This window comes from Enterococcus pernyi, from assembly GCF_045371165.1.
Lineage (GTDB): Bacteria > Bacillota > Bacilli > Lactobacillales > Enterococcaceae > Enterococcus_B > Enterococcus_B pernyi.
Genome location: NZ_JBIQDM010000003.1, coordinates 29142 through 86812 on the forward strand (window position 1 = coordinate 29142; position 57671 = coordinate 86812).

Consider the following 57671-nt stretch of genomic DNA (forward strand, 5'->3'; position numbering starts at 1 on the left):
GTGAACCACGAATATATCGGTGATCCGACTATGAATAGCAGTGAGCGATTCACAGACGTAGGAAATGTGGGCGATCGCTTTGAGTTGACACCTAGAACGGAATCCGGTTGGCGAGTAAAAGGTGAATTGCCACAAGTGACAGTGACGGAACAAGCACAAACGGTAACGATCCAATACGAGCGTAAAGTTGGCGGTCAAGTAGTCGTCAACCACATTTTTGAGGAAGCACCTGAAAAAAATCGAATGGACATTCTACTTGGACGTTGGGGAGAAGCTTTTAAGGCGGAGCCAATGCAAATAGCTGGTTGGGAAGTGAAAGAAACCATCGGCCAACCTACAGGTGTATTTACAGATGAGGAGCAAGAGATAAATTTCATCTATGTTAGAAATGAGGAGCAGCCGATACCAGAGGAAGACAAACCTAATGATAATAAGGAAAAGCACCCTGAAACAAAACCGGTGGACCAAACAACTGACAAAAAAACTTCAACTAAAAAGAATGATGGGGTCGCAATCAGAAGAAAAGAAGAGAAGCGTTCGCTACCAAGATTGAATAGTCAAGCAGGAATTTCCTTAACTGTAGGAGGGACGTCAATCGTTGCATTTGTCTTTTGGAAACAACTAAACAAGCGAACTAAATGTAAAAACAAATGATACCAATCATTGGCTTAAAGGAGGAATTTAATGATCACCAATGAACAGCCTGATCCAGAGGTAAAATCGCTGCAAAAAACATCGTTGAAAACACCTAAATATGGTTTTATGGGACTAAAATATTTAGGAAGATTTGTCGTCAAGGTGACGAAGATGATCAAAAATAGAATCACAAAAAAGAAAGAAAAAGAGCAATCACCTTTAGAAGCATCTGCTAACACGACAAAGGCAACTAAAAAACAACCTGTCAAGCTGGAAGCTACGAAAGAAAAAGCGCCTGTTGTAAAAAATATCGCAACAAAAACCAATCGGAATCTTTTTCAGTTTTTATACAAATTAGGAGCGAACTTCATGAAGTTTGATCTATTAAAGAGTATAAAAACACTCGGAATCGGAGCTACATCTTCACAACGAAGAATTAAATCAGCCGAAGTCAAGTCAGAAAAAGCGGTAAAACAACAATCCGTTGCTAAAGTCAAAAAATTAAGTTTTGCTACAGTAAAAAAAGAGGCGATCAGTAAAAGTAATAAAATCAATCAATTATCAAAAAATAATCAGTTAACAAGAAGACCATCATTGCAAAGATCATAAGGAATTTTCATGATCAATTTGAACCATCCTGATTGGAGGAGAAAGAATGGAACATGAGCGTATGAGTGATGAACAACGAAGAATCGGCCGCGAAACTAAGCGAATCCAAACAATGAAAAGGATAGAAGAAAACAAGAGAGAGCAAGAACGCGTTTATTTGGAGAGTGTTCGATCGTCAGAGGGATTCAAACGTTCGTTACTAAAGAAAAATAAAAAATAGGAAATAAGTCATTTTGTTCATAAATAATTTCGCAAAGACAGATAAAGGATTTCTTTAAGAAAGTGGGAATGATAATGGATGCACAACTCGCAAAATTAAACCAAAAAATTGCACGTATAAAAGATATCAATGATCCTGAATATGATCGCTTAGTAGCAGAGAGAAATAAGCTGCGACAACAAATCACTGCACAGAATGAAAGACAGTCAACCGCTACATCTAGTACCTCTATAGCTACTGAGGTAAAATCAGACCCTGAGAAGATTGAGCAATTAACGGAAAAAATCTCACGGAAACAAGCCCAAATAGACCGCCTCAAAGATTTGAGTGATCCTCGCTATGAACAATATGAAGCGGAGAAAGCACAGTTGATTCAAGAAAGAGAAGCAGAAAGACTTAAATCAGATCAGGGTAGTAAATCGACAAAAAGAATAGACGTATCTAACCAAATGAAAGAGACGGCACCAATCGTTCAAGCAGATTTAAAACAAGCCAAAAAAATGATCCATCATGAACTTGACGATCAATTTGAAAAATTATCTGTTTTTTTTGATCAATATAAATTTCAGTATGATTCAGCAAAAGATGAAAAAAATATCAATGAGTTAGGTGATAAAATCGCAATGCATAAAAAAAGATATGACTTGAAGATGGATGCTAGTTTCAAGGATTCGGATTTTTATGGCAGGTTTAAACAACATCAAACACAAAGTGAATTAGCACTTGGTAATTTCATTGAAAACTGGAAAGAAAATCAAGGATACTATCGAGATACTCATTCCGTTTTTGAAAACATCCATGAATTAAAAGAAACAATTATAAAAAATCATAGTTTAGAGAAATACAGTATGAAAGTCATCACGAAACAAAATGAATTAACCGAATTACAAAGTAAAAAACAGCGAATCAATTTTTTTAGTAAGTATATTTTTAACCGCGCAAAATATCGTCAATTAAAAAATCAGATCAGTGAATTGAAAAATGACTTAAATATCGCACAAAAAGCTCGATTACTAGCCATGAAAGGCGATTATTCAAAGGCAGAGGCTTTATTCAATGTGAGTGATCGCACGGGGACGTCTCATGAAGTGAAGCAACGAAGACTGACGCAAAAAACATTAACACCTTCCTTAGCGACAAATATCGCCGGTCCCAGTAAGCTACAAAACAAAATGGAAGCAAGCGTAAACAAATCAGCAGAAATCATGCAACGTAAAAGTTCAGAGAAATTGCGTAGTTCTTCCCCTAAAGAGCAACGCGCATAAAAAAAGTATCTCTAATCGCTAAAAATTTTATCGATTAGAGATATCAATGATTAATTGTCTGATGAATAGTCACGTTGTTAATTTATAAGAACTCTAACAAAGAAAGAATATTCGCTTGTTGCAACAGCTAAAAGTTAAGGAGTACCAATGAAAAGCAAAATAAATAGTAAAAAAATAATCATCTTAATGACTGTATTAGTAATTCTTTTGACCCATCTACCTTTTCATTTTGCCTATGGATCAGAAACTAGTGAACTTGCACCCGAAAGCCAAAATGATCCAAGTTTAGGAGTAGAGAGAAATGCAACAATCACATTTGAAACAAGCCCTTCAGAAGGTGGTAGACCTAGTTATATACCTCATATAACTCCGCCAGGGGGAGATTTATTATACACTATCAGTGCAAATCCGAACCAAGGGTTTCGTTTTGTTCGATGGGAGCTAATCAACGGATGGAATGCTTCGATAGGCAATCTAAATGCAGAAACAACAAGTCTTACTATCTCTACTGATGGCCCTATAGGACCACCAGTGCATGAGACGATAACGATACGAGCAATATATGAGAGGGTTTACAATTTAACTTTCCAATCTTCTCCAAATGCTGGAGGAAATCCAAGAGCGGATCAAACAATACTGGCACAAGGTGAAACGACCACGATCCATGCCAACGTTTCGAATGGATATCGCTTTGTTCAATGGGAACTTGTTTCTGGAAACACGACTATCGCAAACCGAACGAGTCAAAGTACATTCATTACGATGGGGGCAGGAGATTCGTCCATTCGAGCAGTCTATGAACAAATCACTCATAGTGTGAGTGTGCAGGCCAATCCAACGATTGGTGGAAATCCTACGGTTTCAGCTTCATCCGCTGCCCAAGGAGCAACCATCAATTTGAATGCGAATCCAGCTGTCGGATATCGGTTTGTCAATTGGCAGTTTCTAACCCAAAACGGAGCGACGATTACAAACAGTAATCTTGCGAATACCAGTTTACGAATGGGTACTGGACCTGTGAGCGTTCAAGCCAATTATGAACGCTTGCAACAAGGCAGTGTCGTCGTAAGGTATGTGGACGAAGAGGGTAATGAGATATCTCAAAGCGATATTTTAACGGGATTTAGCGGAGAAGCATATCGTACAGAAGCAAAAGAAATCGAAGGGTGGGAATTGCTTGTTGCACCGGAAAATGCAACAGGGGTTTTCACGAATGTTGAGCAAATAGTCACCTATACTTATCGGAAGAACCAGCAGTTATGGGGAACTGTCCCTTGGGAATATGACGAGGCAACGAAAACGATCCATTTGTATGGTGGAATCGGTGGATCGGTCCCAGAAGCGCCATGGAAAAGCCATTCCGAAGTTGAAACGATCATTGTCACCAACGAGGTATTTTTACCGGAAAATAGCGCATCTCTTTTTAACGGAGCAAGACAGTTAGAAAGTATTGAAGGTGTAGGGAATTTTAATACATCTAAGGTAACGAATATGGATGAGATGTTTGCCCATACTTTGGCGCTAAAAGAGCTAGATATTAGTCAATGGGATGTGTCTAATGTAACTAGCATGAGTCACACATTTGCTTGGATGACCAATTTAAGAAAGCTAGATGTCAGTCAATGGGATGTGTCAAATGTGACAACGTTGACTCATGCATTTGCGTGGACATCCAACCTTGTTGATATAGATGTTAGTCAATGGAATGTTGGTAAGGTTTCTAGCATGAGCAATTTATTTATGTCTTCCTCTTCGCTAGCTGAATTAGATTTGAGCAATTGGGACACAAGAAATAAAAATATCAGTGGCATGTTCTATCTTGCATCAAGACTTTCATCCCTTAAATTAGGAGAAGAATCAGTTATCGGAAATACCAGCTTACGAAATATCGTTCCTACAGCGGAGTATACAGGACGATGGGTGCTTGAAGAAAGTTTGGATAGTTCAGTTCGAACCATCGCGTTTGAGAATTCAAACGAATTTATGGCAAATTATGACGGAAATCATCCAGGAACTTATGTATGGGAGCGTTCTCGTCCGGAAGAATTAGTGGCAGCATTAGAGCCATTAAGTGACCAATCAACAGCAATCACTGGCTGGATGACAGAAGTAACGGATAATCGAACGATCACCTATCAAAATACAGCGGGACAAACGGTCACTGTAACTAAAGAATCACCGAGGATCAAGTGGGGAGATTACCAAGATGCAGATCAACGGATTCGACAGTTTGAGATACCCTTAGCAGAAAATGAGCGTTTAGCAACAGACACAGAGGTAACGCTCACTGTTGCTAAACCATCCGTCGAAACAACTGGTGATTTGACGATTGACAAAAAGGTAATCAAAGGTCTCGACTACACTGCAAATCACTTCACTTTGGAGCGTAAGAAGTTAGAGGCATTAACCAGTCAAGCAGAACTCCATGAATTGATTCTGAAGGAAAGTCAGGCAACAGCACACGATGTTTTGACACAGGACGATCGCAGTCAGGAAATTAAAATCGTGGCTACAGATTTAACCAAGGATGAAGTGGACGATGGCACGTATTTCGCTACATTTCAAGTAGGGAACAAAGCCTATCAATTTACAATAGGCATTGATGTTAATTCGAAGATCCATCATCTAAAAGTTTCCATACCGACGAAAATGGTGTTCGAATCCCTCTACCAAGGCGAGGAAACTAATCGTGAATTTGTTAGTCCAGATTACGAGATCCGTAATCATTCAGATCTTTCTGTTGATACGTATGTAAATCAGTTCATTATTGAAGATGATGCAGGGGTCACCTTGTTAAGGGAGGATGAAAATCCTTTAGATCACGCGCCATTGCAAGAAGGACAACCGAAAAACTTCTCTGATATCAAACAACCACTATTGGAATTACAGTTGATGTCTAATGAAACCAAAATTTCTTTATATGGACGAAGAAGTGAACAACGCTTGGCACAAGTTGCACCATACTCAAGTGTCCCTTTCCATTTGACCGGTCGATTTTATGGGCCCTATCCTAAGTGGATCTCGGAAAGTGACAATGAACAAGGGGGTTATTATCAAGATTCATTCGTTCCTACCTATCGTATGATTTTACGATTTGTTCCCAGATAGAGGGCATAAATGTACGAGATAAAAGAATGATAATAACTAGGAGACGTTCAAACAATGAGTAAAACAAAACGAAGGAATCAACAAAAGAAACGACGGAAGAACGGCGTCTTATTATTGTTTGTTTTTTTAATGGTGATGGCTGTTGCTAGTTGGTATTGGTTTAGTCACGAAGGACCCACTCCAGTTATCAGCGCGGATTTGTTACCTGAAATCGGTGATGCGAGTGATCTACGGATTTCTGAGCGTGCGCAAGAACTAGCAGATGCAAATTATTTCACCTTGCAGATCAACCCAGAAGCAGTTTTCGAAAATGGCAGAAGTCGTGGATCGTTCGAAATCGTCAATCCTGGCACGAATGTTTATCCGATTGCGGTCGATATCACGATCAATGATACGAAAGAAGTGATTTATTCTTCTGGCGCGATTTATCCCAATCAATTGATTGAAGAGGTGTATTTGAAGCGACCTTTAGAAAAAGGAGAATATCCTGCAACAGCGACAGTCAGTATCTATGATCCAGAAACCAAAGAAAAACAAGGCGTAACCGAAGCAGAAATTAGCATATTGATAAAAAATTAATCCAATTTAAGTGAGGCTACCTAAATGAAAAAAGCAACAAAATTAGTATTAAGCATTCTAACAATTACAGGAGTATGTATTAGTGGAATTACCGCTTTTGCTAGTCCAGTCCAAACCATCGATGGGCGAGAAGGCGCAACTTCTGGAGATATCACTATAAAGGGGATCATCGGTGAATTTGATAATACAAAGCCTGGTCCAAATCCAGAAAATCTCGATCAATGGATCAATGTGACCCTACCGACGACAGCTATTTTCCGGACAACAGAAGAATCTGAGCATAAAAAGATTACTTCTCCGGCTTATCACGTGACGAACCATTCTGCGCTAAGTGTGCGAGCTTCCGTTTCAAATGTGACAGAAGTCAAAGAAATGAGCGAAGTGGATCGACTAATGATCAATACGATCGAATTATTTAAAGACGGAGTTTCGACAGTTGCAGCTACGCCTTTATTCACCTTATCTGGTAATGAGGGGAATCATACGGTTGGTAACTTCCGATTTAGTGGGGATGCGGCACCGAAAAATGCTTCCGTAGAAAGTAATCCGAGTTTTAAACTAGTATTAAATTTTGCAGTAGAGGATTAAAGTAAATGGAAAATCTACTATCAGATAGTAAGATGAGGAAGTCTAGAAGTAAAAAATGGCAAATTTTATCGGTACTACACATACTTCTTATTATCAGCTTATCCTTTTCAACCCTAGTTAAGGCAGAAGAGGTGCAATCCACTCACAATATCAGAGTATCTGGTACGATTGGATCGACTGTTGAAGAAACAAAAGAAACAAATAAGCATCAGACACTAGTCGCTGATCTTTCTGCGATCACTCAAAAAAATCTACCGGAAACTGGAACAGTAGTAAATCAACGAATCGTTTTCTTAGGCTATCTATTGATTGGAATTTCTGGGGGAGTATTTTTGTTTTGTAGGAAACAAAAATATCCTATTGAATACTTTAAATGATCAAGCTAGTAGGGCAATGATCATTGAAAAATAACAGAAAACGAGTAAACAAAAAAGCCATCCGCAGAGGATGGCTTTTTTCTATTGGTCAATCACTACTGTTTCTTGACGAAGCTCGAGTAGAAGGTGCAGTTCGTGTCCCGCTGTCACCGCCAGCAGCATTTGTATCTTCAGAGCTTGATGGCGTAGCAGAGGATTCAGGTGGTGCTTCCTCGCTAGAAGAGGCTGGTGGTTCTGTAGAAGGCACACTACTTGGTTCAGTTGGTTCACTACTTGGTGGTGTCGACTGTTCAGAGCTACTAGGTTCAGTCGTTGAGCTTGTAGAAGTCTCAGGAACAGTTTCACTAGTTGAAGAGTCTGGAACAGGAGTTACAGGGACGACCGCAGATGAAGAAGGAATCGTCGTTGAAGGCACCGTAGCGTTTGAATTGCCAGATGATGATGCATTTCTAAAGAATAATTCACCACCAGAACGGTACAGTCCGCTAGGCATCGTCCAATCCGTATTTGTCACATTTGCGGAGACAAATTTCATCAATTCGCGATAAACATCTGAAGCTACATCTGTTCCAGTGGAAGTGATCGGAGTCATTTTATCATTGTATCCCGTCCACACAGAAATTGCATAATTCGGTGTGTAACCAGCAAATAAAATATCTGGATAAACGCCCGTTGAGGTACCTAACTTAGCATATTCCTCGTCCGTATAATTAGATGTTCCTGTTTTACCTGCTTGAATCAACCCTGGGATTGCGGCATTCGTACCAGTTCCGCGAGTAATCGTATCTTTCAAGATGTCAGTAACCATATACGCTGTTTCTTCAGACATCGCTCTCGTTCCTTCTGGTTCAAACGTTTCTTCAGTGCCATCTTGGAAAACGATCCGATTAACGTATTGTGGTTTATAGTAAGTGCCACCGTTTGCTAAGGCAGCGTATGCTGCGGCCATTTTTTCAGAAGAAGCACCGTATTTTGTACCATCTTGTTGTTCAGTATTACTTGAAATCGCATTTGACTGATGGATCGTGCTATATTCGATCCCTAAGCTACTCAAGAATTCTGCGACTTTATCTGCGCCAACTTCATTGAAGAGCTTGACTGCCGGGACGTTTCTTGAAAGGTATAACGCTTGGCGCAAGGTGACCATTCCCATGTAACGGTTGTCCCAGTTCGAAACAGGAATAGAAGTTCCTTCATAATTGTAAGGTGCATCGGCGATCAATTTGCCAGTAGAATAGTTCAATTCTTCAAATGCTGGCGCGTAGTCAGTGATCGGTTTCATGGTTGAACCAAAGTCACGAGAGGTATTAACAGCCAAGTTATTACCTAAAGCGACATCATCCGGAATGTTTCTTCCACCGATCTGCGCGGTGACTTGTCCAGTATTGACATCGATCAACGTAGTGGCAACTTGCATTTGATCATCTGGATATGCAACGTATTGATCTGTATTCACTACATCATATAAGTGTTTTTGGGCATTCAAGTCTAAGTTCGTATAAATATCTAAGCCATCGGTATAGACATTCTTGTCTGTTTTAGCATGGACTTCATTGATGACCTCTTTGACATAATTGTCGACGATCCGTGTATTAGTGTCTTCTTGGGTTAATTCTTGTAAACCATCCGTGATCGGTGTGTTGATCGCTGTATTGTACTCTGTTTGAGAGATTTTTTCGTTTTGGAGCATCGTGTACAAGACAGTGTCACGACGTTTTTTTGCTTGCTCTGGAAACTGGTAAGGATCATAAGCTGACGGTGCTTGAGGCATTCCTGCTAAAAGCGCGGTTTGCGGTAAATTCAATTCGCTTAATGTTTTTCCAAAGTAAGATTGAGCCGCTGTTTCCATGCCATAAAGACCGTTAGACATATAGACTTTATTGACATAATAGGTCAATATCTCTTGTTTTGATTTCGTTTGTTCCAGTCTGACAGCCATCCAAGCTTCTTGGGCTTTACGTCTGATTGTTTGGTCTTCGGTACTAGTTGAGAAGAAAGAGAGCTTGATCAGCTGCTGAGTCAACGTACTACCACCCTGTAAGCCGCCAGATGTAAAGTTGGATAATGCGGCACCGATGATCCGAACAGGGTCGACACCGATATGTTTGTAAAATCTTCGGTCTTCGACTGAAACGATGGCATCTTCAAGTGTCTTTGGCAGTTCGTTGGCAGAAATTTTCTCTCTTTTTTCCGCCCCTAGATCCTCAAACAACTCGCCATCTTTTGTATAAAGTTTTGACGAAACTGTTGCATCCAGTTTTTCGTCGGTCAAAGCAGGAGCATCTTTGGCATAAAACCAAAAAAGTCCGACCCCTGCGAGAAAAGCGACACAGATCAAGGAAAGACCAATTAAAAGAATACGTGTGATCAATCCTTTTCGATCTTTTCCAGTGCCTTTTTTCGTTGATTGTTTTCCTCTTTTCTTTGGAGAAGAAGAGGAGGTGCTTCTTTTAGAAGATCTCGTTTGATTAGTTGGCATTCTTTGGTTCTCCTTCATTAGATTCTAAGTACTGGTCGATTGCTTGCAAGTATGGAACACGAGGGGCAAAGCCACTTGGAATCTCGATTCCTAATTCTTCGATCAATGAAAGCGGCAAGGATTTTCTTCCTTGTGTCTGTTGTTCGTGCCAATAGTGGATTAAATGTGTACTATCTAAATAAAAACAACGCTGTAAGGTAGAAAACCATAAAAGGACAAAACAGATTCCTCCTTGTTTTTGACAAGCTTCCATATGTGAGATTTGATGGGGATGAAAATTTTTAAATGGAAATGAAGTTTTGTTTTTTGTCTCTTTTGCTTCAAAATCCAAATAGAAACCTCGATAGACACCGTTATAATCAGTTGTGGAAGCTTGTGTAAAATAAGCTTCTTTAATGACAGCGGCACTACGTCGAGGGTAGTCAACTTTTACGATTTGAACCGGTGTTGGCTTTTTATGGATAACGGCCATTTGATGTGCCAGGTAATACTCGTTGCTTTCATTGATGGCTTCTTCAAATCGCATCCCGCGATTGCCAAACTCCGTATTTGGGTTCCTTTTTACTTGTTTTTTTTCTTTGGACGAGGCATCCTTGATATAAGGACGGCCATTTGGATAGCGTAAAACCATGATCGAATCACTCTCCTAGGCCACATTATAGCAAAAAAGCACAGAGAAAGAAAAGGAAACTGGAATGGATACAATAAAAGTAATGTATATCTCTGGTTATCGCAGTTTTGAATTAGGCATATTCAAAGATAATGACCCTAAAATGACAGTTATTAAAAAAGTTTTAAAAAATGAATTGACTCAATTAGTGGAAGAAGGATTGGAATGGGTGATCATCAGCGGTAACTTAGGTGTCGAATTATGGGCAGGTGAAGTCGTCGCTGAAATGAAGACGGATTATCCAGAATTGAAGCTTGGGATCATTTATCCGTTTGCAGAGTTTGGCAATGGTTGGAATGAGAACAATCAGGAAAAGAAAAGACTGGTAGAACAGCTTTCTGACTATCGTGAGTCGGTGAGTCATCAACCCTATCAATCACCAAGTCAACTAAGGAATCATACCCAATTTATTCTACAACACACAGACGGGACCCTATTGATTTATGATCCAGAATATCCTGGAAAAACAGACTATTTTTTTAAGGATGCACAAAAATATCAAGGGAGTCATCCTTATGAGATTCGAACCGTCAGCATGGATGATTTGCAAAATTTTAGTGAATAAAATAATATAGTGTTTGATTTATCAAGTCTTTTCCGATACAATAAAAAAGTAGAAACGTTAATACGTAAATGAGAACTAGAGGTGTAAATATGGCGAATTTGATTTATAGTCCTAAAGACATTTTACAACAAGAATTCAAAACAAAAATGCGCGGATATGATCCGATCGAAGTGGACGAATTCTTAGACAATATTATCAAAGATTATGAGAATTACAGCAAACAACTCCTTGCTTTACAAGAAGAAAACGATAAATTAAGTGCAAAAGTCGCTCAATTATCGAAAAACCAAGGAGCAGCTCCAAGTCGTGCACAACAAACAGAAACTCCGAAAAGTGCGGCAGTAACAAATTTTGATATTTTAAAACGTCTATCAAATCTTGAACGTGAAGTATTTGGTAAAAAATTAGATGCACAAGCAGGAAATGTTCCACCAGTAACACCTAATCCAAACAACTATACAACAACAAACGAAGATGACAACGAAGCAACACGTCAGTTTTAAGCAATGAATCGATTTGTGGTTTTCGGGTAATCGCGGTCTGGCTTTGACCAGACTGAGGAAAGTCCATGCTCGCACAGGCTGTGATGCCTGTAGTGTTCGTGCTTAGCGAAAAAATAAGCTAAGGTACTCTTTTTAGAGTAACGGCAGGAAAACAAGCTAAGGTTTCGGCTATGCTTCAGTATCCTTGAAAGTGCCACAGTGACGAAGCGAACGAGGAAACTTGTTCGGTGGAACGCGGTAAACCCCTCGAGCGAGCAACCCAAACAACGGTAGGGGCGCTTTTTGTCGGGGAATCAGAACGAGACAAAAGGGCAGTTGATCTGCAGATAGATGGTTACCGCTTTGTTTTTTCTCCCTGGAAAAACAAAGTACAGAACATGGCTTATAGAAAACCACATCTTCAGGGAATAAATCGTTAGGCGAATAACAGCCTACAAAATCAGTACTAACAATAGCTTTTTCCTACGTCAAGCCTTTTCACATAGAAAAGATCGGATGTAGGGGATTTAGAAGAGGGTGTGACGGAAGCGCACAGCTCCAAGAATTAAGCAGCAACATACGAAAATAGCTTATCGTATTTTTGGGTGTTGTTGCTTAATTTCTAAGGGCTGCTTCTGCCACACCATTTGTTTGATTATAGAGGACGAAGATCATCATGCCTCTTTTTTGATTGATAAGGAGAATACAATGGATAAAAATAGAGAATTCAATTTAATAGCGACAGCGGCAAGTGGGCTAGAAGCATTAGTAGGAAAAGAACTTAGAGATCTTGGCATCGAGTGCCAAGTCGAAAATGGTCGTGCGCGTTTCAAAGGGACGATGGAAACGATTGCTACAACCAATCTATGGTTACGTACAGCAGATCGTATCAAGATCGTCGTGGGTGAATTTGATGCCCGTACGTTTGATGAATTGTTCGAGCAAGTCAAAGCGTTACCATGGGAAGATTACCTTCCATTAGACGCCTCTTTCCCGGTTGCAGGAAAATCAATCAAATCGACGCTTTATAGTACACCAGACTGTCAAGCCATCACTAAGAAAGCAATTGTTGAAAGACTACGTACGTATTATCATCGTCCGTCTACTGTGCCATTGACAGAAACCGGTGCACATTTCCAACTAGAAGTTGCTTTACTGAAAGATCATGTGTTAGTGACCCTTGATACAACTGGTCCAAGTTTGTTCAAACGCGGTTATCGCTTAGAAAAAGGTGGTGCCCCATTAAAAGAAAATATGGCAGCAGCTTTAGTGATGTTGACGAACTGGCGAAAAGATCGTCCGTTTTATGATCCCGTTTGTGGTTCAGGAACACTGTGTATCGAAGCTGCACTGATCGGTCATAATATCGCCCCTGGTTTCAATCGTGAATTTGTGTGTGAGACGTGGGATTGGTTCGATCCGGCTATCATGGAAAAAGTTCGTGCAGCAGCAGAAGAACAGGCAGATTATGATATCGAATTAGATATCACTGGGTCTGATATCAATGGTCAATTGATCGGTATCGCCAGAGCCAATGCGGAAGAGATCGGTTTAGGAGATTCCATCACTTTCCAACAACGGGCAGTGAAGGACTTCAAAACGGAAAAAGAATACGGCGTGATCGTTGCTAATCCCCCTTATGGTGAACGCTTAGGTGAAGAAGAGTCTGTTCGTCGTCTCTACAAAGAAATGGGTGAGGTCTTCCGACCATTGAAAACGTGGAGTAAGTACATCTTGACAAGTGATTTAGCATTTGAAGAATTTTACGGACAAAAAGCAACAAAAAAACGTAAATTATACAATGGTGCATTGCGCACAGATCTGTTCCAATATTGGGGAACTCGGCCACCAAGAAAAGAACGGACTGAAAACGAATAACTAGGATATAAGTATGGACACCTAAAAACCATGGTTGGGACTTTAAGACCTTTGACCCTATGATTTTTGGAGGAATTCAAAATGAATGAACAAGCAAAAAAGTATTGGAAAGAATTTTGGCAAGGTGAATTCCCTCCAACAAATGTTACGGCAGAGCAGTGGGGGTGGGAAGGGACACCGATGGCAGATGAATTGGCGGACTTGATTTTAAAGGGGATCAAAACGGCGTCATGTTCATCATACGATGAATGCCTGTATTACGATGAAGCCCCGTTGTCTAAAATCGGCAGTTATACCATTGTTTTAAATAGTAAAGACGAACCTGTAGGCATCATAAAATATACAGATATGACGGTAATGCCAATGAATGAAGTAACAGAAGAAATTGCCCGTGCTGAGGGTGAGGGTGATTTGAGCTATGATTACTGGTATAAAGTTCATAAAAAATTTTTTAGGGAGTTACTGCCCCAAATTGGAAAAGAATTTTATGAAGAGATCCCCCTTGCTGTTGAACGGTTTGAATTAATCAACGCAAAGGAAATGTCGTAAAAGTAAGTGAGCGATAACTATTGGATAAATGATAACTAGGATAAGTTGGAGGATTTTTGGATGAATGAAAAGGAATTTTTGAAAGAAGTCAAAGAAATCGATTTAATGAGTCAAGCGTTAACAGTATTGGACTGGGATATCCAAACAGGCATGCCAGAAAAATCAAGTGAAGAACGCAGTGAAGTCAACAGTTATTTATATGGGCTATATTTCTCAAAAAAAGTCGGACCGAAAATCGCAGAAGCAATCGAATACTTCTCTGCGCACCCTGACGAATTGTCTGAACTTGGAAAAACGGTTTTTGAGAAAGTCAAAGAAGACTATGAATTAGAGCATAAAGTACCGGAAGAATTGATGATTGCTTTAACTTCTGCGACTTCTAAAGCCCACACAAAATGGCAAGAATCGCGTGAATCAAAACAATTTGGTGATTTTGAATCCGCGTTATCTGAAAACATCAAGATCACAAAACAATTGATTCCATATTGGCGTAAAGAGGAGAAAACAGACTATGATGTGCTGTTGAATCAATATGAACCAGGCATGACCGTAGAGATCTTAGATCAAGTATTTGATCAAGTCAAAGAAGGTATTATGTCCATCCGTCAAGCCTTAGTCGAAAAAGGAACAGCACCGGAGACAGATTTTCTTTCACGTAAAATGACGAAGGAACAACAAAAACGTTTTGTAGTCGGTGTGATCAAACAGTTAGGGTATGATTTTTCTAGAGGTCGCTTAGATGACACGATCCATCCATTTATGATCGGGATCAATCGTAATGATGTCCGCATCACGACACGTTGGAATGAAGAGGACTTCAAAATGGCAACGTTTGGAGTGATCCATGAAGCCGGACACGGGATGTATGAACAAAATATTGATGAAAAATATATGTATACACCAGTTGGTGAAGGTACTTCGATGGGCATCCATGAGTCGCAATCACTTTTCAATGAAATCATTGTCGGCAGCAACCGCAGTTTCTGGGAAAAGCAGTACCCATTCTTCCAAGAGTGTGCTGAAGGAACCTTTGATGATATTTCTTTTGATGATTTCTATCGTTCATTACAGTATACAAAAGCAAGCTTGATTCGGATCGAAGCAGACAGTTTGACGTATCCATTACACATCATTATACGTTATGAGATCGAAAAAATGATGTTCAATGAAGGGTTAGAAGTTGAGAAATTACCAGAAGTATGGAACCAAAAATATGAAGAGTATTTAGGTATCCGTCCAACAAACGATTTAGAAGGAATCTTACAAGATGTCCATTGGTCAGGTGCAAGTTTTGGTTACTTCCCATCTTATGCGTTAGGATTCATGTATGCTGCACAATTATTACATGCAATGAAAAAAGATATCGCTGTTGATGAGATTTTGGCTTCTGATGATTACTCACCGATCAAAGAGTGGATGACAGAAAAAATCCATCAGTACGGCGCATCAAGAAAACCAAATCAATTGATTCAAGAGGCGACAGGAGAAGCATTGAATCCGCAGTACTTGATCGATTTTATGCGAAAACTTTACTTTAGCGTTTATGGTGTTGAAGAAGTCTAAAAAATTCTCAAATAGAAGGTGAAAGCGGCAGTGGATAAATTAAATGAAATTGCTAACTACAGCATGGCACAATTGGCTTTGGATCGTTCAGGACATGGTGTGGACCATACGAATCGAGTAGTCGAACTTTCCCGACAAGTCCTTGAGACACTACCGCAAGCCAATCCTTTTATCACGCTGGCAGCGGCATATCTACACGATACGATTGATGATAAAGTGGTTGAAGATGAAGAGCAAGCGAAAGAAGGACTCAGAGTCTTTTTGGCAAACATCGGAGTTGCAGAATCAGAGATTCATCAAATCTTTCATATCATCGAAAATATGTCTTTTTCAAAAAGTTTGTCTGATAACGTCGAATTGTCCTTAGAAGGCAAGATCGTACAGGATGCAGATCGCTTAGAGGCGTTAGGTGCGATGGGTATCTTACGTACGGCATATTATGGAGGACATAAGGGGCATCCGATTTTTGACCCAGCCATCCAGACAATCAATTATACGAACAAACAAGATTATCGTAAAGGCTCGACAGTCATCAATCATTTTTATGAAAAATTGTTGTTATTGCCAGATCAAATGAATACGGGGTACGCGAAACAAGAAGCAAAACGACGTGAAGTGTTCATGCGTGAATTTCTAGAGGAGTTCTACAAAGAATGGTTTGTCGGCGATGATTCACTAGATGCACAAATCTGGCGTAACCGATAATTAAATAGATACGTCTGAGCCATTCGTCCTCTCGCGTCATCTAAAATCAAATAAACGGCGGGAACAGAAGGAAGTTCTTCGTAAAATAAGGCGTCATCCACAAAAAGTTGAAAAACAATTTTCGTGGATGACGCCTTATTTTTTGAGGTTAAACACTTCTGTTTCGATCTCGTCTTTCTATTTGTTTTTTCGAATTTGCTTGATCCTTAACAATGCTCGGAAGATATTCAACAAAAATAATAAAGTAGCAATTCCAATCGGTACCCAGATCAAATAGACAGAATAGCCAAGTTCTGCAGAAAGTTCTGCACTTGAAGAATGTGAAAGCTCAGAGACTGCTTGTTGCCATGTCTGTAAGTTGAAAACAAGCATAAAGCCTGCGATGATCAATAGAATAAAGCCTAAGTAATGGATCGATGTCCGCTTACGAATCAATGCAAAGACTAAATAGAGAATAAGTAAAAATGCTGGAACACCAAATACAAAATAAATATTAAGCAAAATGAATCGCCTCCTCATAATAATCATACTTCAATTGATAGGAATTTAAAAATAATTTAGTCATTACTTGCATTCTTTTCACCAATATTGCTAAGATAACTGTATTCAAAGGAGGTCTTTTTGTTTTATGGCAAGTTATATCGAGCCGATTCGTTTTGCGTTGATTGTCTTTCCTTTTCTTGCATTGGCGATTTCTGCTATCTTTTTTATTTATGAATACCGAAAGTATGGAACGTTTCTCCTAACTAGAGCGGTCATTTTATATTCATTTGTCTTTTATCTATTATGTGCTTGCTTTTTAGTGATTTTACCTTTACCTACTAAGGAAGCTGTTGCGAAAATGACAGGTCCAAAAATGGAATTACACCTATTTGCGTCTTGGGAGAACTTCAGAGCGAATACAGTCCTCGTGTTGTCCGATCCGAGTACCTATTTATCTGCGATGCGACAAAGTGTTTTTTTAGAGCCATTATTCAATGTCTTTTTACTCTTACCTTTTGGCATCTATTTAAGGTATTATTTCCGACTATCCTTCGTCAAAACGGTCATTGCAAGTTTCTGTCTCTCCCTATTTTTTGAGTTTACACAATTAACCGGTCTTTACTTTATCTATCCACGTCCGTATCGATTATTCGATGTCAATGATTTACTGACCAATACATTTGGCGGAATGCTTGGCTATCTTGTGACGCCAATCTTTACGTTTATGTTGCCAACAAGAGCGAGAATGGATGAAGTATCTTATGAAAAAGGCAAGACAGTCTCTTTGACACGCCGTCTGGTTGCCTATTTGATCGATTGGTTTTTCTTATCTATTTGTACGTCGATCATCGGAGTGGTTGCCGGATTGTCGATTGGAAGTAGCGAGTTCACCTCCTATAGTTGGTGGTTGTTCGTGCAAGTCTTTCTCTATTTCATGCTTCTTCCTGTCTTTACAAATGGTCGAACACTTGGGAAAAAAATCGTCCGGATCAAGCTTGTTGAAGATGGGAGGGAACGAATCAGATTTCGTGCATTGTTCATTCGATATGCGTATCTCTATTTCTTATTTTATGGGCTAGGCTGGTTGAGCCAATTAGTTGGTCCAGTCATCAATCAAGCGACTGGTGTCACACAGATGAGTGCAGTATTCATTTTCTTATGTACCTTGGTTGCACAGTTCATCTTCGGCCTGAATCTATTCTTATCTTTTATTCGCAAAAAGAGAGTTTTATTCTATGAGAAAGCGAGTCATACTTATACGATCAGTACGATCAAAGATAGAAAAGCCTGACCTTTTCAAGCAAAATAAGCAAATTTATGGTATAATTCCAAAGTCGTGAAAAATACAAAGAGAAGAGGTGTCGAAATGAGTCATTTTAAACAATTCAATTTTCATCCGTTTATCAACGAAGCGTTAGCAGAAAAAGGGTTCCAACAACCAACAGAAGTGCAAGAACGATTGATTCCTTTGATTTTAAAAGGGAAAAATATCATCGGACAATCACAAACTGGTTCAGGAAAAACGCATACGTTTCTTTTGCCTCTATTTCAAAAAATCAATGCCAATAAAGAAGAAGTCCAAGTGGTGATCACAGCACCAAGTCGTGAACTGGCGACGCAGATCTATGAAGCTGCTGTTCAAATCGCTAAGTTTTCCGATCCGGAGATTCGCGTATCGAATTTTGTCGGCGGAACAGACAAACAACGTCAATTAAATCGCTTGAATCACCAACAACCGCAAATCGTTGTCGGTACACCAGGGCGTATCCTTGACATGATGAATGAGCAAGCTTTAAAGATCCATACAGCCTTTGCGTTCATCGTGGATGAAGCAGATATGACCTTAGATATGGGATTCTTGAATGAAGTTGATCAAATCGCTAGCCGCTTGCCAGAAAAATTACAATTTTTAGTTTTCTCAGCAACGATTCCAGAAAAACTACGCCCATTCTTGCGTAAATATATGGAAAATCCAATCATCGAAGAAATCAAACCAAAAGCAGTGATCTCAGAAGATATCGAGAATTGGTTAGTTTCAACAAAAGGAAAGGATAAGAATCAAACGATCTATCAATTATTGACGATCGGGCATCCTTATTTAGCAATTGTCTTTGCAAATACGAAACAACATGTAGACGAAATCGCTGATTACTTGAAAAACCAAGGCTTGAAAGTAGCGAAGATCCATGGAGATATCACTCCTCGTGAGCGTAAGCGTGTGATGCGTCAAGTGCAAAACTTAGAGTATCAATATGTAGTTGCGACAGACTTAGCTGCTCGTGGTATCGATATCGAAGGCGTTTCTCATGTCATCAATGCGGAGGTTCCAGAAGATCTAGATTTCTTTATCCACCGTGTCGGTCGTACTGGTAGAAATGGCTTAAAAGGAACCGCGATCACTTTATATGCACCAAGTGATGAGCCATTGATCGAAGGCATCGAAAAAATCGGTGTTGTTTTTGAGCCAATGGAAATCAAAAATGGTGAAATCGTTAAAACCTATGACCGTAACCGTCGGACGAAACGTGAAAAATCAAAAGATAGTCTTGACCCAACGCTGATTGGTTTAGTCAAAAAGAAAAAGAAAAAAATCAAACCTGGTTACAAGAAAAAAATCGACTGGGCGATTGCGGAGAAAAATAAAAAAGACCGCAAGATCGAAAGACGTCAACAAACGCGTACAGCCAGAAAAAATAAAAAGAATTCCAACCAATAAGAGCAGTCATGAGCGAATCACGCTGCCCTTGACTTTTAGCCCCAAAAACCTAAATAGGAAATCTATTTTGGGTTTTGGGGCTGATTTTTTTGATTAAACAGTTGATATTAGGAGAGCTGTTTTCGCATCTGTTGACAAAGAATGCCGTCTTCGATCAGTGGGTCTGAAAAACTCTGATAGCCCTGCTTTTCGTAGAAAGGAACGGCGGGAATTTCTGCAATCAAATAAATTTCTTTGAATGCTTCATTTAGTGCTCGCTTTTCTGCCAATTGAAGCATTTCTCTGCCAATCCCACGTTTGCGCCAATCTTTTGCGACACAAAAACGATCAAATTGGATTTGTTCGTCACTTTGTTTTTGGTAACGTAAGGTAGCAATTGGCTGTTCGTTATGGATCATGACAAGGTTTGGGTAATAGGCATCCTTACCGTCAAATTCTAAATGAGCAGGTATTTCTTGCTCTAACACGAATACGTCATAACGTAAAACGTAACTGCTGGCTTTTATCCATTCTTCGGTTCCAAAATACGTTTCCATTGTTTTGCCTCCCTAGGGTTCTTTTTTGATTATAGCAAGGAAAACGTAGACCGCAAACAATGAAAAATCAAAAAGTAGGATTGACAGCATCGCTAAGAATACGTATACTGATAAAGTACAAAAAGGACATAGTTTGTTTTAGACTGACTCACAGAAAATTCTTTCTCGGCTGAAAAAAGAATAGTCACTGTTCAAACTGCTCCCTTTTTCAATTTGATAGAAATATCAACGCGACTCAGCGTTAACGAGTTTAAGAGGTAATGAGTAAACATCATTGCAATCAAGGTGGTACCGCGAGTTTTCGTCCTTGGCTGTAATGGTGTTTTTTGTCGTTTATTATGTAGAAAGAAGGTAAAACAATGAAAAAATTAAGCAGTGCAGAAGTACGTCAAATGTTTTTAGACTTTTTCCAAGAAAAAGGACATACGATCGAACCTAGTGCTTCACTAGTACCGGTCAATGATCCAACCTTATTATGGATCAACTCAGGAGTGGCGACACTAAAGAAATATTTTGATGGATCTGTTGTACCAGACAATCCAAGAATCACGAATGCGCAAAAATCGATTCGTACGAACGACATCGAAAATGTAGGGAAAACTGCACGTCATCATACGATGTTTGAAATGTTAGGGAACTTCTCGATCGGCGATTATTTCAAAGAAGAGGCAATCCACTGGGCATGGGAATTTTTAACAAGTCCAAAATGGATGGCGTTTGATCCTGAGAAATTATATGTCACTGTTTATCCAAAAGATACAGAAGCAAAACGTATCTGGCACGAAGAAGTAGGATTATCTCTTGACCATATCGTGGATGTAGAAGATAACTTTTGGGATATCGGTGCTGGACCATGTGGGCCAGATACAGAGATTTTTTATGATCGTGGCGAAGCCTATAATGACTTGGAAGAAGATGATCCTGAAAACTACCCTGGTGGCGAAAATGAACGTTATCTTGAAATCTGGAACTTAGTATTTTCAGAGTTCAACCACAAACCAGATAATACGTTTGAACCTCTTCCACATAAAAACATTGATACGGGCATGGGCTTGGAACGAATGGTTTCAATCGTTCAAGATGCACCAACCAACTTTGAAACAGATTTATTTATGCCGATCATCCATGCAGTTGAGCAATTGAGCAACAAAGTAAAATACGGTGAGGATGCCTTAACTGATATTTCATATAAAGTAATCGCTGACCATATCCGAGCATTATCCTTTGCAATCGGTGACGGGGCATTGCCTTCAAATGAAGGTCGTGGCTATGTCTTGCGTCGTTTGTTACGTCGAGCAGTCATGCACGGGAAAAAATTAGGGATCGAGCAAGCTTTCTTATACCGTTTAGTGCCTGTTGTTGGCGAAATCATGGAGAGCTACTACCCTGAAGTTTTGGAACAAAAAGAATTCATCGAAAAAGTCGTTCGTATGGAAGAAGAACGTTTCAATGAAACGATCAACGAAGGGCTTGAGATCTTGAACCAAGTGATCAAAGAGGTAAAACAAGCAAACGGAACAACGCTTGCCGGAAAAGATATCTTTAAACTTTACGATACGTATGGATTCCCAGTTGAATTGACAGAAGAAGTGGCGGAAGATGAAGGATTGAATGTCGATCACGCAGGCTTTGAAACAGAAATGCAGGCGCAACGTGATCGCGCGCGTGCGGCTCGTAATACAGAAACATCTATGGGTGTTCAATCTGCTTTATTGACAGATATCAAAGTAGATAGCACATTCATCGGTTATGACCATATTGAATCTGACAGTGAATTACTAGTGATCGTCCAAGACGAAACAATCGTCAGTGAACTATCGGATGGGGAAGCGCAATTGATCTTTGATCAAACACCATTTTATGCTGAAATGGGTGGACAAGTAGCCGATCAAGGTTGGATCATTGATGCCTCTGGTGAAACAGTAGCAAATGTGACTGATGTTCGTAAAGCACCAAATGGACAATTCTTGCATAAAGTAGAAGTCCTTTCTGAGATCAAAGAAGGAAACACCTATCATTTATTGATTGATGAACCAAGACGTAACCGAATCATCAAAAACCATACGGCTACTCACTTATTGCACAAAGCATTAAAAGAAGTATTAGGCGATCATGCCAACCAAGCAGGTTCATTGGTTGCACCAGGTCATTTGCGTTTTGACTTCACACATTTTGGTCAAATCACAAGTGAAGAATTAGCGAAAATGGAACAAATCGTAAACGAAAAAATCTGGGAAGCCATTCCTGTTGAAACGATCGAAACAGACATCGATACAGCGAAAAATATGGGCGCAATGGCATTGTTTGGCGAAAAATATGGCAACGAAGTCCGCGTGGTCAATATCGGCGGTTGGTCGATCGAGTTATGTGGTGGTACGCATGTTGGTAATACCGAAAACATCGGAATCTTTAAAATCGTTTCTGAATCAGGGATCGGTGCAGGGGTTCGTCGGATCGAAGCGGTGACAAGTAAAGAAGCTTATGAATTGTTGGAAAGCGAAGAACAACAACTAAAAGAAGTTGCGGCAATCGTGAAATCACCACAATTGAAAGAAGTCGTAGCTAAAGCAGAACAATTGCAACAACAATTAAGAGAACTACAAAAAGAAAATGAACAATTGGCAAGTAAGTTAGCCAACCAACAAGCAGGAGATATTTTCAAAAATGCAGAGACGATCAATGGTAAAACGATCATCACTGCACAAGTTAAAGTAAAAGACATAAATCAATTACGTCAATTAGCCGATCAATGGAAACAAAAAGCAGTTTCAGATATTCTTGTCTTGGCAAACGAACAAGAAGGTAAAGTCAGCTTGTTAGCAGCAATGACGCCTGAAGCAAATGAAGCAGGTTTAAAAGCTGGCGATTTGATCAAAGCAATCGCACCGAAAGTTGGCGGTGGTGGCGGTGGTCGTCCAGATATGGCGCAAGCAGGTGGAAAAAACCCAGCTGGTATCTCAGACGCATTGACAGAAGCAAAAACATGGTTAGAAAATAAATAGAAGCAAGCGTAGTTTTTTACTACAAATAAATGGCAAGCGAGTTTGGGATGATTTCCCAAGCTCGTTGCTTTATTTTCATTGGCTCAACGGTTGTTGCTATGTACAAATTTATTGACAAATCAACAAAACGCTATAGGATTAGAGTAAAGCAAACAGGGGGAGATTCAATGAATAGCAAAAATAAAACATTTCGGTTAGTACTTCGTGCCATTTTGTTAGCCATCATTATCGTTCAATCAATGATTCCATGGTTAGGCTTTATCCCATTAGGTTTTATTAGCTTGACGATCATCCATATCACAGTAATCGTAGCGGCCGTAGTATTAGGACCGAAAGATGGCATGTTGATCGGCTTGTTCTGGGGAATTGCGACGATCATCCGAGCCTACGCGATGCCAACTACACCGTTCGATACATTGGTTTTTACCAATCCAATCATCTCAGTTGTACCCAGAGTTTTAGTGGGACTAGTGGCTGGCTTAGTATTCCATTGGTTGTATAAGCGTTCCTCTACGATCGTCGTACCGGCTGTTGTAGCTGGGATTCTAGGCTCTCTAGTCAATACGATCCTTGTTTTAGGATTTATGGGCTTATTTTATACGAATGCCACAGCTCAAGCTTATGGTGTCGATGCTTCGGTCTTGTTCAAGACACTTGCTGGGATTGCTGCAATCAATGGGATTCCAGAAGCTATCGGCGCGGGGATCATCACACCATTACTCGCCAAAGCATTATTTGCAGCAACACCTTTAAAACCTGAATGATATAAGACCAGCAATCACAGATAAAAGGAGTCACAAATTTGGCAAAGAAACAAGAAACACTAACAGCAAAAGAACGAACAAAAAAAGCATTGATGGCAGGAGTATGGGGACTGTTAACTAATGTGATCCTATTCGTTGCGAAATTGATGATCGGACTACTCTCTGGAAGTGTGTCGATCATGGCGGATGCCATCAACAGTTTGTCGGATACCGCTTCTTCTGTTTTGACTTTGGTTGGCTTCAAAATCGCGGCAAAACCAGCAGATCCGGAACATCCTTATGGACACGAACGTTTTGAATATATTAGTGGACTATTCGTATCTCTCATCATCACGTATGTCGGATTCCAGTTCTTACACTCCTCAATTGAAAAAATCATCGATCCGGAAAATATTGCCTTATCACCGATCATCTTTTTAGTTTTAGTCTTTTCGATTGCTTTAAAAGTTATTCAGGGACGTATGTACAAGAAAACCGCAAAAATGATCGATTCGGAAACGTTACATGCCACTGCCAAAGACAGTTATAATGATGTATATACGACCTTTGCTGTTTTACTCTCAGCTTCTGTCGAATGGTTGACAGAGTGGCGCGTGGATGGCTATATTGGCTTCTTGTTAGCACTTTACATTTTGTACAGCGGCGTAATGATGTTAAGAGAATTCGTATATGAATTATTAGGGAGCCGTCCTACTGTTGAACAGATCCAGGCGATGGAGGAGCAGCTAAATGGCTATACAAAAATACTCGGTTATCATGACTTGTTAGTGCATAATTACGGACCAAATCAACGTTTTGCTTCAGTTCACGTGGAAGTCGATGATCGGCTAGATTTGAATGAAGCACACAAGATCATGGACATTATCGAAAAGGATTTTAAACGATCATTAGGTGTAGAATTAGTCTGTCATCTAGATCCTGTACCAGTCAACAATGAGAATTATCAAGAGATTCTTAATGAGTTGAAAAAAATCATCAATGAGACAGCAGAAGGTCTGAAAATCCATGATTTCCGCATGATCCATAAAGGACAGATCCTACAATTTGATGTCGTTGTCCCTGAAGGTACGCGTTTGTCTGACGAGGAATTAGAACGAATGATGCGTATCCAAATAGAAAAGAGAGTAGGGCAGTATCAATTAGATATCACCTTTGATCATAATTATTTACTTTTCTAAATTGTTGACAAAAAATAATACGCGATGTTTAAATATCTATACGACCTATCTGTCGCGATGAGATTTTGACTAAACTTAAAATAAGCAAAAAACCTGAAATCTTAAATAATCGGGTTTTTTGCTTATTTTAAAACAAATCTTTTAGCCTTTCATTTTGGTTATTAGAAATACTATAATGGATGACAGTAGACTTTTACGTTATATTGTTCTGAAAGACGTATGTGTTTTCTAGGACAAAATAGGATAACCAAAACAGACAATGGCTGCTTCTTCGTTGTACCTACAAATGTTTGACTGAACCTAGATGAAAGTTTTCGCGGATTTGTTCGTCACGCTAAATCAAATTTTTATGGTGAAAGAATCAGAAGAGGCAACTTCTCGTCGGATTTAGATATGGACAAATAGTACATCCGAGGGATAATAAAAGGAAGTGAAAAATTTGGCAGAAAACTAAAAACGAATCCTCTTTTGGAACAGACTTCAATGATAGCTTTTATATCTTATCATGACCCATAAAGACAGCGTTGATAAAATAAACAGAATGATCGATACATATATGGATAGTCAGACTTTTTCAGAAAATACCTTGGAGATTATGAGGTCATGTTAGCTGAATTCGGCGTATGTTAATAGTTGACCAAAATAAAGCAGTCAAAAATTTTGTCGGAATCTAGCTATCAGGACTTATTTATTCTAATCGATAACTGGAAACAATAAACATTTATTTTGCCCTTACAATCTTTGAGTTAGTCCAAATAACAGCGACATAAAATTCTGAATATTTAGCAAATGTTTGAAAGAATCGTGTCTCAACATTTGTTGATCTATTATTATGAATATGTTCTTTTATAGACCGAGACAAAAGAAGAAGTTGACCGTATAAAGTGCTTGCAAATCAAGGTACGATTACTAATTGCTTTGTTCCAATATTTTATAAAAATTTTTGTAAAGCTTGTCTAGCTAGATTATCAGCGCCTTTATTTTTACTTTCAGGTACCCACTGAAGGATCAACATTGAAAAATCTTTTAATAGACTTTGTATTTTTTCTAAATAAGGTAAAAAATCTTTGTTGTTCGTATGATTTTTATCGATAGTTGATACAAGTACTTTACTATCGGAATAGCAGAGAATGATTTCTTCGGTCATCTGTCTATTCTTTAGAATTTCTAAAGTTTTTAAAAAGACTTCAAACTCGGCTTGATGGTTTGAACCAAAGGACAAAGGGATAGACAACTGTTCTTGTTGTTGATCAGCGATTATTAATATTCCTCCACCACTAGGTCCAGGGTTGCCTTTTGTTGATGCGTCAATGTATACTTTTAACATAAGGAAAAACACGCCCTTCAAAAATTGTCGGTTTGACTTATTATACCACTACAGATAAAGACACGAGGTTGAAGAATGAAAAAAAATATTCGCTGGCAGCCCGAAACGGCACAGTCGATCATTTATTGGTCATCAACATTTATTCTATTATTTTTGAGTTTGATTTTATCGTTAGAAAATACAAGGCCTTATTGGAAAAGTAATATTTTAATGGGAATTTTCTTTATTTTTCTTTTGCTAGGATTTCGACGCTCACTAGTTTTAAAGAAAGAGGCAATAAAAATAAAATATGCTGCTTTTTGGAGAGATCGCGACATACCTATCAATGAAATCAAGGAAGTCCACGTACAAAAACGTAAAGTATCTTTATCTCTTGTAAAAGGCAAAGAGCCATTCGTGATTTTCGTCAATCAGAAGGCACAAGGAAAATTGCTTGATCACTTGAAACATCCACATAAACAAACGATCAACACTTCTTCACTGTTAAAGAATACGAATGATTTAGTTGAGTAAAAAATAACAATAGAGACTTTAGTTATTTTTAACTGCACAGAGAGTCGTCTATAATAATAAAAAAGCTATTCCGAAAAACACCGGAATAGCTTATTTTGTTTGATTGGACTAAGCTTGATCATTGATCTTTTTGACATGGGCCGCCTGAATGCCTCGATTACCTTCAATGACGGTAAATTCTACCACTTGGTTTTCTTCAAGTGTTTTGAATCCTTCTTCTTCGATTGCAGTAAAATGTACGAAGATCTCTTCTGTTTTATCATAACTAATAAAGCCATATCCTTTTTTGTTATCGAACCATTTCACCATTCCTGTGGTCAAAACACTCACGACCTTTCTATGTCTGATCATAGCCTATATTATAAAGAGAATTAATAGGTACGTCAAATAAATTAAAAGTCAGTTTTTTTTGTTTTTTTTTACAAGGAAAACAGGTATAATGGATTTAACTTAACAAAAAATAATTATTTTTATATATAGTTCGTGAAAAGGGGCGTTTTAATGAAGAATGATTTAGAAATTTCACAAGAAACACAGCTAAAACCGATAGTTAGAGTTGCGGATAGCATTGGAATCAATGAAGATGATTTGGAATTATATGGAAAATACAAAGCAAAAATAAACTTTACCGCAATAAATGATTTTTCGGAAAAAGAGGATGGTCGCCTCATATTGGTAACTTCTATCAATCCAACACCAGCGGGAGAAGGAAAATCAACAGTTACAGTCGGATTAGGTGACGCGTTGAACCAAATAGACAAAAAAGCAGTGATTGCATTGCGTGAGCCCTCATTAGGTCCGGTTATGGGAATCAAGGGCGGAGCGACAGGAGGTGGCTACGCACAAGTATTACCAATGGAAGATATCAATTTGCATTTTACTGGCGATATGCATGCCATCACTTCTGCAAACAATGCATTGTCAGCTCTATTAGATAATCATATCCATCAAGGAAATGAGCTGGGGATCGATCCTCGACGTGTCATTTGGAAACGTGTGGTGGATTTAAACGACCGAGCATTGCGAAATGTGATCGTTGGGCTGGGCGGACCGATGCAAGGGGTACCAAGAGAAGATGGATTCGACATTACTGTGGCTAGTGAAATCATGGCAATTTTGTGTTTAGCTGCTGATTTAGATGATTTAAAAGCTCGGTTAGCACGAATCGTGATTGGCTACACCTATGATCGTCGCCCTGTAACAGCAGGGGATCTAAAAGCAGAGGGTTCCCTTGCTTTGTTATTAAAAGATGCAATTAAACCGAATCTCGTACAAACGATCTATGGTACACCAGCATTTATCCATGGTGGACCATTTGCAAATATTGCTCATGGCTGTAATAGTGTACTAGCAACTAAAACTGCTTTGAAAATTGCGGATTATGTAGTGACTGAAGCTGGTTTTGGTGCTGATTTAGGAGGAGAAAAATTCCTAGATATCAAAGTTCCTAATTTGCAGAAAGCACCAGATGCGATTGTGATCGTAGCAACTGTCCGTGCGTTAAAAATGCACGGGGGATTGGATAAGGCAGAATTACAAAATGAAAATATCAAGGCGTTGCAAACTGGATATGCGAACTTAAAACGGCATATTCGTAATATGAAAAGTTACCAGATTCCAGTGATCGTCGCAATCAATGAGTTTGTGACTGATACAGACGCTGAATTAGAATTACTGAAAGAATTGTGTGAAAAAGAAGGAGTCGTAGCAAAACGCGCAAGTGTTTGGGAAAATGGTGCGGAAGGTGGCGTGGACTTAGCAAAGGCAGTCGTAGAATTGATCGATACAGAAAGCGCGGATTACGTTCCATTGTACCAATCCAGTGATCCGATCAAAACAAAAGTCCAAGCGGTTGTTCAAAAAATCTACGGTGGCAAAGAAGTCTCTTTTAGTAAAAAAGCAGAAAATCAAATCATTGAATTTGAGAAAAATGGTTGGTCTGACTTACCGGTTTGTATGGCAAAAACCCAGTACTCTTTTTCTGATGATCCAACATTATTAGGTGCACCAGAGGATTTCACAATCACGATCCGTGAATTTGTACCTAAGTTAGGTGCCGGATTTTTAGTCGCTTTGACAGGCGAAGTGATGACGATGCCTGGATTACCAAAAAAACCAGCCGCCTTGAATATGAACGTAACGAATCAAGGAGAAGTAATCGGTTTATTCTAATCGAAAAACGTAAGATTTTAAGTAGTCTTCACTGACTTTTTTTAATATTTAGGCGTATAAGTAAAAAATAGTTGATCTATTTTTACTTATACGTTTTTTTATATTGATTAATTTATACCTAAATGACAAAAAAAGTTCAAGTTTTTATTATTAAAAAAAAACTAGTCACGAGTTCAAATGGACGGATATATATAATTGGGGCATAAAATTGTACTGTTAAATTAGTATCTCATCAAAAAAACAAGGAGAGAAAGCTATGCCAATCGATAATCAAAGTAATCGAAAACGAAATGGACAATTCAACAATGAAAAGAATAATAAAGAAGATAAGCAGGCTTTTGAAGATGCAGTAAAAGCAATTTCTTCTGGCGTCGGCCATGCCCCAACGCCAGCGATTTTTCACTCGCCATTATTATTGTCACTATATGTCTCGAGCATCTTAGGAAATGTGGTCGTTAGAGGAGAGGGCCCCAAACAACAACGAGTTAAGCGGAATAGTGGCACTGTTTTTGAAGCAGATACTTTTGTTGAAGTCACACAACATGCAAATCAATCAGAAGTATTGAATTCGCTCACCTCTCATTCGACGGTGAACACGACGTTGCTCACACCAGCTTTGACAGAGAACTCGACGGCTATTGATACTGTGAATGCACCATTTTTTCGAACTTTTTATGATAATACTACTTACAATTTGACAGATTTTTCTCATCATTGGAGTTTAAATGTACATAAAATAGCACACGGCATTGCAGAAACATATGGATGCACAACAAATAAGACGAGCATAACGCGCCCAATTTTAGAGGAAGAATCTAATCCGTTCAATCACACCCAAGTCCACTTTAAAACCGTTTGTCAGAGTGCGATTGCTGAGTCTCAAAAGATAAATCAACAACCAACAGATCAACCCACAGAGCTACATCATTTTTCCTTCAAGAAAGGAGGCGATGGGAGTTCCAAACAACAATTTTTATTTGAAGATTCGGCGGAAAAACTAAAAAATATTTTTAAACAATCATTTAACAAAACCAGCCATCAGACGGATCAACAGACAACAGGAAATGCGACAAACGATACTTCTGGGACAGCTAATTTCTTTAAGGGACTAACTGAGGCTTTCGTCACATTTTTTAATGATTTTGATCAACCAATCTATACAGAAAAACATGAAAGTTTAAAAGGAGATTCGCTGATCACTCGCTTTTTATCAATGATGGCTCAAAGTATTTCATACCAAGATGAGATCCATCAGACAGCTACACCTTCAAAAGATAAAAATGTTCCTCATGCTTTTCGATCCTATGACTTCTCAAGTGGAATTCCAGCTTTGAAAAAAGAAGAGGAAGGATTTGCGACACAATTTTGGACATTGTTTAGTAAAATGGATGAAACACTGACCAACTTTATAAAAAAATGGGATTTATTCGTAGTTCGAGGAGCTGAAGCAAGGCCGATCAACCATCCTTTTTCTGACAATGAAGATAGTGTATCGGCAAGTGAAACGGGCGATGAAAAAACGGCGATAGAAAATCAGCAAAAAATAGCCACCACTGAATCGACGAATACTTCTGACTTAGTGGTAGTCGGTAAAATCATTGAAGATATTGAACAAAATCGAAAGCCTGCTGAGCGTTACGAGGAACCTATTCCGGCATTTTTTTATGATAAAAAGCTGTTTGAGCGAAAGGATGCGACGGATAAGGCAATCACACAGTTGAAAGAATTTTTAGTGAAACAAAAAATTGTAAGTAAAACTGCCCATGCAGGACTAGTGCTTAAAGAACTTGAGAAATGGGCAGAGATAAAATCGCTCCATGATCTTTCAGAAGAATCAGATAAAATACAATTTTTGAATTTTTTCATCCGGTACTCCTATGGGTTAGAAGATGCAAGAGCAGGGGACATATCATCGGCTAACCAATTGCAATCGACTTTTATGCAATTGAAAATAAATGTAGGTTTAATAGGGTACACCTTCCAGCAGAATACGTATCCTATTCAATTGTCGCCAAAGGAAACACCTGATGTTACGAATGTTCAAGCAGAAACAGAGGTGAGTAATCAAATTTTTTCAGACTTCATTCATGATCGACCTGCTTCTATTTCAATAAATCAGACAATCACTGCGGTAGTCTATCATCGCGATCTTTTCAACCAACGAGAGAAAACAAAAATAGTGAATCAAGGGCTTGTCTGCTTTGCCTATAAACAGGGAACTAGGCTAAAAAATCCCTCAGCGAGCCATTTAATTAGATGGATGCAAAAATGGATACTTAGAGGGAAGAATTATGCGGAAATTGTGAATAGAGAGGAACTTGCAGCGAAAGAGTTGCTAAAAGCATATGGTTCTAAAATGAAAATTAGTTCTCCGAACGACTCAAGGGCGGTTATCCAACAATGGGAAAATAATAATGCGCAGATGGGATATACTTATAAAAAAGATGAGATTAATGTAATCGGACAAGCGACGGATAAGGAAAAGAAGGCAGAACAATTAGAAAAACAAAGAGTACTATCGTTTCTTCGAGAAAATGGCATTATTCCTATGACCGGTTCCACTTATGTACTCGAAGAAGATCAAAAACTATTTCTTTTCAATGAACGAGAGGAAGTCATCGATCAACGGATTGTTGCTTTTTTGAAGAAAAAGGGTATCGTTTGTGATACGTCTAATTCTGAGCGGCTTGCTGAAACAGTATCAAATTGGGTATTGATTGAAGGGGCGAATCAAAAAATAATTGATCCCGTCAAACTCAAGCAATTCTCGCAAGCAATCTTGGGTCAAGAGGACAACGGTCTGATCTCCAATAAAGAAGCAGAACTAACGTTTACGAAATGGTTATGGGGAAAATTGGAGAAAGACGACTCTTCAACTGTATCTAATAGTCAAACAAAAACAAGCAAGTCTGTTTTGGAAAATAGTGGAACGCAATGGAGAAGTCAAGAAGTACTTGATAAAGTAGAGTTATTTTTACGCGAAAAGTACTTGATCAAAGGTGAGGTAACAAAAGAGGATATTTTGAGTGGAATAGGAGGATGGTTTAGGCAAGACAGCGTAAATGGCGAGGTCAGTCCAGAGAAGATACAAGGTATTGCGACAGTTATATTGAAAGAACTAAAGTTATATGGTGGAGCAGAAGGTGAGTTAGTTTCTGACAAAAGCGCGATAAAAACAGTAATGAAATGGGTCATTGAGAATGTCTTAGAAAGCACTATTGAAGTATTTGCAACAAAAAAAATCCTTGATCATCCCAATCCAGATAACTTTACGATTGGCGAGCTTAGGAATTCTTTTAAACTAGATGAATTCGTAAAAAGCGGACAACTTAAGCTTGTGAAAGAAGACAATCCACAAAAACAAAATGAATTAGAGAATAATGTACGTTTGTTGTGGAGTATTTGTCTGAACTATATGCTTCCCAATTATTTTCTTAAATCGAGTGATTTGTCAGATAATTTGCTGATCTCGGATTATCGTTCATTGATGCAAATGATAGGATCAAGAATATTAGCCGCTTCAGGTTTACTTAATCAGTTTAATCAAGAGGAAATTCGTACACTTGGCGAACTTTTCTTCGAATCTGTTAGTAATCAAGGAATCCAAGATATGGAAGAATTGGATCACCTTCTGTTTCCTGCATTATTTACTACTGCACAATTGGATGCTTCCCTTTTGCGAAAATCTATGGAAGAAGGTAATTATAAAGAAGTCGCAATCAGTACATTTATTGGTTATTTCCAGAGAGGCTACTTTGCGATCATGGCACATCAAGAAGAAATCAATCGCCTCTATGGGAACTATCAGACAGCAGTGATTAACTTTCGAAGAAAACAAGCACTAGTGACTGAAGTGATCAATGAGTGTGAAAGACTCGGCATAAGAGTCACTAAATTAGCAAGTCAAGTGTATTTAGCTGGAGGAAATCCTTGCCCAGGGCCATGGATTCCTCGTGATCTCGAAAAATGGTACACAGAATTAACAACAGAAGTAGCAGAATCCTATCATTTATTGAATCGGAAACTGATTGGCTTATCCATTCATTCAAGTATTCAATCAGAATTAGATTTTATGTTTTCCCCTGAAACTCATATCTATGAAGGATCTGCTAAGTTTATAGATACAGATGGTCCTTCAAAAACAGTGGGACCTTCACCATCGATCGTTTTTTCTGGTAATCGACAAGAAAGAGACGACCTGATCTTGCCACTTAAGGAAACAGATATACTCATTGCGATTCGTGACAACGAAGAAAGACGGTATGCATTGAAAAGATTGGAGAAGGAAGGTGGATATGCCTTTTATCGTGTAGATAAAGATCCGTTTCTATTGTTAGAATATGATTTAGTTGATCTAAAATCCCTCTGGTGGAGGAAGCCAAAAAAAGTAGGGGATAAAATTCAAATTGGTCGATACTATTATTCGTTTTCAACGGAAATCCATTTAGATAAGTTGTTATCGCATGGTAATGAGAAGGAAACTTTATTTAATACAATCAGTCTCAAGCATAAAAATATCCTGTATCACCAATTATATGAATCAGGAAACGATAAGACAATAACTAGTCAAGTATGGGATGTGGTTAGCCATTTCATTCCATTTTATGATTGTGTCGTGGGGATTGTTAATAAGGATACAGCAAGCGCGGTGCCTAATTGTCTGATTGATACGCTTCTCTTGGTGCCTATATTAGGTCAGATTAGTTCTATCAATATCCGATTTGCTCTAGGCGCAGCACGAGTGATTGCACGTGGTGGAATAACAGGATTAGTGAAAAATACCTCAAAAATAGTACCAAAAATTTCCGAACTCAGAAGTCTCTTGGCTAGTGTGGTGCGGTATATCGATCCAGGGATTGAGGCAGCAATTAGTGGTGGACGCTTTGTAATCAAGAACCTATTAAAATTAAAAAACCAGCCAATTCTTACGAGAAATATCCACTTTAAACCAGTCTTAACAAAACTTGAAAAACATGAAAAAGATTTGCCTGCACCAGTGATATCAAAAATGACTGTTACCGCTCGTTTACCAAGAAATGGTCCGCAAGTTCTTGTGAAAAAAATGAAAAACAATCTATATGTCAAAGTTTCTGATTTTAAAAAAGGAGATGTCTATGGAAAAGTTTTTACTTTAAGAGGAGAAGAACTGAGAGAATTTGAAGGCCCCGTATTTTTTTCTCAAAAACAAAAGGAAATCATCCAATCTTTAAAAATCAATATCCAGCCAGATGAGATGTTTATCGAAAAGATAAATTATTATCCTAAAGGTTATGGTGAAGGAACGGTCATGGAAATCTATAAAAATGGTCAGAAAAAAATGGATGTGATCGAAATGGACGGTCAACTTGTTCCTGTTAGGATCCAAGCGATAAAGAAATACGGTGTGCGCTATGATGTAATGGATGGAGATAAAGTATTACCTGTGAACTTTAATGGTATTGAATGGTATTTCGAACAAGATACATCCCCGCTAATTTCGAGAGCAGTAAAAATCGAAGTGACGAATCGTATCAATCAGTTTGAAGCTGTATGGGACCCTAGTACTCTGTCAGCACCAGATGGAAATGGTTTGATGTGGAGTGCAGAAGGTAGAACCTATATTAAGATCCAAGAACGCTATATTCCTTTGGCCTTATTAGATAAGGAAAACAACCGATATCATTTAGTGAAAAAAGATATACTAGAACCTATGACTGTCTTACGATTGGATCCGGGAATCGATCAGTTCCGTTTTGAAACTCAGTTGGAGAAAAGCGTTGTTGAACGTCCGGATGATCTATTATTCGCTGGCGGCTTCGATGAGGGAGCAAGCACATCAAAAGGTCAACCAGCCTCTACACAAAATCAGCTGACCTCTGTAACTCTTAGCAACCCTAATTATCCACCCTATATGTGGGTGCCTAAAATACCACAGAAATGGCCAGAATGGAAAGCACGTATGAATGCAATCGAGATTGATCGCCCTAATAATGTCCCTGTACTGGAGAATAGTCAAGTGGTACTCCCACGATTAACTAAGCTTATACCAGAACCATCAAAAGAGATAATAACCGATGAAGCGCTGACCATAAAAAAAATCAAGCTGGGTATTCAGCATTGTTTACCACCCGAATTGAAAAATAAATATCGTGTATTTGCTGGTTTAGATGCCGCAAAAATGCCGGAACATTTAAAAGAATTTCGGAAAGTAGTAGCAAAAGAATATAATGAAGCGGTGAATATTGTAGATCTTGTTATCGAAGAATGTAAATATCTGCTGAGGTTTGAGAAAATAAGTTCGACGACGAGAGGAACCTATTTAGCCAATATGTTTAATGTATATGGCAAACCAGAGGAACAGGCAGTCTTAAAAGAAGTGGTCAAAAGGCTTCAGACAATCGCAGAAAAAAGCAAAGCATTTCTTAAGCAATCAGCAGATTGGGGATTTAAGAATATTTGGATTGCTTCCACCGATTTCCAAAAAGATCCGATAACGAAGAAATTCTATTCCTTAAGTAAAGAACGTACTTCGCCATATGGATTTGTGATTCGGACGGATGCCGAAAATCGAATCATACTTATGGCTGATTCTTTTAATAAGAACCCTAATTATTGGCCAGAAGTTGAAATTGCACCTCCTGTCTCAGAAACTTTACTTCATGAAACGTCTCATTTAGTTTCAATGACTGATGATATCGTCGTTTATGATGAGGTGCACCGTGGTTTTTTAAGGCGCGGAAAAGATGCACAAATCGATTTCGTTTCTCGGTATCATAAGAATTTCAGAACCACTGGTTTTTCTAATTTTGTTCGAATGATAGCAAATTATTTCCGTATGGATAAGCTATCACGAATGGCTGTTTTTCGGAATTTCGGTACAGATTCTATGTTGTTGGCTAATTATATGTTGAATGATGCGGAAATGGTCGGTACGCTTCTTAGAGATGTTGCCAATGGGTACAGGTATGATCAACCGCTCCTGCGACCTAAACGTTCTGTGGATGAACCAACTCAAGAGCCAACTGCGGAAATTGGAAGTGGCAATATCCTTATCAATCTGTCATTGATGTCAATCGGTGAGTATGCGACAGAAGAAAGAAGTATTGGCTTAGAAGTGACGAAGGAACCCCCTTTAGGAAGCACACTTAGCGATGTAAGTCCTACAACAGAATTTTCTACCTCAATGGATTCAAAACAAGCTGGTTCTGCTTCGGTGATAGATGGAAAGATACCAAATAGTCAATCACAAAATGGAGAGATTCCTGCACAACGAATAAGAGTGAAGCGAAGTGATTTGAATGTTTCGGAAGAAAAAATCAATCAAAGAACTTCTCAATCTAGCTCCGTCGAACAAAATGGTACCTTATCTAAGGTTTCCCAGCCTGTAAGCGCCAACCCAACAATTTATAATAAATTCTCCGCTCTCATAAATAGAGGAGTTGGAAAGAGTGAGGCGCTAAATAGAACTTCAACAAGGAGACAAAATAAGAATAAATTGGTAGGAATGAATTTATAAAATTGAGATCCTGAAATGATCATGCAGGTCAACGATTGTAAAATACGTTGACACTGGGGATAAAGACAACAGTGGTTTAATGATTATCTGGCTGTCTTTAGGTATTAGTATTTTATTTTTTGACTACATTTCGATGCAATAAATTTTGTTTTACTTAGTCAAGTATTCATATTAATTAGACAAATTTTGGTTTAGTTGTTCACACGATCTATCTCTTATCAGATGCGTACAAATACCTAATAAACAAAGGAGTATGAAGATACCTATTGAACAAAGGAGTATGAAGATACCTATTGAACAACATCGAGAAAAAATCGGTCAATTCAACAACAAATCACAGAAATATATGACGGAAGATAACCTAAAAAGAAATCTAAGCTCACTTGCAGACAGCTTTGGGCATTATCCTGTCGGTAGAGGAGTCTGGTCGCCGACAGGAATATTGTACTTATTAAGTGTTGGTCAAAATCTTCGGATATCGGAAGCAAATCTACCGAATCGACAGCGTGCAGTACAAGAAACGACTGCTGCATTTGAAGTGGATACATTTGTAGAAGCACGACAACAAGGGAATGAGACCTCTTTACATTCTTTAGTGTCAAGTTCTACTGCGGCTCCCCAGCGATTTACTCCATTTACGCCGAATCATTCGTCTATACCTACCAATTCGACGATTGAGGTTGCACTGCCTTCGAATTCGCTCATTTATTTAGTAGAGAAGGCTCATCAGTGGAGCATAGGACTGCACAAAATGGCGCATCGAATTGCGAAAGTCGAAAATTGCACGACTACGAGCGAGATCTTTCACCAAAACCCTCTTGGACTTTGGAATGGCGCCAATCATACACAAGCTCATTTTAAAACTATTTGTCAGACAGCTATTACAAAATCACAAACAACCAATGAAGAACGAAAAAGTATGCCTGCGAGTATTCAAAAATTTTCTTTTAAAAAGCAAACAATAGAGAAGACAACACACAGATTCACTGCCGAAGAGGAAGCCAAAAAAATGAAAACGGTATTTGAATCAACGGTGGAAGAATTCTATCAAACAAAAAATAGAAGAACGACAGAAAAAACAAAAAAGCATGGAACTCCTATTCCTGAAGCGCCAATCGTTGATGCTTTTTGGGGAGAACTGACCGAGCTCTTTACGACATTTTTCGGTAAACCTGAAAATGCTACATATACCGAGCAACCAGCAGACACGAATGGATACTCAGTGATGGATCATTTGGTTGAGTGGCTGACCCAGACGTTCTCAGTCAATCATTCGTCCTATGATACGGTGGATAGCAAAATAAATCAGAATTCGAATATTCCTCTAGCGTCAGTTTTACCTGATCAATCCCAGACACAAGCTTCAATGGCCGAGCCAGCTGTAAAGGAAGTGGTGGCAGAAGCGATATCACCTTTATGGGAACTCACGAACAAATTGGCGGAAAAACTTGTCAAAGGTTGAAGCGATCCCAGAGGCATATGCGTTTATGATGAGTCATGATCCGGAGTGTCGAATCATATTTATTGCTGATATGAATCATATTGATCCAGATTATATGCCAAAACTACAGATATCTGTAGATCCAAAGGAAACTCTTATCCATGAAACAACACATATCGTGTCCATGACATACGACGTTATTTCTAGCTATCCGTATATGGTGTCAGGATATTCGAAATCTGGAGCAGATGTTCGCAACCAATATTTCAGAAGGTATCCAGGTTTTTTCAAAACGGAGGAGTTTACTCGCTTTGTTGATCAGTTAGCAGATTACCAGAACTCTCCGATGTTATCAGAAGAAGCGGTTATACTTGCAGAAAAAACTGACGCGATGATGAGTATGAATATTCAAAGTCTTGATGCAGAAACCCTAACGATAATTATTAGAGATATTGCATTAGGAAATCCTTTCAATAAACGTCCAATCAATCAACGACCAAAACTCTTTAAACGAGACCTCAGCAATCAACAGAACAAACCAAAAGTAAATGGTGAAATGCTAGTCTCTCTTGTATTAATGAATTCAGGACAGTTCAATATAGCTGAAAGAAATCTAGAATTGGGAGTTACAAAAAAAACAATAGTCCAGACTACTGCAAGTCCCTTGCCAACCAGTACGTCTAATAAAGAGAATACCAATCAGCAAGGCTCTGGACAAGATAAGGCGAAAGAAAGTAAAAAGAATCAAAAAAAGCCGCGAATAAATAAACTGGTTGGATTTAGCACGAAAATCAGTGGGTTTGTGAATGAAGGACAAGTAAACACCACAGCCAAAAAAAAGAGCGACTTAAATCTTCAAAAGTAATGAGACTAGTAAAAGTTATACACTTTTTGTTCAGCAATTTAATGTGGAGCAACGATCCAAGAATAAATGATCAATACCTACGGAGGTCGGGACAACAGCGTGTCATCTCGATAAATAAGGCGTCATCCACGAAAATGGTTCTTCAACTTTTTGTGGATGACGCCTTATTTATCGCAGAGTTTTTTTTCGCCGTTTATATGGGGTGGACGAATGGCCAGACCTTTTTTACTTTTCTCTCATTTAAGCAATATATATTTTACATTTAGTAAGATATAGTTTACAATCAGGATGACTGAGAAGAATGGAGGTTAACCATCAAGTTGAAAAACATCCGAATGAAACTCGCGCGTTTAGCAAATGATTTAAGCCAAGAAGAATTGGCCCAACGTGTAGGAGTGACAAGGCAAACGATTGGATTGATTGAAGCAGGGAAGTATAATCCCACACTCAAGTTGTGTCAGGCCATCTGCCATGAATTAAATCAAACATTAGATGATCTATTTTGGGAGGATAAAGATGAAAAAGAATAAACTTAAAGATGAACGTATCGTACAGGTCAATAATCAAATACAAAGTGAAGCCTTTTTGTTATTATTGGTATTATTAGGGACTTCGATCTTTGTAAAAAGTTATTTGTTGGAGCAACCAGTTTCTGAAGTGTTTACCGAATTATTGTTGCTAGGAGTAGCGTTCATCTATTTATTGATCCGTGGCTCACTGATTGGTCACGAGCTTATCGATCAATCCAAACATGCAAAGAAATTACGAGTGTTAGCAGTCATTGTTGGAAGTGTATTCGTTTCTGCAGTTACTGGGGTGAGAAATTATAGCTTATATCATGAGTTATACACTGGTTATTTCGATCCTCATTTTTTAGCGATTTTAGGGATTACATTTATATCTTCGGCTTTATTTATGTCTGCCTTAGTGTTTTTGGTTTCTTCTGTCAATCGATTTGGGCAGAAAAGACTGGAAAGTAAATTAGAGGATGAAAATGAGGAAAAATGATTGCTGAAAAAGATGATATAAGGATCGATCCATTAGGGATAACAGAGATTCCGCTTGTGTTTTGATAGAGACTAACGCATAATAGGAGGAGCGAAAATGGAAGTGAATGTTACTAGAGATACGGGATTTTACGGAATGGGTAGTCCAATCACATTACGGGTGGATGATCGGAAAATCAGTTTGGGGCAAAACCAATCTGTTACTCTAGATGTAGACACCCCGTTTCAGATGCAAGTCACCTTTTTTTGGCTCAAAAGTCCAGTCTATACGATAACAGAACCAACTAAAAACTATCGGATTACGATGAATTTATTGCTATTACAGTTATATCCCGTACTTTTCTTATTTACAGGGATCAGTGCTGTTGCTATTCAAAGTATCCTTTATAGTTTACTGATCGTCGTCGTAATGATTGGTTTCTTTCTATTTATAAAAAATAAAGCATATGTCATCAAGGAGGCTAGTGATGAAGAATTCTGATCTTTTTTTGAGTAGCTTTAATCGGATCGAAAAATGGATGCAAGAAGAGATGGGGAATCCACGAAATATGGGGTTCACTGAACTCGTTCGTCGTTTAGCACAAAAGCAACACCAAAGTATTAAAAAATATGAGGATGACTTACTACAGTTGGCTCAATTACGTAATGCGATCGTGCATGATCGGATCGCCGTCGATTTTATTATCGCTGAACCTAATGAATGGGCGACGAAGCGTATCCAAAGAATCGAGCAAGAACTGATTCGTCCAGAAACAGTGTTACCGCGTTTCGCAAAGCATGTAACTGGGTTTGAATGGGACATCCCATTACCTAGTTTGTTGGAGACTGTTGCTCAAAAGCGTTATTCTCAGTTCCCGCTTTATCATAAAGGAACATTCAAAGGATTAGTGACGTTGCGGATGTTAGGTTTTTGGTTAGCCAAAGAAAGTCATCATGGTGTGATCGATCTTCAAGGAAAAATAGCTGCCGATCTGATCACTCAAGATGGTAAGTACACCAATTATCATTTTGTATCCGCTCAGACAACGATTGCTGAAGTAGAAAAAATGTTTGGCGAGCAGGGTACGCTTGAGGCTGTGTTGATCACCAAAAACGGCGACCCTAACGGAAATTTATTAGGGATCATCAGACCAAGAGATATTTATCATGAAGTAGAAAAGGAATGATTGTTTGTTAGCGATATATTGGATTATAAGTGCGTTGATCATCGGCTTAGATCAATGGGTAAAATGGTTGATCGTCGATAACTTTGCTTTAGGAGAAACGAAATCAGTGATTCCAGGGATCTTGTCCTTGAATCATATCCGTAATTTCGGAGCAGCTTGGAGTTTACTAGAAGGAAAAATGTGGTTTTTTACTGTCGTGACGATCATTGCAGTTGTAGTGATCTTGACGTTGATGATCAAAAATCGTAGCAACGGAAATCGTTGGTTCATGATCGGTCTGACATTGATTCTAGCTGGAGCAATCGGTAACTTTATCGATCGTGTCCGTTTAGGGTATGTGATCGATATGTTCCAAACTGATTTCGTGAATTTCCCGATTTTTAATGTGGCAGACATTTCTCTAGTGATCGGTGTGATCTGCGTATTGATTTATATTATTTTAGATGAAAAGGAACAACGAAAAAAATGACACAATTAAAAGCAACTATCAAAGAAGAAAAAGGACGGATCGATAAAGTTCTGACAGCATTATTTGCGGATCATAGTCGTTCACAAGTTCAACAATGGTTGAAAGACGGTGCCGTTTCCGTAAATGGGGAACCAGTAAAAGCGAATTACAAAGTAAAATCGGCTGATGCAATCGTCGTGGAAGTACCAGAGCCTGAAGAACTTGAGATCGTAGCAGAAGACTTACCAATAGAAATCGTCTATGAAGATGACGACGTAGCTGTGGTCAATAAACCACAAGGCATGGTCGTTCATCCTTCTGCTGGTCATGCCCAAGGAACACTAGTCAATGCGTTGATGTACCATATGAAAAATCTATCATCGATCAATGGCGTGATCCGTCCAGGGATCGTCCATCGAATCGATAAAGACACGTCTGGATTATTGATGATCGCCAAAAATGATCAAGCCCATGAAGCGTTGGCGCAGCAATTGAAAGATAAAACTTCCCTAAGAAAATATATTGCTTTAGTCCATGGCGTTATTCCTCATGAAAAAGGGACGATCAATGCACCTATCGGGCGCTCAAAAGTCGATCGAAAAATGCAAGCGATCCGCGAAGATGGAAAACCAGCTGTGACGCATTTTACTGTACTAGAACGTTTTGAGAATTTCACTTTAGTAGAGTTACAATTAGAAACAGGGCGTACGCATCAGATCCGTGTGCATATGAAGTATATTGGTTATCCTTTAGCAGGTGATCCCGTATATGGACCAAAGAAAACCCTCAAAGGCAATGGCCAATTTTTACATGCTAAATTATTAGGTTTCACTCATCCTCAAACGAATGAACGAATGACCTTTGAGGCACCATTGCCAGAAGTTTTTGAAAAAACTTTAGAGAAGTTGAGAAAAGATATTGCTTTTTAAAGTACTTAACGGTATAGTAATAAACAATAAAAGAAAAACTTAATAGCAGTCCTTTAAGTTTAGTCCCGTGAGGCTAAGAAGGGTGTGAGTAAGAATTCCTGTGGTGCGCCATAGCGAGACTTGCTCAATGACGTCGCATACACAAAGCGACCGGTGTGGTAGTATACACTCAGTCTAAACATTCCTCCTGTCCTCTTAGGGCAGGAGTTTTTTTGTGTAAAAAATGGAGGGGGAAAAATGATGCAAGCAAAAGAAGTAGTGGATCAAGTAACGATGAAACGAGCGCTAACACGTATCACTTACGAAATCATCGAAAGAAATCAAAGTATCGAAGAGATCGTCTTAGTCGGAATCAAAACGAGAGGGATCTACATCGCTGCTCGAATTGCCGAACGTCTGAAACAACTCGAAAATATCGAAGTACCTGTAGGGGAACTTGATATCACATTGTACCGTGACGATAAAAAAGAGATCGCTCAAGAACCAGAATTGCATTCTTCAGATATTCCAGTCAGTTTAGAAGGAAAAGAAGTTATCTTGATCGATGATGTGTTATACACAGGACGGACGATCCGCGCTGCAATGGATGCAGTCATGGACTTTGGTCGTCCAAGAAAAATCTCACTAGCAGTTCTAGTTGATCGGGGACACCGAGAATTACCGATCCGCGCAGATTACGTAGGAAAAAATATCCCTACAGCAAAAAAAGAAGAAATCTTAGTAGAGATGCAAGAATTAGATGGACAAGATCGCATCATGATCTTAAACGAGGAAAAGTAGAGGAGTAAGGCAAGATGGCAGAAGAAAAAAAGTTCCACAACGATAGTGTGGTATTAGACATCCATGATCGACCAACCATTGGACACTGGGTGGGTTTAAGTTTACAGCATTTATTCACGATGTTCGGTGCAACTGTCTTAGTACCGATCTTAGTCGGAATCGACCCTGGTATTGCCTTGGTCAGTTCAGGATTAGGAACGATCGTTTACTTGATTACAACAAAAGGGAAGATTCCAGCATATCTAGGCAGTAGCTTTGCGTTCATCGCCGCTATGCAGATGTTGATGAAAACCGACGGCTTCCCGGCGATCGCACAAGGCGCGATGACAACAGCACTTGTCTATCTGATCGTTGCGTTGATCATCAAGAAAATCGGTTCGGCTTGGTTAGACAAAATCTTGCCACCGATCGTGGTTGGCCCAGTCATCATGGTCATCGGTTTAGGTTTAGCTGCCAACGCAGCAAACAACGCGATGTTCAATCAAGACCATTACGATTTCAAATATCTATCAGTTGCGTTGATCACTTTAGGATTGACGATTTTCTTCAATATGTTCTTACGCGGGTTTCTAGGATTATTACCGATCTTGCTTGGCATCATCTCTGGTTACATCGTGGCTTTGCTTTTCGGGATCGTTGACACCCAACCAATCATCGATGCGCCATGGTTCGCGCTGCCTAACTTTGAGATTCCATTTGTGCAATATCAACCGAAGTTATATATAGGGGCAATCACTACGATGGCACCGATCGCCTTTGTCACAATGACCGAACACATCGGCCATTTGATGGTCTTGAACAAATTGACCAAACGAAATTTCTTTGAAGATCCAGGCTTACACCGTACATTGACAGGAGATGGCTTGGCTCAATTAGTGGCAGCTTTTGTTGGTGGGCCGCCAGTGACAAGTTATGGTGAAAATATCGGCGTCTTGGCAATCACTCGCGTACACAGCGTGTTCGTGATCGGAGGCGCAGCGGTCTTCGCAGTGATCCTTGGCTTCATTGGCAAACTAAGTGCTTTGATATTAAGTATTCCTGGCCCAGTCATTTCAGGTATCAGTTTCATCCTATTCGGAGTGATTGCGGCAAGTGGGATGAAAATCTTAGTCGAAAACAAAATCGATTTTGATAAAAAGAAAAATCTATTGATTGCTTCAGTCATCTTAGTCGTAGGTATCGGGGGATTAGTCCTAGAAGTCGGGACATTCACTTTATCTGCCATGGCACTAGCAACAGTTTTAGGAATCATTTTAAATCTTATCTTACCAGAAACTTCACGCAGCGAAGAAAATTAAGGAGGACATCGCATGATCATCAAATCAGAACGCATCAGTTTAAAACACTTATTAACGGTAGAAGCATTAACAGACCAAGAAGTAATGGGGTTGATCCGACGAGGACAAGAGTTCAAACAGGGCGCAACTTGGTCACCACAAAAATCCCAATATTTTGCAACGAACTTGTTCTTTGAAAACAGTACACGAACGCATAAAAGTTTTGATGTAGCAGAAAAGAAACTTGGTCTTGAAGTGATCGAATTTGAAGCAAGTACAAGTTCAGTTACAAAAGGTGAAACATTATACGATACCGTTCTAACGATGTCTGCACTTGGGGTGGATGTAGCTGTTATCCGTCATGGAGATGAAAACTACTATGACGAATTGATCCAAAGTAAAACGATCCAATGCTCGATCATCAATGGCGGTGACGGTAGCGGGCAACATCCAACGCAGTGCTTACTTGATTTGATGACGATCTATGAAGAATTTGGCTATTTTGAAGGCTTGAAAGTGGCGATCGTCGGAGATATCACACATTCTCGTGTCGCAAAATCGAATATGCAGATGTTGAAACGTCTTGGCGCACAGGTTTTCTTCTCAGGTCCAAGAGAATGGTATGACGATGAATTTGAAGTTTACGGTCATTACTTACCACTAGATGACTTGCTGGATCAAGTCGATGTCATGATGATGTTACGTGTGCAACATGAACGCCACGATGGAAAAGAAAGTTTTTCAAAAGAAGGCTATCATCAAGAGTACGGCTTGACAGTCGAACGCGCTAAAAAAATGCAAAAACATGCAATCATCATGCACCCGGCACCAGTCAATCGAGATGTCGAATTGGCGGATTCACTGGTTGAAGGGTTACAGTCACGGATCATTCAGCAAATGAGCAATGGTGTATTTGTCAGAATGGCGATCTTAGAAGCTGTATTAAGTGGAAAAGCATAAACATAAGAGGAGGAAGAAACATGAAAACACTCATTAAAAACGGTCAAATCAATACAAAAAGAAATGAAACAACACCAGCAGAAATTTGGATCGAAGAAGGAAAGATCAAAGCAATCGGTACAGGCTTTCCTGAGGCTGAATTTGATGAAGTGTTTGATGCACAAGGGCAGTTGATCACACCTGGATTAGTGGATGTCCATGTCCATCTGAGAGAGCCTGGCTTTACTTACAAGGAAACGATCGAAGCTGGCACGAAAGCAGCTGCTCGAGGTGGGTTCACCACTGTTTGTGCGATGCCAAATCTTGACCCAGTACCTGATACAGCAGAAAAATTAAAACAAGTCTATGACATCATCAAACGTGATGCTGTCGTCAAAGTATTACAGTATGCACCGATCACTGAGAATCTTCGAAGTGAAGAACTGGTCGATCAAGAAGCATTGATCAATGAAGGCGCATTTGCTTTTACCAATGATGGTGTCGGCGTGCAAACAGCAGGCACGATGTACTTAGCGATGAAAGAAGCTGCGAAAAACAATAAAGCACTCGTTGCTCACACAGAAGATGAATCATTATTATTTGGCGGTGTGATGCACGCAGGAGAAAAAGCAGAAGAGCTAGGGTTGCCAGGTATTTTGAGTGTGACTGAGTCTTCTCAAATTGCTCGTGATCTCCTATTAGCGGAAGCAACAGGCGTTCACTATCATGTCTGCCATGTTTCAACAAAAGAAAGTGTGCGGGTGATCCGCGATGCGAAAAAAGCCGGGATTCACGTGACTGCAGAGGTTTCACCGCATCATCTGATCTTGATCGATGAAGATATCCCAGAAGATTTTGGTTTTTGGAAAATGAATCCACCGTTGAGAGGCAAAGCCGATCGCGAGGCATTGATCGAAGGCTTGCTTGATGGCACTATCGATTGTATTGCCACCGACCATGCCCCACACGGATTAGAAGAAAAAAGTCAAAGTTTCTTGCAATCACCTTTCGGGATCGTTGGAAGTGAAACAGCCTTCCAACTCGTGTATACACATTTTGTTGAAACAGGAAAATTCACACTAGAGCAAGTGATTGACTGGATGGCAGTCAAACCAGCAGCCATCTTTGGTTTGGAAGCTGGCACCTTGACGATCGGCGCATCAGCAGACTTGGCAGTTTACGATATTGCGCATTCTGCAGTAATCGATAAAAAAGATTTCTTATCAAAAGGCGAGAACACACCTTTCGTCGGTTGGGAAATCAAAGGAGAAACATTGATGACATTTGTCAACGGAAAACTTGTTTGGCATAAGGGGGAATAATTGGATGGAACGGTTGCTGATTTTAGAAGATGGCACAGTATTTAAAGGGAAATCATTTGGTGCGACAGCCAATGTGTTTGGAGAAATCGTCTTTACGACAAGTATGACAGGATATCAAGAAACGATCACAGACCAAAGTTTTAATGGACAGATCATTACATTTACGTACCCGATGGTAGGGAATTATGGCGTCAACCGTGATGATTATGAATCGATTGCACCAACGTGTAAAGGTGTAGTGGTCAAAGAGCATGCACGTGTTGCGTCAAATTGGCGTAACCAAATGACATTAGACGAGTTCTTGAAACAAAAAGGAATCCCTGGTATCTCTGGCATCGATACACGGGCGTTGACACGAAAAATCCGTGAAGTTGGGACGATGAAAGCCAGTATTGTGGATGCAGGCGACACATTTGAACATGCGTTTGACCAACTAAAAGCAACCGTCTTGGCAACGAACCAAGTCCAACAAGTTTCAACCAATAAACCTTATCCTAGCCCAGGAACAGGAAGAAATGTGGCAGTCATTGATTTTGGATTGAAACATAGCATCTTACGTGAATTGAGTAAGCGTGACTGTAATTTAACAGTCTTACCGTACAATACGGATGCGGAAACGATCCTTTCATTATCGCCAGACGGCGTGATGCTGACGAATGGACCAGGGGATCCGAAAGATGTACCAGAAGCGATCGAGATGATCAAACAAATCCAAGGAAAAATCCCGATTTTCGGCATCTGCTTGGGGCATCAACTTTTTGCACTAGCAAATGGTGCAGATACGTACAAGATGAAATTTGGTCATCGTGGACTGAATCATCCTGTGCGTGAAGTTGCAACAGGAAGAATCGATTTTACGTCACAAAACCATGGCTATGCGGTAAATGAACAAACGATCGATCCGGAAAAATTAATTGTCACTCATGTGGAAGTCAATGATGGCACAGTCGAAGGTGTCCGTCACCGTCGCTATCCTGCCTTCAGTGTGCAATTCCATCCAGATGCAGCACCTGGCCCACATGATGCACTACATTTATTTGATGAATTTATGGAAATGATGGACGCTGGAAAGGAGCAATTCTAATGCCAAAACGCACAGATATCAATAAAATCATGGTGATCGGTTCTGGTCCGATCATCATTGGTCAAGCCGCTGAGTTTGACTATGCAGGTACACAGGCTTGTCTTGCTTTAAAAGAAGAAGGCTACGAAGTCGTCTTAGTCAACTCCAATCCAGCAACGATCATGACTGATAAAGAAATTGCCGATCAAGTCTACCTAGAACCAATCACATTAGAATTTGTCTCACGAATTTTGCGAAAAGAACGTCCTGATGCGATCTTACCGACATTAGGTGGGCAAACAGGTTTGAATATGGCGATGGAATTAGCTGAATCAGGAATCTTGGACGAATTAGGCATCGAATTATTAGGGACGAAATTAAGTGCGATCGACCAAGCAGAAGATCGTGACTTGTTCAAAAAGTTGATGGAAGAATTAAATCAACCGATCCCAGAATCAGAAATCGTGACAACGGTGGAAGAAGCAGTCGCCTTTGCCAATAAAATCGGTTACCCGATCATCGTTCGACCAGCCTTCACATTAGGGGGGACTGGTGGTGGTATGTGTGAGAATGAAGCCGAACTACGACAAATCGCGGAAAATGGCTTGAGCTTGTCGCCCGTCACACAATGTTTGATTGAACGTAGTATTGCAGGCTTCAAGGAAATCGAATATGAAGTGATGCGCGACTCTGCCGATAATGCCATCGTTGTCTGCAACATGGAAAATTTCGATCCAGTCGGTATCCATACAGGGGATTCAATCGTCTTTGCACCGAGTCAAACATTAGCAGACCATGAATATCAAATGTTAAGAGATGCGTCACTATCGATCATCCGTGCATTGAAAATCGAAGGTGGCTGTAACGTTCAGTTAGCATTAGACCCTCATAGTTTCAACTACTATGTCATCGAAGTGAACCCTCGTGTTTCACGCTCCTCTGCTTTAGCAAGTAAAGCGACCGGCTATCCGATCGCAAAATTAGCAGCTAAAATCGCGTTAGGCTTGACCTTGGATGAAATGAAAAATCCAGTAACAGGAACGACTTATGCAGAATTTGAGCCCGCATTGGATTATGTAGTAGCAAAAATCCCACGTTGGCCTTTCGACAAATTCGAAAACGGTGAACGTGTCTTAGGCACGCAAATGAAAGCAACCGGCGAAGTGATGGCGATCGGTCGTAACATCGAAGAATCTTTATTAAAAGCCGTTCGTTCATTAGAAATCGGGGCGCACCACCTTGAATTGCCAGAACTAAAGACAGTCAGTGAAGAACGTTTGATGGAGAAAATCGTCCGAGCACAAGATGATCGTTTATTCTACTTAGCCGAAGCGATCCGTCGTGGCTATCCGATCCAAGAATTGGCAGACTTGACGAAAATCGATTTATTCTTCTTGGATAAATTGTTGCATATCATTGAATTAGAAGAGGAGCTTTCGGCACAACCGAATCAGCTGGATCTACTTCTTGCTGTGAAACAAAATGGCTTCACAGATCGCAAAATTGCGGAATTGTGGAAAACGACGACGGAAGCGATTCGCCAATTACGTACGGAAAAGAACATTCAACCTGTTTACAAAATGGTCGATACGTGTGCTGCCGAATTTGAATCCCACACACCTTACTTCTATAGTACGTATGAAATCGAAAATGAAAGCCATCGTTCAGAAAAACCTTCTGTTCTAGTACTTGGTTCTGGACCGATCCGTATCGGACAAGGGGTAGAATTTGATTATGCAACAGTTCATTCAGTCAAAGCCATTCAACAAGCAGGCTATGAAGCAATCATCATGAATAGTAATCCTGAAACCGTTTCGACAGATTTCTCGATTTCTGATAAACTTTACTTTGAGCCTTTGACTTTTGAAGATGTGATGAATGTCATCGAGTTGGAACAACCAATCGGTGTCATCGTCCAATTTGGAGGACAAACAGCGATCAATCTAGCTGAACCATTAGCAAAAGCAGGTGTAAAAATCCTAGGCACAACGATCGAAGACCTTGATCGTGCGGAGAACCGTGATCTATTCGAACAAGCGTTACAAGAATTAGGGGTGCCTCAGCCACTAGGAGATACTGCGACAAGTAAAGAAGAAGCAGTTGCAGTTGCCAATAAAATCGGCTATCCAGTACTTGTTCGTCCAAGCTATGTCTTGGGAGGTCGGGCAATGGAGATCGTTGAGAACCAACGCGATCTAGAAGATTATATGGAACATGCGGTCAAAGCTTCACCAGAACATCCAGTCTTAGTCGATCGTTACTTGATCGGTAGTGAGTGCGAAGTCGATGCGATCTGTGATGGCGAAACCGTCTTGATCCCAGGAATCATGGAACATATCGAACGTTCAGGGGTCCATTCAGGCGATTCTATGGCGGTTTATCCACCACAAGCGCTGTCAGAGGAAATCAAGCAAACAATCGAAGATTACACGATCCGTTTAGCACGAGGGTTGAATTGTATCGGGATGATGAACATCCAATTCGTGATCCATGACAACCAAGTATATGTCATCGAAGTGAACCCACGTGCGAGTCGAACGGTTCCTTTCTTGAGCAAAGTGACGAATATCCCGATGGCACAGATCGCGACAAAAGCCATCTTAGGAGAAAAATTGAAAGACTTAGGCTATGAAGATGGTTTGTACCCTGAAACTGCCAACGTCCATGTCAAAGCGCCAGTTTTCTCATTTACGAAGTTGCATAAAGTGGACACTTATTTAGGCCCAGAGATGAAGTCGACAGGTGAAGTCATGGGTTCGGATCAAAACTTAGACAAAGCGCTGTATAAAGCGTTCGAAGCATCTGGTTTACGCTTGCCTGATTATGGTGCTGTCTTGTTTACGATCGCCGATGAAACGAAAGAAGAAGCCTTAGGTCTAGCAAAACGCTTTGCAGAAATCGGCTATAGCTTATTGGCAACGAAAAATACCGCAGCTTTCTTTGAACAACACGGACTTGTGGTGACACCAGTAGCTAAAATCTCTGAGGAAACAAAAGAGAAAAATGTCGTTGACCTGATTCGTGCGGGCAAAGCACAAGTGGTTGTCAATACCATTGATAAAGATCGTGGGAATGCGTCAAAAGATGGTTTTATCATTCGACGTGAAGCAGTAGAGCATGGCACGCCATTGTTTACTTCCCTTGATACTGCGGATGCGATCGTCCGCGTGATGGAATCCCGAGCATTTTCAACACAAGCAATCTAATCGTGGAGGGCAATTGCCCTCCTATTTAAAAAATGAAAAAAGCAAAGCAGTCTAGCGAAAAGTCCCAAAACATAGGAGTGTTAAGATGAAACAAGAAGTAATGAAAATCGTTCACCAACGGCAACTAGCACCACGAATCTATGAAATGACACTGACTGGGGAATTAGTCCAAGAAATGACACGCCCTGGACAATTCCTTCATATTCGCGTACCCCGAGCAGATTTGTTGTTGCGCCGACCAATCAGTATCAACCAGATCGATCAATCACAAAAAACTTGTCGTATCATCTACCGTGTAGAAGGAGACGGAACAAAGCATTTCGCAGAATTGACTGCTGGTGATTCTTTAGACGTCTTAGGGCCTTTAGGGAATGGCTTCGATCTTTCAGGATTAACGAACAAAGATGAGGTCTTCATTGTCGGTGGAGGGATCGGTGTTCCTCCTTTATACGAACTATCGAAACAGCTGAAGGAACGAGGCGTCAAAGCGATTCACTTTCTAGGCTTTGCTTCACAAGAAGTAATGTATTATGAAGAAGAATTTCTAAAGCTAGGTGATACAAGGATCGCAACGGATGACGGCACCTATGGACTCCATGGGAATGTCGGTAATCTATTACTTGCGGCAAAAAATAAGCCTGCTGCTATTTTTGCATGCGGTTCAAATGGATTACTAAAGACAGTGGAACAGCTTTTCGCCGGTCATCCTAACGTCCAATTGTCATTAGAGTCTCGTATGGCCTGTGGTGTCGGTGCATGTTACGCATGTGTCTGTCATGTCCCAGGCGATGAAACAGGAACGAAAAGCTTGAAAGTCTGTGATGAAGGACCGATTTTCCAAGCAGGAGAGGTGATTTTATGAGTAACCCTTTAGCAGTTAAACTTCCAGGACTAAACTTGAAGAATCCAATCATGCCAGCAAGTGGCTGCTTTGGATTTGGCAAAGAATATGGCAAATACTACGATTTGAACCAACTTGGCGCAATCATGGTCAAGGCGACGACACCTAAAGCGCGCTTTGGTAATCCCACGCCGCGAGTAGCAGAAACACCTTCTGGTATGCTCAATGCGATCGGGTTGCAAAATCCTGGAATGGAAGTGGTCATGGAAAAATCGCTACCTGAATTAGCCACCTATAAAGATTTGCCGATCATAGCAAATGTCGCTGGTGCCTGTGAAGAAGACTATGTTGAAGTTTGTGGCAAGATCGGTGATGCACCGAATGTCCATGCCATCGAACTTAATATCTCGTGTCCAAATGTCAAACATGGCGGAATTGCTTTTGGTACTGACCCAGATGTGGCGTTCCAACTGACACAAGCGGTGAAAAAAGTGGCGAATGTCCCTGTCTATGTCAAATTATCTCCTAATGTTACGGATATCGTGCCAGTGGCACAGGCTATTGAAGCTGGCGGGGCCGATGGGTTTACGATGATCAATACCTTGCTGGGGATGCGTATCGATCTGAAAACTAGAAAACCGATTCTTGCCAATCAAACAGGCGGTCTCTCAGGACCAGCAATCAAACCGGTGGCTATTCGTTTGATCCATCAGGTGGCAAGTGTCTCAAACTTGCCGATCATTGGGATGGGCGGTGTGCAAACCGTTGATGATGTACTGGAGATGTATATGGCAGGTGCAAGTGCAGTTGCTGTTGGGACAGCCAACTTTACCGACCCTTATATCTGTCCAAAACTGATTGCAGACCTACCAGCGAGAATGAGCGAGTTAGGCATTGAGTCTTTAGAGCAATTGATCAAAGAAGTGAAAGAAGGTAGAAATCAATGAATCAACGACCAATTATTGCTTTAGATTTTTCATCTTGGCAAGAAGTAGAAACCTTTATGCAACGTTTCCCAGAAGACGAAAAGTTATTCGTTAAAATCGGTATGGAGCTCTTTTATCAAGAAGGACCAATCATCGTTCGTTGGTTAAAAGACGCTGGACATGACGTTTTCTTAGATTTGAAATTACATGATATCCCAAATACCGTGGAAAAAGCGATGCAAGGCCTAGCAAAATTAGGCGTAGACATTACTTGTGTCCATGCTGCCGGCGGTATCCGTATGATGGAAGCGGCGATGCGTGGCTTGACAGATGGAACACCCGAAGGTAAGAAACGACCTTTACTTTTAGCAATCACGCAACTGACTTCCACAAGTGAAGAAGAGATGCACCATGATCAACTGATCGAAGTACCCTTAGAAGAAAGTGTGATCCACTACGCAGCTTGTGCAAAAGAAGCAGGTTTAGATGGGGTCGTATCTTCAGCACTTGAAGTGGCATCGATCAAAGCAAAAGCAGGTGACACATTTACGTGTCTAACCCCTGGCATCCGACCGGAAGGAACAGTTGCTGGTGACCAAACCAGAATCGTGACACCAGCCCGTGCAAAAGAAATTGGCTCAACCTTTATCGTTGTCGGTCGACCTATCACACAAGCAGAAGATCCTTACCAAGCCTATCAAACAATCAAAGAAGAATGGAGTCGTTGATCTATGAATATCGAACAAACTATTGCCAAAGACCTTTTAGAAATCGAAGCTGTTTTCTTAAGCCCAAACCAACCATTTACTTGGGCAAGTGGCATCAAAAGCCCCATCTATTGTGACAATCGCATCACGATGAGTTATCCAAAAGTAAGAAAAGAAATCGCTCAAGGATTAGCTGAAAAAATCAAGCAAGAATTTCCAGAAGTCGAAGTGATTGCTGGAACAGCAACTGCAGGAATCTCTCATGCAGCATGGGTAGCTGAGATCTTAGACTTACCAATGGTCTATATTCGCAGCAAAGCGAAAGCTCATGGCAAAGGGAACCAAATCGAAGGACGGATCTTCGAAGGACAAAAAATGGTGGTCATTGAAGATTTGATCTCAACAGGTGGAAGTGTACTAGAAGCCGCTGAAGCAGCGAAACGAGAAGGTGCGGATGTTTTAGGTGTCGCAGCTATCTTTACTTACGAGTTGCCAAAAGGAAAAGCTAACTTTGAAGCAGCGGGTCTACCATTGGTTACTTTGACGAATTATTCTGTGCTGATCGAATTTGCTTTAGAAAATAAAACCATCGACGAAACAGAATTAGCTTTACTAAAAGAATGGAAAAAAGATCCTGAGAACTGGGTGACGGATTAAGTTGAAAAAAGGGCGGAAAACATTTGTTGTTTCAGCCCTTTTTCTATTTGTGGAATAGCTAAATCCTGATGATACATAGTAAAAACTATTCTTTTATAAATGAAAACCTCTAAAGATAATAAGCTGAAAATTTGCGAATTCAAGTTATTTAATGATAAGATTATCGGAAAAGTCATCTCAAGGAGGAGGAATCTTTATGGGATTGAATGAATTTATTTTAGGACTAAATAACTTAGAAAGAATCACACGGGCGCCAGGTTTCTTCAAACACACTGAACATACTGTTGCGGCTCATTCCTATCGTGTGGCTTCAATTGCGCAAGTCTTAGGTGATATTGAAGAACTCCATGGGCAATCAATCGATTGGAAACTCTTGTATGAAAAAGCTTTGAACCATGATTACACTGAACGTTTTATCGGCGACATCAAAACTCCAGTAAAATATGCAAGTAAAGAGTTGCGGGGGATGCTACAGACTGTCGAAGAAAAAATGACGGATGAGTTCATCAATCAAGAAATTCCCGAAGCGTTACAAGACGTCTATCGTCGCCGCTTGTTCGAAGGAAAAGACGATACGGTCGAAGGCGAATTATTAGCAGTTTCAGATAAAATCGATTTGTTGTACGAATCATTTGATGAGATCAGTAAAAATAATCCGGAGAAAGTCTATAAAGAGATGTTTATTGAGGCAGTCACAACGATCAAAGGCTTCGACCATCGACCTTCCGTCCAATATTTTTTCAAGGAGATCTTTCCGGAGTTGCTCAATCAAGAATTCTATGGAAAAGAGGATTTCTTAGCAGCTGTTTCAAACATTGTCAAAAAAGAAAAAGAATAGTCGAAGTGCCTTGTAGGTAACTGATTCAGGAGGAATTTTAGTTGAAGAAGAATATGGATGTTGAGTGGGGTTATTCTGGTGAAAGAGGACCGGAACATTGGGCAGGATTGTGCGATTGGTTTGCAAAAGGAGCCGAATTTGAGTGGCAATCGCCCATTTCTCTAGTTACATGTGAAGAAAGCAGTGACACGAAAGAAACACTGTCTTTTCATTATCAGAAGCAACGCTTCACGGATAAGGAGTTCAAGAACACGATCCATCTTGTGCCATACGATCAAATCAGTTACGTTCTTTTCAATGAAGACAAATACTATTTGACCGACATCCATTTTCATATGCCGTCAGAACACGTCATCAATGGGAAACAAGAAGATATCGAGTTTCACTTTGTCCATACGAACGAACGACAAGAAAACTTAGTGGTTGGTGCGATGTACCATCTATCAAATGATGAGGGTTGGTTGTACGATCGCCAAAATGGCGACAAATGGGATCTCGATGCCCATGAGCATTGGACCGATGCCTCTGTCTTTTTCCCTGAGCAGAAAAGTCATTATCATTACGTTGGTTCATTGACCACTCCGCCAACGAGTGGGCCGATCCAATGGTTCGTCATGGATCAAGTCGGTCAATTGAATCGTGATTTTTTGATCCCATTCAAAGGACAATATGCGCAACCAAATAATCGTCCATTACAACCACTAAAGGAACGAAAAATTTATTATTACAAGGGGACGAAATGAACATCCAACAATTGAAATATGTCACTGCGGTAGCGAATAATGGAAGTTTTCGAGAAGCAGCAAAAAAATTGTTTGTTTCTCAACCAAGCCTTTCTGCAGCGATCAAAGAATTGGAAAATGAATTAAGTATCACTTTATTTACCCGCACGAATCGAGGTGCCTATCTAACAGAAGATGGTCAAGCCTTTTTAAAACGGGCGGAACGGATTTTAGTACAATTAGATTCTTTGGAAAACTATTACCAAAAAAGTGAAAAGCGAGAAAGCTTTTCGATTGCTTCACAACACTATGATTTTCTAGGACCATTGACTGCGCAACTGATCGAGACGTTTAAAGCAGAAGTGAAGCAGTTTCGGATCATGGAAACGACAACAGCAAACGTGATCGAAGAAGTCCAACAGCAGCAAAGCGAGTTAGGTATCCTTTATATGAATGACCATAATCGCACAGGGATCAAGCGTTACTTAGAACAAGGGGAATTAGTCGCGCAGTCTTTAGGAACATTTAAGACCCATATCTTTCTTAGACAGCGCCATCCACTTGCCCAGCAAGAAGAAATAAAGGTAGAAGAGTTAGCAGCATTTCCACAAGTTCGGTTTACACAAGATGGCAATAATTTTCCTTACTTTTATGAAGATCTAATTGAGATCCCTGAACAAGAATCGGTGATCTATACGAGTGACCGTGGCACGTTGATGAACATTGTGTTAGAAACAGATGCCTATGCTTCAGGCTCTGGCATCGTGATCGGGGAGATCAAAGAATATTTACGCTTGATTCCTTTAGCGGATAGTCCGATGAATGAGTTATATGTCATTTATTCTGGAAAGCAGCCATTAAGTGATATCGCCAAGAAGTTTATCACAAGTATCCAACAGGTGATGAAACAGGTGAAGTGAACGTTTAAAATCGAATCAATCCTTTCATTGGAAAAGAAGGTAAAGCAAAAGATAAGTCGTGAAATCAGTGAATGTTGATTTCAGGCTTATTTTTTTGTTCTTTCAAGTCTGACTGTATTGTTGCAGTAAAGTACATAATATCATTAATAAAACGATCGGTAACGATTTCATCATCGGTTTATCAATAATGATAAAGGGGATCAGCAAAATGAAAAAAGTAATTAAATTAATGTTAGGAGTAGTGGGAGCGACGAGTGTAGGACTATTTAAAGGGGAGTCTGTTGCTTGTGCGGATGATTCGCTTCCACAAATCGGAGAAGGGTATTTGAAATCGGTCAATCAAAGCACGATCGATCGCATGAGCACGATGGCCTATGCTTTATCCTACCAAATGTATCAATGGGGAGATATTGGTGTGAATGAAAGACTCACTGGCAATGAATACAATCCAAAAAATGTGTCCAGTCAATCCTATTCAGTAGGAGTCAATAGTGATATGGGAACGAAACAAACGTCAAAAACTGTGAATACAAGTATTTTATACGGGTGAAGCAACAGGAACGGTTGATTTACAAGAACGCATCCGAGCAGATATCCCATACAAAAAAGATGCTGCTGGGCGCATCCATACATATGGACTTGGAACGGTAGTTGGCGACCGCCAAGTGCTGTCAGATAGTTATTGGGATCGCTATATCACAGAAACTCGTAATAACTGGAAGAAAGTCGATGCAAATTTGGCAGGACATAAAATTGGTGCTGGTACCTATCGTGTCGATTATGGTTCAGGATTTGTCTTAGAAGCCTTTGACCGTACAACTGGCACAAAAGAAATCATTGCGACAGGCTACCATTTTTAATTGAAGATAGTTTTAAACACACAAAAAAACCGATCGTCAGAAGTCATGACTTCTTGACGTCGGTTTTTTTAGCAAAATCAATCTTTCGTCATTGCTTGGATTTTTTCTTCTTCTGGCGTCACAATGATCGTTTTTTGGTTTTCGTAAATCACATATCCTGGTTTAGCGCCATTCGGTTTGCGAATATGTTTGACTTGCACTAGATCCACAGGCACTTGTGCAGAGTGGCGATATTTGGAGAAATACGCAGCTAGTTCAGCAGCTTCCGTAATGGTTTCATCAGAAGGCTGATCACTCT

General features: G+C 39.8%; 53 protein-coding genes and 1 other RNA gene (1 of these 54 only partly in view). 46 read left to right on the forward strand and 8 right to left on the reverse strand.

From position 1 onward, the window contains the following. From ACH0AK_RS04690 to ACH0AK_RS04725, 8 genes are all read left to right on the forward strand, one after another. The coding region (locus ACH0AK_RS04690; RefSeq protein ID WP_499796753.1) for a MucBP domain-containing protein at positions 1–654 on the forward strand (654 nt) is incomplete at its 5' end. A 30-nt stretch (positions 655–684) separates the two neighbouring features. Next, the gene (locus tag ACH0AK_RS04695) at positions 685–1245 is read left to right on the forward strand and encodes a hypothetical protein (protein WP_023519595.1); all 561 of its coding nucleotides are present in this window, start codon (positions 685–687) and stop codon (positions 1243–1245) included. 46 nt (positions 1246–1291) lie between these two features. After that, entirely contained in the window at positions 1292–1465 is a 174-nt protein-coding gene (locus ACH0AK_RS04700) for a hypothetical protein (protein WP_023519596.1), read from the forward strand. Positions 1466–1539: 74 nt separating this feature from the next. After that, complete coding sequence (locus ACH0AK_RS04705; RefSeq protein WP_153829872.1) at positions 1540–2730, forward strand: hypothetical protein; 1191 nt, start codon at positions 1540–1542, stop codon at positions 2728–2730. A 147-nt stretch (positions 2731–2877) separates the two neighbouring features. Next, positions 2878–5838: a BspA family leucine-rich repeat surface protein gene (locus ACH0AK_RS04710; protein WP_226076610.1), complete on the forward strand. Its 2961-nt coding sequence runs from the start codon at positions 2878–2880 to the stop codon at positions 5836–5838. Between the two features lie 129 nt (positions 5839–5967). Then, positions 5968–6417: a hypothetical protein gene (locus ACH0AK_RS04715; protein ID WP_404852097.1), complete on the forward strand. Its 450-nt coding sequence runs from the start codon at positions 5968–5970 to the stop codon at positions 6415–6417. 24 nt (positions 6418–6441) lie between these two features. Then, positions 6442–7005, forward strand: coding sequence for a hypothetical protein (locus tag ACH0AK_RS04720; RefSeq protein WP_023519601.1), 564 nt, complete (start codon positions 6442–6444; stop codon positions 7003–7005). A 5-nt stretch (positions 7006–7010) separates the two neighbouring features. Further along, entirely contained in the window at positions 7011–7382 is a 372-nt protein-coding gene (locus tag ACH0AK_RS04725) for a hypothetical protein (RefSeq protein ID WP_023519602.1), read from the forward strand. Positions 7383–7470: 88 nt separating this feature from the next. Here the strand turns inward: ACH0AK_RS04725 and ACH0AK_RS04730 are convergent, their stop codons facing one another. Together ACH0AK_RS04730 and recU are read right to left on the reverse strand one after the other, a co-directional pair. Then, entirely contained in the window at positions 7471–9861 is a 2391-nt protein-coding gene (locus ACH0AK_RS04730) for a PBP1A family penicillin-binding protein (protein ID WP_023519603.1), read from the reverse strand. Continuing rightward, positions 9851–10492, reverse strand: a complete 642-nt coding sequence (gene recU, locus ACH0AK_RS04735) for a Holliday junction resolvase RecU (protein ID WP_010735547.1) — start codon at positions 10490–10492, stop codon at positions 9851–9853. Before recU ends, ACH0AK_RS04730 begins: the two co-directional genes overlap by 11 nt. 64 nt (positions 10493–10556) lie before the next feature. Between recU and ACH0AK_RS04740 the strand changes: the two genes are divergently transcribed. The 7 genes from ACH0AK_RS04740 (at position 10557) to ACH0AK_RS04770 (ending at position 16273) form a co-directional block, all read left to right on the forward strand. Beyond that, on the forward strand, positions 10557–11096 hold the full coding sequence (locus tag ACH0AK_RS04740) for an SLOG family protein (RefSeq protein ID WP_010735546.1): 540 nt from the start codon (positions 10557–10559) through the stop codon (positions 11094–11096). A gap of 89 nt (positions 11097–11185) precedes the next feature. Then, positions 11186–11599: a cell division regulator GpsB gene (gpsB, locus tag ACH0AK_RS04745; RefSeq protein WP_023519604.1), complete on the forward strand. Its 414-nt coding sequence runs from the start codon at positions 11186–11188 to the stop codon at positions 11597–11599. Between the two features lie 18 nt (positions 11600–11617). Then, positions 11618–11989, forward strand: an RNA gene (rnpB, locus tag ACH0AK_RS04750) — RNase P RNA component class B. 297 nt (positions 11990–12286) lie between these two features. Continuing rightward, on the forward strand, positions 12287–13456 hold the full coding sequence (locus ACH0AK_RS04755; RefSeq protein WP_010735544.1) for a THUMP domain-containing class I SAM-dependent RNA methyltransferase: 1170 nt from the start codon (positions 12287–12289) through the stop codon (positions 13454–13456). A gap of 81 nt (positions 13457–13537) precedes the next feature. Beyond that, a complete protein-coding gene (locus ACH0AK_RS04760) occupies positions 13538–14005 on the forward strand; it encodes an ASCH domain-containing protein (RefSeq protein ID WP_023519606.1) in 468 nt (155 codons plus the stop codon). A 60-nt stretch (positions 14006–14065) separates the two neighbouring features. Further along, the gene (locus ACH0AK_RS04765; protein WP_023519607.1) at positions 14066–15568 is read left to right on the forward strand and encodes a carboxypeptidase M32; all 1503 of its coding nucleotides are present in this window, start codon (positions 14066–14068) and stop codon (positions 15566–15568) included. Between the two features lie 30 nt (positions 15569–15598). Further along, positions 15599–16273 (forward strand): HD domain-containing protein, encoded by a 675-nt coding sequence (locus ACH0AK_RS04770; protein WP_023519608.1) that lies wholly within the window; start codon positions 15599–15601, stop codon positions 16271–16273. Between the two features lie 177 nt (positions 16274–16450). Here ACH0AK_RS04770 and ACH0AK_RS04775 read toward each other — a convergent pair whose 3' ends face one another. Further along, positions 16451–16774: a hypothetical protein gene (locus tag ACH0AK_RS04775; RefSeq protein ID WP_010735540.1), complete on the reverse strand. Its 324-nt coding sequence runs from the start codon at positions 16772–16774 to the stop codon at positions 16451–16453. Positions 16775–16901: 127 nt separating this feature from the next. On the opposite strand from ACH0AK_RS04775, the gene ACH0AK_RS04780 reads away from it, so the two are divergent. Both ACH0AK_RS04780 and ACH0AK_RS04785 read left to right on the forward strand, forming a co-directional pair. Next, entirely contained in the window at positions 16902–18047 is a 1146-nt protein-coding gene (locus ACH0AK_RS04780; protein WP_499796754.1) for a VanZ family protein, read from the forward strand. Positions 18048–18122: 75 nt separating this feature from the next. Next, a complete protein-coding gene (locus tag ACH0AK_RS04785) occupies positions 18123–19472 on the forward strand; it encodes a DEAD/DEAH box helicase (protein ID WP_010735538.1) in 1350 nt (449 codons plus the stop codon). A gap of 107 nt (positions 19473–19579) precedes the next feature. Here the strand turns inward: ACH0AK_RS04785 and ACH0AK_RS04790 are convergent, their stop codons facing one another. Continuing rightward, on the reverse strand, positions 19580–20008 hold the full coding sequence (locus ACH0AK_RS04790; RefSeq protein ID WP_010735537.1) for a GNAT family N-acetyltransferase: 429 nt from the start codon (positions 20006–20008) through the stop codon (positions 19580–19582). A 359-nt stretch (positions 20009–20367) separates the two neighbouring features. On the opposite strand from ACH0AK_RS04790, the gene alaS reads away from it, so the two are divergent. The 3 genes from alaS to ACH0AK_RS04805 all read left to right on the forward strand — a co-directional run bounded on the left by alaS (position 20368) and on the right by ACH0AK_RS04805 (position 24952). Beyond that, on the forward strand, positions 20368–23010 hold the full coding sequence (gene alaS, locus ACH0AK_RS04795) for an alanine--tRNA ligase (protein WP_023519610.1): 2643 nt from the start codon (positions 20368–20370) through the stop codon (positions 23008–23010). Between the two features lie 167 nt (positions 23011–23177). Further along, positions 23178–23774, forward strand: coding sequence for an ECF transporter S component (locus tag ACH0AK_RS04800; RefSeq protein ID WP_065095763.1), 597 nt, complete (start codon positions 23178–23180; stop codon positions 23772–23774). A gap of 38 nt (positions 23775–23812) precedes the next feature. Next, entirely contained in the window at positions 23813–24952 is a 1140-nt protein-coding gene (locus tag ACH0AK_RS04805) for a cation diffusion facilitator family transporter (RefSeq protein WP_010735534.1), read from the forward strand. A 931-nt stretch (positions 24953–25883) separates the two neighbouring features. On the opposite strand, the gene ACH0AK_RS04810 is transcribed toward ACH0AK_RS04805, so the two are convergent. Beyond that, positions 25884–26279 (reverse strand): ribonuclease HI family protein, encoded by a 396-nt coding sequence (locus tag ACH0AK_RS04810; RefSeq protein WP_010735533.1) that lies wholly within the window; start codon positions 26277–26279, stop codon positions 25884–25886. A gap of 75 nt (positions 26280–26354) precedes the next feature. On the opposite strand from ACH0AK_RS04810, the gene ACH0AK_RS04815 reads away from it, so the two are divergent. Continuing rightward, a complete protein-coding gene (locus tag ACH0AK_RS04815; protein ID WP_010735532.1) occupies positions 26355–26792 on the forward strand; it encodes an EbsA family protein in 438 nt (145 codons plus the stop codon). A 108-nt stretch (positions 26793–26900) separates the two neighbouring features. Here the strand turns inward: ACH0AK_RS04815 and ACH0AK_RS04820 are convergent, their stop codons facing one another. After that, on the reverse strand, positions 26901–27113 hold the full coding sequence (locus ACH0AK_RS04820) for a cold-shock protein (RefSeq protein ID WP_023519613.1): 213 nt from the start codon (positions 27111–27113) through the stop codon (positions 26901–26903). A gap of 180 nt (positions 27114–27293) precedes the next feature. Here ACH0AK_RS04820 and ACH0AK_RS04825 point away from each other — a divergent pair, with 180 nt between their 5' ends. The 10 genes from ACH0AK_RS04825 to ACH0AK_RS04870 all read left to right on the forward strand — a co-directional run bounded on the left by ACH0AK_RS04825 (position 27294) and on the right by ACH0AK_RS04870 (position 42315). After that, on the forward strand, positions 27294–28964 hold the full coding sequence (locus tag ACH0AK_RS04825) for a formate--tetrahydrofolate ligase (RefSeq protein WP_438846498.1): 1671 nt from the start codon (positions 27294–27296) through the stop codon (positions 28962–28964). Positions 28965–29220: 256 nt separating this feature from the next. Next, complete coding sequence (locus tag ACH0AK_RS04830) at positions 29221–36459, forward strand: QWxxN domain (RefSeq protein ID WP_499796755.1); 7239 nt, start codon at positions 29221–29223, stop codon at positions 36457–36459. 280 nt (positions 36460–36739) lie between these two features. Beyond that, the gene (locus ACH0AK_RS04835; protein WP_499796756.1) at positions 36740–37921 is read left to right on the forward strand and encodes a hypothetical protein; all 1182 of its coding nucleotides are present in this window, start codon (positions 36740–36742) and stop codon (positions 37919–37921) included. Then, positions 37908–38765: a hypothetical protein gene (locus ACH0AK_RS04840; protein ID WP_499796757.1), complete on the forward strand. Its 858-nt coding sequence runs from the start codon at positions 37908–37910 to the stop codon at positions 38763–38765. Before ACH0AK_RS04835 ends, ACH0AK_RS04840 begins: the two co-directional genes overlap by 14 nt. A gap of 335 nt (positions 38766–39100) precedes the next feature. Continuing rightward, positions 39101–39295, forward strand: coding sequence for a helix-turn-helix transcriptional regulator (locus ACH0AK_RS04845; protein WP_196768995.1), 195 nt, complete (start codon positions 39101–39103; stop codon positions 39293–39295). After that, positions 39282–39773, forward strand: a complete 492-nt coding sequence (locus tag ACH0AK_RS04850; protein WP_010735523.1) for a DUF6773 family protein — start codon at positions 39282–39284, stop codon at positions 39771–39773. The genes ACH0AK_RS04845 and ACH0AK_RS04850 overlap by 14 nt, the downstream gene beginning before the upstream one ends. A gap of 96 nt (positions 39774–39869) precedes the next feature. Further along, positions 39870–40253 (forward strand): hypothetical protein, encoded by a 384-nt coding sequence (locus tag ACH0AK_RS04855; protein WP_023519619.1) that lies wholly within the window; start codon positions 39870–39872, stop codon positions 40251–40253. Further along, positions 40240–40938, forward strand: a complete 699-nt coding sequence (locus tag ACH0AK_RS04860; protein ID WP_023519620.1) for a CBS domain-containing protein — start codon at positions 40240–40242, stop codon at positions 40936–40938. The genes ACH0AK_RS04855 and ACH0AK_RS04860 overlap by 14 nt, the downstream gene beginning before the upstream one ends. A 4-nt stretch (positions 40939–40942) precedes the next feature. Then, positions 40943–41407, forward strand: coding sequence for a signal peptidase II (gene lspA, locus ACH0AK_RS04865; protein WP_010735520.1), 465 nt, complete (start codon positions 40943–40945; stop codon positions 41405–41407). Then, on the forward strand, positions 41404–42315 hold the full coding sequence (locus tag ACH0AK_RS04870) for an RluA family pseudouridine synthase (RefSeq protein ID WP_077151345.1): 912 nt from the start codon (positions 41404–41406) through the stop codon (positions 42313–42315). The genes lspA and ACH0AK_RS04870 overlap by 4 nt, the downstream gene beginning before the upstream one ends. Positions 42316–42374: 59 nt before the next feature. Here the strand turns inward: ACH0AK_RS04870 and ACH0AK_RS04875 are convergent, their stop codons facing one another. Further along, positions 42375–42497: a hypothetical protein gene (locus tag ACH0AK_RS04875; protein WP_023519622.1), complete on the reverse strand. Its 123-nt coding sequence runs from the start codon at positions 42495–42497 to the stop codon at positions 42375–42377. A gap of 58 nt (positions 42498–42555) precedes the next feature. Here ACH0AK_RS04875 and pyrR point away from each other — a divergent pair, with 58 nt between their 5' ends. From pyrR to ACH0AK_RS04950, 15 genes are all read left to right on the forward strand, one after another. Continuing rightward, a complete protein-coding gene (gene pyrR / locus ACH0AK_RS04880) occupies positions 42556–43095 on the forward strand; it encodes a bifunctional pyr operon transcriptional regulator/uracil phosphoribosyltransferase PyrR (protein ID WP_029594119.1) in 540 nt (179 codons plus the stop codon). A gap of 14 nt (positions 43096–43109) precedes the next feature. After that, on the forward strand, positions 43110–44393 hold the full coding sequence (locus tag ACH0AK_RS04885; RefSeq protein ID WP_010735517.1) for a solute carrier family 23 protein: 1284 nt from the start codon (positions 43110–43112) through the stop codon (positions 44391–44393). A 12-nt stretch (positions 44394–44405) separates the two neighbouring features. Next, a complete protein-coding gene (locus ACH0AK_RS04890) occupies positions 44406–45332 on the forward strand; it encodes an aspartate carbamoyltransferase catalytic subunit (RefSeq protein ID WP_023519624.1) in 927 nt (308 codons plus the stop codon). A gap of 20 nt (positions 45333–45352) precedes the next feature. After that, complete coding sequence (gene pyrC, locus ACH0AK_RS04895) at positions 45353–46633, forward strand: dihydroorotase (protein ID WP_010735515.1); 1281 nt, start codon at positions 45353–45355, stop codon at positions 46631–46633. A gap of 4 nt (positions 46634–46637) precedes the next feature. Further along, a complete protein-coding gene (locus ACH0AK_RS04900; protein WP_010735514.1) occupies positions 46638–47717 on the forward strand; it encodes a carbamoyl phosphate synthase small subunit in 1080 nt (359 codons plus the stop codon). Next, positions 47717–50902: a carbamoyl-phosphate synthase large subunit gene (carB, locus tag ACH0AK_RS04905; protein WP_438753298.1), complete on the forward strand. Its 3186-nt coding sequence runs from the start codon at positions 47717–47719 to the stop codon at positions 50900–50902. Before ACH0AK_RS04900 ends, carB begins: the two co-directional genes overlap by 1 nt. A gap of 85 nt (positions 50903–50987) precedes the next feature. Continuing rightward, on the forward strand, positions 50988–51764 hold the full coding sequence (locus tag ACH0AK_RS04910) for a dihydroorotate dehydrogenase electron transfer subunit (protein ID WP_023519627.1): 777 nt from the start codon (positions 50988–50990) through the stop codon (positions 51762–51764). Continuing rightward, complete coding sequence (locus ACH0AK_RS04915) at positions 51761–52690, forward strand: dihydroorotate dehydrogenase (protein ID WP_019723950.1); 930 nt, start codon at positions 51761–51763, stop codon at positions 52688–52690. Before ACH0AK_RS04910 ends, ACH0AK_RS04915 begins: the two co-directional genes overlap by 4 nt. Next, positions 52687–53397, forward strand: coding sequence for an orotidine-5'-phosphate decarboxylase (gene pyrF / locus ACH0AK_RS04920; protein ID WP_010735510.1), 711 nt, complete (start codon positions 52687–52689; stop codon positions 53395–53397). The genes ACH0AK_RS04915 and pyrF overlap by 4 nt, the downstream gene beginning before the upstream one ends. Before the next feature lie 3 nt (positions 53398–53400). Continuing rightward, the gene (pyrE, locus tag ACH0AK_RS04925) at positions 53401–54033 is read left to right on the forward strand and encodes an orotate phosphoribosyltransferase (protein WP_499796758.1); all 633 of its coding nucleotides are present in this window, start codon (positions 53401–53403) and stop codon (positions 54031–54033) included. A gap of 196 nt (positions 54034–54229) precedes the next feature. Next, on the forward strand, positions 54230–54871 hold the full coding sequence (locus ACH0AK_RS04930; RefSeq protein WP_010735508.1) for a YfbR-like 5'-deoxynucleotidase: 642 nt from the start codon (positions 54230–54232) through the stop codon (positions 54869–54871). A 41-nt stretch (positions 54872–54912) separates the two neighbouring features. After that, complete coding sequence (locus tag ACH0AK_RS04935; RefSeq protein WP_010735507.1) at positions 54913–55614, forward strand: carbonic anhydrase family protein; 702 nt, start codon at positions 54913–54915, stop codon at positions 55612–55614. Continuing rightward, positions 55611–56513: a LysR family transcriptional regulator gene (locus ACH0AK_RS04940; protein WP_010735506.1), complete on the forward strand. Its 903-nt coding sequence runs from the start codon at positions 55611–55613 to the stop codon at positions 56511–56513. Before ACH0AK_RS04935 ends, ACH0AK_RS04940 begins: the two co-directional genes overlap by 4 nt. 208 nt (positions 56514–56721) lie before the next feature. Next, complete coding sequence (locus tag ACH0AK_RS04945; RefSeq protein WP_438846502.1) at positions 56722–57063, forward strand: hypothetical protein; 342 nt, start codon at positions 56722–56724, stop codon at positions 57061–57063. A 115-nt stretch (positions 57064–57178) separates the two neighbouring features. After that, positions 57179–57373, forward strand: a complete 195-nt coding sequence (locus ACH0AK_RS04950; RefSeq protein WP_499796759.1) for a hypothetical protein — start codon at positions 57179–57181, stop codon at positions 57371–57373. 77 nt (positions 57374–57450) lie between these two features. Here the strand turns inward: ACH0AK_RS04950 and efbA are convergent, their stop codons facing one another. Then, positions 57451–57671 carry the final stretch of a fibronectin-binding protein EfbA gene (gene efbA / locus ACH0AK_RS04955; protein WP_438846503.1) on the reverse strand. It continues 1480 nt past the right edge of the window, so 221 of the gene's 1701 nt are visible here — the last part of the coding sequence; the start codon falls outside the window, past its right edge; the stop codon is at positions 57451–57453.

Excerpts from the sequence above, each read along its gene's own strand:
- ACH0AK_RS04695 (WP_023519595.1), top strand. The coding sequence starts at position 685 with ATGATCACCAATGAACAGCCTGATCCAGAGGTAAAATCGCTGCAAAAA.
- ACH0AK_RS04700 (WP_023519596.1), top strand. The coding sequence starts at position 1,292 with ATGGAACATGAGCGTATGAGTGATGAACAACGAAGAATCGGCCGCGAA.
- ACH0AK_RS04705 (WP_153829872.1), top strand. The coding sequence starts at position 1,540 with ATGGATGCACAACTCGCAAAATTAAACCAAAAAATTGCACGTATAAAA.
- ACH0AK_RS04710 (WP_226076610.1), top strand. The coding sequence starts at position 2,878 with ATGAAAAGCAAAATAAATAGTAAAAAAATAATCATCTTAATGACTGTA.
- ACH0AK_RS04715 (WP_404852097.1), top strand. The coding sequence starts at position 5,968 with ATGGTGATGGCTGTTGCTAGTTGGTATTGGTTTAGTCACGAAGGACCC.
- ACH0AK_RS04720 (WP_023519601.1), top strand. The coding sequence starts at position 6,442 with ATGAAAAAAGCAACAAAATTAGTATTAAGCATTCTAACAATTACAGGA.
- ACH0AK_RS04725 (WP_023519602.1), top strand. The coding sequence starts at position 7,011 with ATGGAAAATCTACTATCAGATAGTAAGATGAGGAAGTCTAGAAGTAAA.
- ACH0AK_RS04730 (WP_023519603.1), bottom strand. The coding sequence starts at position 9,861 with ATGCCAACTAATCAAACGAGATCTTCTAAAAGAAGCACCTCCTCTTCT.
- recU (WP_010735547.1), bottom strand. The coding sequence starts at position 10,492 with ATGGTTTTACGCTATCCAAATGGCCGTCCTTATATCAAGGATGCCTCG.
- ACH0AK_RS04740 (WP_010735546.1), top strand. The coding sequence starts at position 10,557 with ATGGATACAATAAAAGTAATGTATATCTCTGGTTATCGCAGTTTTGAA.
- gpsB (WP_023519604.1), top strand. The coding sequence starts at position 11,186 with ATGGCGAATTTGATTTATAGTCCTAAAGACATTTTACAACAAGAATTC.
- ACH0AK_RS04755 (WP_010735544.1), top strand. The coding sequence starts at position 12,287 with ATGGATAAAAATAGAGAATTCAATTTAATAGCGACAGCGGCAAGTGGG.
- ACH0AK_RS04760 (WP_023519606.1), top strand. The coding sequence starts at position 13,538 with ATGAATGAACAAGCAAAAAAGTATTGGAAAGAATTTTGGCAAGGTGAA.
- ACH0AK_RS04765 (WP_023519607.1), top strand. The coding sequence starts at position 14,066 with ATGAATGAAAAGGAATTTTTGAAAGAAGTCAAAGAAATCGATTTAATG.
- ACH0AK_RS04780 (WP_499796754.1), top strand. The coding sequence starts at position 16,902 with ATGGCAAGTTATATCGAGCCGATTCGTTTTGCGTTGATTGTCTTTCCT.
- ACH0AK_RS04785 (WP_010735538.1), top strand. The coding sequence starts at position 18,123 with ATGAGTCATTTTAAACAATTCAATTTTCATCCGTTTATCAACGAAGCG.
- ACH0AK_RS04790 (WP_010735537.1), bottom strand. The coding sequence starts at position 20,008 with ATGGAAACGTATTTTGGAACCGAAGAATGGATAAAAGCCAGCAGTTAC.
- alaS (WP_023519610.1), top strand. The coding sequence starts at position 20,368 with ATGAAAAAATTAAGCAGTGCAGAAGTACGTCAAATGTTTTTAGACTTT.
- ACH0AK_RS04800 (WP_065095763.1), top strand. The coding sequence starts at position 23,178 with ATGAATAGCAAAAATAAAACATTTCGGTTAGTACTTCGTGCCATTTTG.
- ACH0AK_RS04810 (WP_010735533.1), bottom strand. The coding sequence starts at position 26,279 with ATGTTAAAAGTATACATTGACGCATCAACAAAAGGCAACCCTGGACCT.
- ACH0AK_RS04815 (WP_010735532.1), top strand. The coding sequence starts at position 26,355 with ATGAAAAAAAATATTCGCTGGCAGCCCGAAACGGCACAGTCGATCATT.
- ACH0AK_RS04825 (WP_438846498.1), top strand. The coding sequence starts at position 27,294 with ATGAAGAATGATTTAGAAATTTCACAAGAAACACAGCTAAAACCGATA.
- ACH0AK_RS04830 (WP_499796755.1), top strand. The coding sequence starts at position 29,221 with ATGCCAATCGATAATCAAAGTAATCGAAAACGAAATGGACAATTCAAC.
- ACH0AK_RS04835 (WP_499796756.1), top strand. The coding sequence starts at position 36,740 with ATGAAGATACCTATTGAACAACATCGAGAAAAAATCGGTCAATTCAAC.
- ACH0AK_RS04845 (WP_196768995.1), top strand. The coding sequence starts at position 39,101 with ATGAAACTCGCGCGTTTAGCAAATGATTTAAGCCAAGAAGAATTGGCC.
- ACH0AK_RS04850 (WP_010735523.1), top strand. The coding sequence starts at position 39,282 with ATGAAAAAGAATAAACTTAAAGATGAACGTATCGTACAGGTCAATAAT.
- ACH0AK_RS04855 (WP_023519619.1), top strand. The coding sequence starts at position 39,870 with ATGGAAGTGAATGTTACTAGAGATACGGGATTTTACGGAATGGGTAGT.
- ACH0AK_RS04860 (WP_023519620.1), top strand. The coding sequence starts at position 40,240 with ATGAAGAATTCTGATCTTTTTTTGAGTAGCTTTAATCGGATCGAAAAA.
- ACH0AK_RS04870 (WP_077151345.1), top strand. The coding sequence starts at position 41,404 with ATGACACAATTAAAAGCAACTATCAAAGAAGAAAAAGGACGGATCGAT.
- ACH0AK_RS04875 (WP_023519622.1), bottom strand. The coding sequence starts at position 42,497 with ATGTTTAGACTGAGTGTATACTACCACACCGGTCGCTTTGTGTATGCG.
- pyrR (WP_029594119.1), top strand. The coding sequence starts at position 42,556 with ATGCAAGCAAAAGAAGTAGTGGATCAAGTAACGATGAAACGAGCGCTA.
- ACH0AK_RS04885 (WP_010735517.1), top strand. The coding sequence starts at position 43,110 with ATGGCAGAAGAAAAAAAGTTCCACAACGATAGTGTGGTATTAGACATC.
- ACH0AK_RS04890 (WP_023519624.1), top strand. The coding sequence starts at position 44,406 with ATGATCATCAAATCAGAACGCATCAGTTTAAAACACTTATTAACGGTA.
- pyrC (WP_010735515.1), top strand. The coding sequence starts at position 45,353 with ATGAAAACACTCATTAAAAACGGTCAAATCAATACAAAAAGAAATGAA.
- ACH0AK_RS04900 (WP_010735514.1), top strand. The coding sequence starts at position 46,638 with ATGGAACGGTTGCTGATTTTAGAAGATGGCACAGTATTTAAAGGGAAA.
- carB (WP_438753298.1), top strand. The coding sequence starts at position 47,717 with ATGCCAAAACGCACAGATATCAATAAAATCATGGTGATCGGTTCTGGT.
- ACH0AK_RS04910 (WP_023519627.1), top strand. The coding sequence starts at position 50,988 with ATGAAACAAGAAGTAATGAAAATCGTTCACCAACGGCAACTAGCACCA.
- ACH0AK_RS04915 (WP_019723950.1), top strand. The coding sequence starts at position 51,761 with ATGAGTAACCCTTTAGCAGTTAAACTTCCAGGACTAAACTTGAAGAAT.
- pyrF (WP_010735510.1), top strand. The coding sequence starts at position 52,687 with ATGAATCAACGACCAATTATTGCTTTAGATTTTTCATCTTGGCAAGAA.
- pyrE (WP_499796758.1), top strand. The coding sequence starts at position 53,401 with ATGAATATCGAACAAACTATTGCCAAAGACCTTTTAGAAATCGAAGCT.
- ACH0AK_RS04930 (WP_010735508.1), top strand. The coding sequence starts at position 54,230 with ATGGGATTGAATGAATTTATTTTAGGACTAAATAACTTAGAAAGAATC.
- ACH0AK_RS04940 (WP_010735506.1), top strand. The coding sequence starts at position 55,611 with ATGAACATCCAACAATTGAAATATGTCACTGCGGTAGCGAATAATGGA.
- ACH0AK_RS04945 (WP_438846502.1), top strand. The coding sequence starts at position 56,722 with ATGAAAAAAGTAATTAAATTAATGTTAGGAGTAGTGGGAGCGACGAGT.